Origin of the sequence: Micromonospora sp. NBRC 101691 (assembly GCF_030269285.1) — a bacterium.
GTDB lineage: Bacteria > Actinomycetota > Actinomycetes > Mycobacteriales > Micromonosporaceae > Micromonospora > Micromonospora echinospora.
Genome location: NZ_BSTB01000008.1, coordinates 114,487 through 172,157 on the forward strand (window position 1 = coordinate 114,487; position 57,671 = coordinate 172,157).

Sequence of the window (57,671 nt, forward strand, 5' to 3'; positions counted from 1 at the left end):
CGACCGCGCCGATGATCCGGATGGCCAGGCCCGGCCCCGGGAACGGGTGCCGCCAGACCATCGCCTCGGGCAGTCCCAGCTCCAGCCCGAGCGCCCGGACCTCGTCCTTGAAGAGCGTGCGCAGCGGCTCCACCAGGGCGAACTTCAGATCCTCCGGCAGCCCGCCGACGTTGTGGTGGCTCTTGATGTTGGCGGTGCCGGTGCCGCCACCGGACTCGACCACGTCCGGGTAGAGGGTGCCCTGCACCAGGAACTCGACGTCCCCGTGGGCGGCGATCTCCCGGGCGGCGGCCTCGAAGACCCGGATGAACTCCCGGCCGATGATCTTGCGCTTCTGCTCCGGGTCGGTCACCCCGGCCAGCGCGCCGAGGAACCGCTCCTGCGCGTCGACCACCTTCAGCTTGATGCCGGTGGCCGCCACGTAGTCCTTCTCGACCTGCTCCGCCTCACCGGCGCGCAGCAGACCGTGGTCGACGAAGACGCACGTGAGCTGGTCACCGACCGCCTTGTGCACCAGGGCGGCGGCGACCGCCGAGTCGACCCCGCCGCTGAGGCCGCAGATGACCTCCTTGTCGCCGACCTGGGCGCGGATCCGCTCGACCTGCTCGTCGATGATGTTGGCCGGCGTCCAGGTCGGCTCGATGCCGGCGATGTCGTAGAGGAAACGCTGGAGCATCTCCTGGCCGTGCGCGGTGTGCCCGACCTCCGGGTGGAACTGCACACCGGCCCGGCGGCCGGCCACGTCCTCGAAGGCGGCGACCGGTGCGCCCGCCGACTCGGCGGTCACCGTGAAGCCCTCCGGGGCCTCGGTCACGCAGTCGCCGTGGCTCATCCAGACCGGCAGCTCGGCCGGCAACTGCCGCAGCAGCACCCCGGCGTCCACCCGGGGACGCAACGGCGTGCCGCCGTACTCCCGGCTGCCGGTGCGCGCGACGGTGCCGCCGAGGGCCCGGGCCATCGCCTGGAAGCCGTAGCAGATGCCGAAGACCGGCACGTCGGCGGTGAACAGCCCGGCGTCGACCTGCGGCGCGCCCGGTTCGTAGACGCTCGACGGGCCACCGGACAGGATGATCGCCGCAGGGTTCTTCGCCAGCATCTCGGCGACCGGCATCGAGTGCGGCACGATCTCGGAGTAGACCCGCGCCTCACGCACCCGGCGCGCGATGAGCTGGGCGTACTGGGCTCCGAAGTCCACCACGAGGACAGGGCGAGGCGTGCTCATGTGCAGAAAGCCTACCGACAGTCACCCCGGTTCCCTGCAGCGGCCGGGCATGCTCGGTGTGGCGGGCGGGGTGATGTTGGTTGCAGGGGGCCCTTCCTACCGTTTTCTGCCGAGGAAGGGCCCCCTGCAACCACCTCGGCGGGGCAGCGACCGCACCCGGCGCGGGGCAACTGCGGGGCGCTTACGGGGAGTGTCGGAGCGCGCCCGGGGCGTCGGCAGGGACGGCCGGTCGGCGCGGTGCCACGGGGGCGATCCGGCGGTACGGCGCGCCGAGCGGCGGCCTCGGGTCCGGGTCGCCCCGGTTCGGCCAGAACGCCATCGCCCGTTCCGCCTGGGCGGCGATCGTCAGTGACGGGTTGACGCCCAGGTTCGCCGAGACCGCCGCGCCGTCCAGCACGTGCAGGCCCGGGTGACCGAAGACCCGGTGGTACGGATCGATCACCCCGCTGGCCGGGTCGGCGCCGATGACCGCGCCCCCCAGGAGGTGCGCGGTCATCGGGATGTCGAACGGCTCGGTCAGCGACCCGCCCGGCACCCCGCCGATCTCCTCGGCGAGCAGTCGGGCCGCCTGGTTGCCGGCCGGGATCCAGGTCGGGTTCGGTTCGCCGTGCCCCGGGCCGGAGACCAGCCGACGGCCGAGCGGGCCACGCCGCAGCCGGGTGGTCAGCGAGTTGTCCGCCGACTGCATCACCAGGGCGATCACCGTCCGCTCCGACCAGCCGCGCACGGACAACATCCGGGCCGCGAGACCCGGCTGCCGGAACAGGATGCCCAGCCAGCGGCGGAGCCGGTGCGGGCCACCGTCGACCAGCAGCGACTGGAACAGCCCCATCGCGTTGGAGCCGCGCCCGTAGCGGACCGGCTCGATGTGGGTCTGCGCGTCCGGGTGGAACGAGCTGGTGATCGCCACTCCCTCGGTGAAGTCCAGCCCCTCGGCCCGGGCCCGGCGGCGGGGCACCGCCGCGCCGAGGATCGCCTCGGAGTTGGTCCGGGTCAGCTCGCCGAGGCGGGGCGAGATCCCGGGCAGCGCCCCGGTGGCCCGCATCTCGTGCAGCAGCCGCTGGGTGCCGAGCGCACCGGCCGCGAGGACCACCTGGTCGGCCTCGAACACCTGTCGTCGCTTCCGGAGCCAGGACCCGGTGCGGACGGTCTCCACCCGGTACCCGCCGCCGGGGGCGGGCCGGATCGCGGTCACCGTGGTCAGCGGGCGCACCTGCGCACCGAGCCGCTCGGCGAGCCAGAGGTAGTTCTTGACCAGGGTGTTCTTGGCCCCGTGCCGGCAACCGGTCATGCAGGAGCCGCAGTGGGTGCAGCCGGTCCGCTCCGGGCCGGCCCCACCGAAGTACGGGTCGGCCACCCGCTCGCCGGGGCGGCCGATGTGCACGGCGACCGGGGTCGGGTGCACGGTGTGTTCGACGCCCATCCGCGCGGCCACCGCCCGCATCACCCGGTCCGCGCCGGTCTGGATCGGGTACGTGGTGACGCCGAGCATCCGCTTCGCCTGGTCGTAGTGACCCGCCAGTTCGGACCGCCAGTCGGCGATGTCCCGCCACTGCGGGTCGTCGTAGAAGGCGTCCAGGGGTTCGTAGAGGGTGTTCGCGTAGACCAGGGAGCCGCCACCCACCCCGGCCCCGGAGAGCACCAGCACTCCCCCACCGGTCTTCCGGTCGGACGGCCGGAGCAGGCTGATCCGCTGGATGCCGTAGCAGCCCAGCCGGGGGGCCCAGAGGAACCGCCGCAGCCGCCAGGAGGTCTCCGGGAACTCGTGGTCGGCGAACCGCCGGCCGGCCTCCAGCACGCCGACGGACCAGCCCTTCTCGGCCAGTCGCAGGGCCGCCACACTGCCCCCGAACCCGGAACCGACGACCAGTACGTCGTACCGCATGGACGCCATCATCTACCGGCCGGTAACCCGGCGCCAGGGGCACTTTTCGCACCCTCCGGCAGAGGCACCCGGCCGGACGGAGAAGCTAGCGGGGGCGCTCGGGACGCTGCGTGCCGAACAGCCACGCGTCGAAGAGCGCGTCGAGCTGCCGGCCGGAGACCTGCTCGGCCAGGGCCACGAAGTCCTCGGTGGTGGCGTTGCCGTCGCGTTTGTCGGCGGCCCAGTCCCGCAGGAGACGGAAGAACACGTCGTCGCCGACGGTCACCCGCAACGCGTGCACGGTCATCGCGCCGCGCTGGTAGACCGACTCGCTGAACAGCTCGTCCGCGCCCGGGTCGCCCGGAGGGGTACGCCAGAGCGCCGACGAGGAACCGGTGTACGCGGCGTCGAACGCCTGCTGGGCGGTCCGGTCGCCCTGGTGCTCCGCCCAGAGCCACTCGGCGTAGGTGGCGAGGCCCTCGTTGAGCCAGATGTCCTGCCAGCGCTGGAGCGACACGCTGTTGCCGAACCACTGGTGGGCGATCTCGTGCACGACGATCCCGGTGTTCTCACCGGAGTCGAAGAACCCGGCGGAGTAGACCGGACGGCTCTGCGTCTCCAGCGCGTAGCGGATCCGGCTGTCCGAGATCACCACCCCGCCGTACGCCCCGACCGGGTACGGCCCGAAGACGGTCTCCAGGTAGTCGGCGACCTGGAGGGTGCGCGCCATCGACGTGTCGGCCGCGCCCCGGGGGATCCGGGAGCTCACCGCCGTGACCACCGGCCGGCCCTTGTGCTCGCCGGTCTCCATCCGGTACTCCCCGATCACCAGCGTGCTCAGGTAGCTCGCCATCGGGGTCCGCTCGGCCCACTTCCAGGTGGTCCAGCCGTCCGCGCTGGCCCGGCCGGACGGCACGCCGTTGCTCACCGCGACCAGCCCGTCCGGCACGGTCACCTCGATGTCGTACGTCGCCTTGTCGGAGGGGTGGTCGTTGACCGGGAACCAGGTGCTCGCCGACTCCGGCTGGCCGAGCGCGATCGCCCCGTCGGAGGTGTGCAGGAAGCCGCCCTCGCCGAGCGCCTCGTTCTCCAGCGGTCGGGGCTTGCCGTCGTAGCGGACCTCGACCTCGAAGCCGTTGCCGGCGGGGAGGCCGGCGGCGGGCACGACGGTCAGCTCCGCCCCCCGGTGGGTGTGCGCGGCCGGCGCCCCGTCCACGCTGACCGCCCGGACGGTGAGCCCGGCCAGGTCCAGGTTGAGCCGGGACAGGTCGACGGTGGCGGTCGCCCGGACGGTGACCACACCGGCGAGCCGGTCCTGCGCCGGGTCGTAACGGACCTTCACCGCGTACTCGCGGACGTCGTAGCCGCCGTTGCCGTAGTTCGGGAAGTAGGCGTCCCCCGCCCCGGGCGCACCGGGGACGAACTTTCGGACACTCGGCGACGAGGCGGACGGCTCCGGGACGTCCTCCGGCTCGGGCGGTGACGACTCGCAACCGACCACCAGCAGTCCCGCCGCCAGCAGCAGTGCGGCGCGGCGTGTCGTACGCCGTACCTGTGTCATCGCAACCTCCAGGAGACGGCGCGGCTCATCCGCGCGGCGGGCCGGAGTGCCCATGACCGGTACCGCCGGCTCGTCCGCCACGGCCGGGCCGACCGGGCGTTCCGATGATCACACACCCGGTCAGGGCATGGCCGGGGCGGTGTCGCCGACCAGCCAGGCGTCGAGGAGCGGACGCAACGACCGACCGGAGAGGCGTTCGGCCAGCAGCACGAGGTCGCCGGTGGTCGCATTGCCGTTGCGCCGTTCGAGGGTCCAGGTCCGCAGGATCCGGAAGAAGGCGTCGTCCCCGACCGTCCGGCGCAGGGCGTGCACGGTGAGCGCACCCCGCTGGTAGACCGCGGTGGAGAACAACCGGGCCGGGCCCGGGTCGAGGGTGGGCATCGACCAGTCGGTCACCGCGTACTGCCGCTCGAAGCTCTGCTGGGCCGTCCGGCCGCCGGTGTGCTCCGTCCAGAGCCACTCGGCGTAGGTGGCGAAGCCCTCGTTGAGCCAGATGTCGCTCCACCGGGCGACCGAGACGCTGTTGCCGAACCACTGGTGGGCCAGCTCGTGCGCGACCACGTTGGGGTTCGGCTGCCCGTCGGCGAAGAACCCCGGCCCGTACACCGGGCGGGACTGGGTCTCCAGGGCGTACCCGACGCGCGGGTCGGCGACCGCGATCCCGCCGTACGACTCGAACGGGTACGGCCCGAAGAGGGTCTCCAGGTAGTCGGCGATCTCGGTGGTGCGGTCCAGGGACCGGGCGGCGGGGCCGTCGGCGGGCAGCCCGGCGGCGACCGCGGTGACCACCGGCCGCCCCTTGTGCACACCGGTCCGCACCCGGTAATCCCCGATCACCAGGGTGCTCAGGTAGCTCGCCATCGGGGTCCGCTCGGCCCACTTCCAGGTGGTCCAGCCGCCCGCGCTGGTCCGTCCCTCCGGTACCCCGTTGCTCACCGCCGCCAGGCCGTCCGGGACGGTGACCTCGACGTCGTACGTCGCCTTGTCGAACGGGTGGTCGTTGACCGGGAACCAGGTGCTCGCCGACTCCGGCTGGCCGAGCGCGACCGCGCCGTCGGAGGTGTGCAGGAAGCCGCCCTGCCCCAGGCCGGAGTTGGTGACCGTGCCGGGCACCCCGGCGTACTCGACCACCACGGCGAACCGACGGCCCGGCGCGATCCGCTCGGCCGGGGTGACCACCAGTTCGGCGTCGTCCCGCCGGTGCGTGGACGGCCGGCCGTCCACGGTGACCGCGGAGACGGTCAACCCGACCAGGTCGAGGTTGAACCGGGTCAGCGCCTGCCGGCTGGTGGCGGTCACCGTGGTGGTGCCGTCGAGCCGGTCGGTGGCCGGGTCGTAGCGCACCCGCAGGTCGTACCCGGCGACGTCGTAGCCGCCGTTGCCGTACCGGGGGAAGTAGCGGTCGCCGATGCCGGCGGCGCCCTCGTCACCGGCGGGATCGGCCTTCGGGGTGCAGCCGGTCAGGGCCGGCACGACGACGAGGGCCAGCACCACGGCGACGAGCCGGAACCGGCCCGGACGGTCGGTCACGGGCCGGTTCCGGCAACGGTCAGCAGTCGCCGAGGGCGTCCTCGCCGGAGGTGGTGGCAGGGGACCCCTCCTCATCGAAAAGCGGTAACAGGGGACCCCTGCTACCAGCTACCGGTCCAGGACCAGGCCGACCTTCTGGAACTCCTTCAGGTCGCGGTAGCCGCACTTGGCCATCGCCCGGCGCAGGCCGCCGAAGAGGTTGAGCTGGCCGTCCGGCTCGTCGGCCGGGCCGAAGAGCAGCCGCTCCATCTCCCCGAGCGGCTCGCCGGCCGTCTCGAACGCGCCCCGCGGCAGCGACGGGTGGCTCGCCGCCGAGTGCCACCAGGCGCCGCCGGCCGGAGCCTCCGCGCAGAGCGAGAGGGGCTCGCCGAGCATCACCGCGTCCGCGCCGCAGCCGAGCGCCTTGGCGATGTCGCCGGAGGTCTGCACGTCACCGTCGGCGATCAGGTGGACGTACCGGCCGCCGGTCTCGTCGAGGTAGTCCCGGCGGGCCGCCGCCGCGTCCGCGATGGCGGTCGCCATCGGCACCCGGATGCCGAGCACCGACTCGGTGGTCGACCAGCCGTCGCCACCGATGCCGACGATCACCCCGGCCGCGCCGGTGCGCATCAGGTGCAGCGCCGTCTTGTAGTCGGTGCAGCCGCCGACGATCACCGGCAGGTCGAGGTCGGCGATGAACTCCTTGAGGTTCAGCGGCTCGTCGGTGGTGGAGACGTGCTCGGCGGAGACGATGGTGCCCTGGATGACCAGGATGTCGACCCCGGCGTCCAGGATCACCGGAGCCAGCGCCAGGGTGTGCTGCGGCGACACCCGCACGGCCACCGTGCCGCCCCCGGCCCGCAGCTCCCGGACCCGCTCGGCGATCAGGTCCGGGCGGATCGGCTCGGCGTACACCTCCTGGAGCCGCTTGGTGGCCCGGGCGTCCTCGCCGAGCCCGGCCAGTTCCTCCAGCACCTTGGTCGGGTTCTCGTACCGGGTCCAGAGCCCCTCGACGTTGAGCACGCCCAGGCCGCCGAGCTGGCCGAGCCGGACCGCCGAGGCCGGGCTCATCGTCGCGTCGGACGGGTGCGCGACGCAGGGGATGCCGAACTGGTACGCGTCGAGCTGCCAGCCGGTCGAGACGTCGTCGACGTCCCGGGTCCGCCGGCTCGGCACGATGGCGATGTCGTCCAGGTGGTAGCCGCGCTGCGCGGTCTTGCCCAGCCCGATCTCGACCACGTCACGCATGGGGGTCTCCAGTTGTCGCAGGGGATGGTCAGCGGGTGTGGTAGTTCGGCGCCTCGACGGTCATCTGGATGTCGTGCGGGTGGCTCTCCTTGAGGCCGGCCGCGGTGATCCGGATGAGCTGCCCACGGCTGTGCAGCTCGGGGATGCTCTCCGCGCCCGCGTACCCCATCGCCAGCCGCAGGCCGCCGATGAGCTGGTGAGCGACCCGGGAGAGCGGCCCCCGGTACGGCACCTGACCCTCGACGCCCTCGGGGACCAGCTTCTCGTCGCTGGTCACGTCCTGCTGGAAGTAGCGGTCCTTGGAGTAGGACTTGGCCTGGCCCCGGGACTGCATCGCGCCCAGCGAGCCCATGCCCCGGTACGCCTTGAACTGCTTGCCGTTGACGAAGATCAGCTCACCCGGGCTCTCCTCGCAGCCGGCCAGCAGGCTGCCGAGCATCACCGTGTCAGCCCCGGCGACCAGCGCCTTGGCGATGTCGCCGGAGTACTGGATGCCGCCGTCGCCGATCACCGGGACGCCGGCCGGGCGGGCGGCGCGGGCCGCCTCCATGATCGCGGTGATCTGCGGCACGCCGACCCCGGCGACGATGCGGGTGGTGCAGATCGCGCCCGGCCCGACACCGACCTTGACGCCGTCGGCGCCCGCGTCGACCAGCGCCTTCGCGCCGGCGTACGTGGCCACGTTGCCGCCGACGACGTCGACGCCGGTGTCCTTCTTCAGCTGGCGGACCATCTCCAGCACGGCCCGCTGGTGCCCGTGCGCGGTGTCCACGATCAGCACGTCCACGCCCGCGTCGACCAGCGCCCGGGCCCGCTTGTACGAGTCCTCGCCGACCCCGACGGCGGCGGCGACCCGGAGCCGGCCGGCGTCGTCCTTGGTGGCGTTCGGGTACTGCTCGCTCTTGGTGAAGTCCTTGACGGTGATCAGCCCACGCAGCCGGCCCGAGTCGTCGACGATCGGCAGCTTCTCGACCTTGTGCTGGCGCAGCAGGGTCAGCGCCTCGTCCTTGCTGACCCCGACCGGGGCGGTGACCAGCGGGGTCCGGGTCATGATCTCGCGGACCGGGGTGCTCGGCTCGGTGACGAAGCGCATGTCCCGGTTCGTGACGATGCCGACGAGCTGGCCCTCGGCGTCCACCACCGGCACGCCGGAGATGCGGTACCGCCCGCAGAGCGCGTCGACGTCGCGGAGGGTGTCGTCCGGGCTGGCCGTCACCGGGTTGGTGATCATGCCGGACTCGGAGCGCTTGACCAGGTCGACCTGGAGCGCCTGGTCCTCGACGGAGAGGTTGCGGTGCAGCACGCCGATGCCGCCCTGCCGGGCCATGGCGATGGCCATCCGCGCCTCGGTCACCGTGTCCATCGCGCTGGAGAGCAGTGGCACGGAGAGGCTGACGTTGCGGGTCAGCCGGGTCAGCGTGTTGACCCGGCTCGGCACCACGTCCGACTCGCCCGGCTGGAGCAGCACGTCGTCGAAGGTGAGGCCGAGGGGCACCACCCGCGCCGAGCCGGCGGGCAGTTCCGGCAGGTGGCCACCCAGCTCGCCGGGCTCGACACCCGTCGGACGATCAGTGCTGGGCGAAATATCCACGATTGCTCTCCTGAGCTGCTCGTTACGGGCTTCGTGAGGTGGTGCGCGGCACCGGAACACGCCGCCGAACGCGGGCGCGTCACCCCATCGTACCTATTGAGCTGGGCGGCCCCGGGCGGCGGCGCGGCGGGCGCCGGGCGGCCTGGGGCAGGCGGGCGGACGACGTTGGGTCTACGGTGAGGGGGTGCACGACGAGCCCATCGACCCGTTCAACGGCGACCCGGCCGACCCGGCCGCCGGCCTGCACGACCCCGGTGACGACGACTCGCTCGAACCGCTGACCGACGTCGAGCGGCAGGACGTCCTGGAGGACCTGGCGGACCTCGAGATCTACCAGGCGCTGCTGGCGCCGATCGGGGTCCGCGGCTTGGTGATCGAGTGCGAGGACTGCCACGAACCGCACTACTTCGACTGGGACCTGCTCCGGGGCAACCTGCGCCACCTGCTCAGCTCGGGGCGCCCCCGGGTGCACGAGCCGGCCTACGACCCAGATCCCGACCACTACGTCACCTGGGACTACGCCCGGGGCTACGCCGACGGGGTGCACGACACCCTGACCGAGTCCGGCGACGACGACACCGACTCCTCCGGCGACTGACCCGCCTCCGGCCGGGCGTCCGGATCGGTTCCGCCAGCCGGCGTCCGGGACCAGGTCAGACGCCCGGCGTCCGAGGAGCGGCTCAGGCGACCAGGCCGGCGCGGAATCCGGCGGCGACGGCGTGCGCCCGGTCCCGCGCACCGAGCTTGCGGAAGAGCCGACGGGCATGGGTCTTGACGGTGTCCTCCGAGACGAACAGCTCCCGGCCGATCTCGGCGTTGCTCTTCCCCTCGGCCATGCCGAGCAGCACCTGGAGCTCCCGCTCGGTCAGCCCGATCCCGCCCCGCCCGCGTCCGGCCGGCTCGGGTCGGCGAGGCTTCTGCGCCGTCCGGCCGGACTCCGGCTCCGCGTCGTCGTCCGGTTCGTCGTCGCCGCGCTGGACCGGAACCATCGCCGGGCCGCCCGGTGCCTCCTGCCCCGGCCACTCGGGCGGCGTCGCGGCCGGGGCACGACCGCCCGGACGTCCGGTCGCGCCGACGACGGCGGCGGTGTCGAGGGCCGGGTCGGTGATCCGGCGACGTGACGACCGTCCCGGTGCGGTGAGCAGCAGGAGGGCCTTGGCGACCGCGCTGGTCAGATCCTGGTCGACGCCCTGGATCAGCCCACGCGCCCCGGCGCTGATGGTCGCCGCCGCCGCGCCGGACTCCTCCGCGCCGAGCAGCAGCACCGCCGCCTGGGGGGCCCGGGCCAGGACGCGCCGGACGAATCCGGCGCTGTCCGGGCGGGTCAGCGCGGTGTCGGCGAGCACCACGTCGGGCGGTTGCTCGGCGAGGCGCAGCATCACCTCGGGATCAGAGACGGCGGTACGGACGACGGCGGACAGGCCCAGCCTGGCCGCTGCGGAAGACAGGTGCTGCGCCGCCAACGGGGTTCGGACGCAGACGAGAACCGTACGCACAGTGGGGTCTCCTCTCCGTCAGGAAGCAGACCACGGGCGGCGCTGATCATGAGGGCGTTCCGGGCAATTCTCCGAACTTTTCCGACATATGGGGCCTTTGACGCGAGTTGCCGGAGCTTTTCGATCACACACGTGTGAGCGGGCGAACGGCAGGGTATCGGAGGGGCCAGGCCGGACCCGGCGTGCTCGCGCGAACCGTCGCCCGGGACGGCCTGACAGACCATCGCGGCGGTGCCGCGCGGGAGGAGGGGTGCTGATGTCGAACGTACGTAGACTGCCCGGACCCATCGTCGACCTCTGGGACTGGCAGCGGCTCGGTGCCTGCCGGGGCCGCGACAGCGCCCAGTTCTTCCACCCGGACGGCGAACGTGGTTCCTCCCGGCTGCGCCGGGAGTCGGGGGCCAAGGCGGTCTGCCGGGCCTGCCCGGTGCGCGCCGAGTGCGCGGCGCACGCCCTCGCCGTCCGCGAGCCGTACGGGGTGTGGGGCGGCTTCAGCGAGTCCGAGCGTCTGCGTCTGCTCGCCATCGGCTGGGAGGACCTGGCCGACCGGCGACGCAGCCGGGTGGACATCGCCCGCCTGGAGGCCCGCCTCGGCCGCCCGCACAAGTCGACGGTGCCCGCCCAGCGCAACGTCGCCTGAGGCACCGACCAGGACCACCGCTGCCGCGCCCCCGCCGGGGGCGCGGCAGCGTGCTGTCCGGCAGCATGGCCACATGCCACCGGTGCCGCCTTCGCCTGACCTGCGTCCCCCGCCTCACCTGCTCTGGAACCGCTGGGCCCTGTTCGCCAGCGCCCTCGCCGCGCTCGGCGTCCACGACGTCTACTGGTGCGCCGCCGACGGCGCCCACCACGACGACCACGGCGGGAACCGGTCCCGCCTGGTCCTGGTCGACGGCGGGCGGGCGGTGCTCTTCGGCTACGACCACGAGTACAGCGACACGGCGGCCGCCACGCCCCCGATCGACCTGCTCGACGGGGCCCCGGCCTGGCTGCCCTGGCCGGAGTTGCTCCGCTGGCAGGCCGACGACCAGCTCGGCTACGTCTACTGGTACGACGACGGGGTCTGGTCCCGGGTGCCGTACCCGGACGACGTGTCGGACGGGCTGGTCGCCACCGCCCGTTCGGTGCTCGACGCCGAACGGGCCCGGCTCGAACTCGTCGACGTGGTCTTCGAGTGGGGCGAACACGGGCGGGACGATCCGGCCGAGCGGGACGACGTGGCCGGGGCCGCCACCCGCCTGCTCGCCGCCGCCGAGGCACGCGCCCTCGACGCGGGGCACCTCTCCGGGCTGCTCGGCCGGCTCCCGGCCGACGCCGTCGACCTGCCCGCCGCCCTCGCCGTGGCGGACGCCGCCGGGATCACCCCCGACGCCGTGGCCCCGCCCGTCGTCCCGGCCGGCACCGCCGTTCCGGGCCGCCGGGTACGGGCGCTCAGCGTCGACGGGCACGAGGACCTGGTCCGGGCCGCCATGCGCGAGGAGTCCGAACGACGGCGGACCGAGCCGGAACACCGCCCGGAGCTCGACGCGTTGGCGGCCTGGGTCCGCGGGCAGGCCCCGGCCGGCGACGGGCGCTGCACCCTGCTCGTGGCGGCCACCGACACCAGCCTCGCCACGCAACGGGGGCCGCAGCCACCGCGTGCCCTCATCGGGGAGACCGACTGGCAGGGCTTCCGGGAACTGTCCGGCCTGACCCGCGCGCTACGGACGGCGGAGACCCACCCGGAGGAGGGACGCTGGTTCTTCCTCCGCCTGACGACCACCCCGGAGGGGCACGCCGTCGAGCGGCGCTACGACTCCTGGCCGGACTGGTACCCGTCCCCCCGCTACGACATGCACCTCGGCGACCTCCGGACCGAGCTGGACCGCCGCGCGCCGCGGTACCGCCCATCCTGGGCGCCCCTGCTCGATCCCGAGGTCGCCTGGCGGGACGTACCCGGCGACGCCGGCTAGGCTCCCGCCGCGCGAGTCCTCCATCCGGTCCCGTCCGGTGCCGTTCCCTCCGGGCCAAGCCCACCGGTCCACGTACGACACAGGGCACGCCGTCACGGGGACGGCGTGCCCTGCGGTGCGACGTGCCGGCGGGCGCCCCGGGGGAGCGGCGCGCCCGCCGTACCGTGTCGCGGACGGCTCAGAAGCCGGGGCCGTGCTGGTGGCCGTGGCCGTGGGAGTGCCCGTGGCCACCGGCGGCCGGCTCGGCCTTCTCCGGCTTCTCCACCACCAGGCTCTCGGTGGTGAGCAGCAGGCCGGCGATGGACGCGGCGTTGGTCACCGCGTTGCGGGTCACCTTCACCGGGTCGATGATGCCGTTGCCGACCAGGTCGACGTACTGCCCGGCGGCGGCGTCGAGGCCGTGGCCCCACTCGCTGCCGGCGACCTTCTGCACGACGACGTAGCCGTCCTGGCCGGCGTTCTGGGCGATCCAGCGCAGCGGCTCGACCAGCGCCTTGCGCACGATCGAGACGCCGACCTTCTCGTCCCCGGTGAAGCCGAGGTCGTCGTCGAGCGTCGGGAGGATCTGCGCGAGGGCGGCACCACCGCCGGGCACCGTGCCCTCCTCGACCGCCGCCTTGGTCGCCGCGATGGCGTCCTCGATGCGGTGCTTGCGCTCCTTCATCTCGACTTCGGTCGCCGCGCCCACCTTGATGACCGCCACGCCGCCGGAGAGCTTCGCCAACCGCTCGGCCAGCTTCTCCCGGTCCCACTCGGAGTCCGAGGCCTCGATCTCCTTGCGGATCTGCGCGACCCGGTCGGCGACCTCGGTGTCCTGGCCGCCACCGTCGACGATGGTGGTGTTCTCCTTGTCGACGACCACGCGGCGGGCGGTGCCGAGCGCCTCCAGCCCGATCTGGTCGAGCTTGTAGCCCAGCTCCGGCGCGACCAGCTCGGCGCCGGTCTGGATCGCCATGTCCTGGAGCATCGCCTTGCGGCGGTCACCGAAGCCCGGCGCCTTGACCGCGCAGACCTTGATGGTCTTGCGCAGCGCGTTGACCACCAGCGTGGAGAGCGCCTGGCCCTCGACGTCCTCGGCGACGATCAGCAGCGGCCGGCTGTCCGCGAGGACCTTCTCCAGCAGCGGCAGCAGTTCCTCGATCGCCGAGATCTTCTGCGTGGTGATCAGGATGTACGGGTTCTCCAGGACCGCTTCCTGCGACTCCAGGTCGGTCACGAAGTTCGGCGAGATGAAGCCCTTGTCGAACTGGAGACCCTCGGTCACGTCCAGCTCGGTGTGCAGGGCGGAGCCCTCCTCGACGGTGATGACACCGTCCCGGCCGACCTTCTCCATCGCCTCGGCGATCAGCTCGCCGATGGTGGCGTCCTGCGCCGAGATCGTCGCGACGTGGGCGATCGAGGTCTTGTCGGCCACCTCGACGGCCCGGTCGAGCAGGGCCTCGGAGACCTTGGCCGCCGCCGCGTCGATGCCGCGCTTGAGGCCGGCCGGGTTGGCCCCGGCGGTCACGTTGCGCAGGCCCTCGCGGACCATGGCCTGGGCGAGCACGGTGGCGGTGGTGGTCCCGTCGCCGGCGACGTCGTTGGTCTTGGTCGCCACCTCCTTGACCAGCTGCGCGCCGAGGTTCTCGTACGGGTTGGTGAGCTCGATCTCCTTGGCGATGGTGACCCCATCGTTGGTGATCGTCGGCGCACCGAATTTCTTGTCCAGGACGACGTTGCGCCCGCGCGGGCCGAGAGTGACCTTGACCGCGTCCGCGAGGGCGTTGACACCGTGCTCGAGCAGGTGCCGGGCGTCATCCGAGAAGCTCAGGATCTTCGCCATGGATATCCCTTCGAAGCGTTGCTGCCCCGGCCCGGCGAGCCGGACCGGGGCAGCGACACTGATCGGTTGGTTACTTCTCGATGACCGCGAGGACGTCGCGGGCGGAGAGCACCAGGTACTCCTCGCCGGCGTACTTGACCTCGGTGCCGCCGTACTTCGAGTAGATGACGGTGTCGCCGACCTGCACGTCAACCGGGATCCGGTTGCCCTTGTCGTCGACGCGGCCCGGGCCGACAGCGAGGACGGTGCCCTCCTGCGGCTTCTCCTTGGCGGTGTCGGGGATCACGATGCCCGACGCCGTGGTGGTCTCAGCCTCGTTCGCCTGGACCAGGATCCGGTCCTCGAGCGGCTTGATCGCAACCTTGGTCGCGGTAGTCACGGGCATACCCTCCTGGGGTACTTGGTTTCGTAACCGGTCGGCGGGGCCGACCAGCGTCAATCTGCCACATGCCACCGGGCGGGGCCGTCGTCGCGGGTGCCGGTCCGCCTGGCGTTCAACCTCCGGGCGAGGCCCGGAAGCTGGCACCCTCGATGGGAGAGTGCTAATCGCAGATTAGGCCGCCGCTAGCACTCCGTCAAGGAGAGTGCCAACGACGGCGGGGCGCGTCGCGTCGGCCGGAGCCGCCCACCCCCGCCCGCGCCGTGCCCACCCTCGCAGCACGGTCCGCGACCGGATCACTCGCCACCACACCTGGACAATTACAGTTAACAATCCTAATAATTAGGCATCCGTCGATCCGACGGCTCTCCTACCGGGAGGTCCGGATGCGTCGCCCTGTCCCGAGACTGTTGCTGGCCGCCGTCGCGGCCCTCGCCGCCATCACCGCCACCACCCTCGTCGTCGCCGCGCCGGCCCAGGCCGCCGGTCCGACCGCCACCCTCGTCCGGACCGCCGACTGGGGCACCGGGTGGGAGGGGCGTTACACCATCACCAACGGTGGCCCGACCACCATCACCAGCTGGCAGGTCGCCTTCGCCCTGCCGTCGGGCACCACCCTCGGCTCCTACTGGGACGCCACCCTGACCAGCGCCGGCGGGCGGCACACCTTCACCAACCGGTCGTGGAACGGCACCGTCGCGCCGGGCGCCTCGGTGTCGTTCGGCTTCCTGGTCACCGGCTCCGGCTCCCCCGTCAACTGCACGATCAACGGCGCGCCCTGTGCCGGCGGCCCGCCGACCACGCCGCCGCCGACCACCCCGCCGCCGACCACGCCGCCCCCCACCACCCCGCCGCCGACCACGCCGCCCCCGACCACGCCGCCGCCCGGTGGGCTGCCCCGGCACGCGCTGATCGGCTACCTGCACGCCAGCTTCGCCAACGGCTCGGGCTACCTGCGGATGGCCGACGTGCCGGCCGACTGGGACATCATCAACCTGGCCTTCGGTGAGCCGACCACCGTGACCTCGGGCGACATCCGCTTCCAGCTCTGCCCGGCGACCGAGTGCCCCGGGGTGGAGACGGAGGCCGAGTTCATCGCCGCGATCCGCGCCAAGCAGGCGCAGGGCAAGAAGGTGCTGCTCTCCATCGGCGGGCAGAACGGCCAGGTCCAGCTCACCACCACCGCCGCCCGGGACACCTTCGTCCGGTCGGTGTCGGCCATCATCGACCGGTACGGCCTGAACGGCCTCGACATCGACTTCGAGGGGCACTCGCTCTACCTCAACGCCGGGGACACCGACTTCCGCAACCCGACCACGCCGGTGATCGTCAACCTGATCTCGGCGATCCGCACGATCAAGCAGCGGTACGGGGCCAACTTCGTGCTCACCATGGCGCCGGAGACGTTCTTCGTCCAGCTCGGCTACCAGTACTACGGACAGGGCCCGTGGGGCGGACAGGACCCGCGCTCCGGGTCGTACCTGCCGGTGATCCACGCGCTGCGCAACGACCTCACCGTGCTGCACGTGCAGGACTACAACTCGGGACCAATCATGGGGCTGGACAACCAGTACCACACGATGGGCAGCGCCGACTTCCACATCGCGATGACGGACATGCTGCTGGCCGGCTTCCCGGTCGCCGGCAACCCCGACCGGTTCTTCCCGGCGCTGCGTGAGGACCAGGTGGCCTTCGGGGCGCCCTCCTCCCCCAGCGCCGGCAACGGCTACCTCGCCCCGGCCGGGGTGCAGGCCGCGGTGAACTGCCTGGTCAAGGGGCAGAGCTGCGGGTCGTACGCCCCGCGTAGCGGAACCAACCCGGCCTTCCGGGGGCTGATGACCTGGTCGATCAACTGGGACCGGTTCTACGCCTGGGAGTTCCGCCTGAACCACGGCCCGTTCCTGCGGGCCCTGCCCTGACCCGGGCGGGGTCCGGGTGCCTGCAGGGGTCCCCTGTTCGACAAAAAGCGGTAACAAGGGACCCCTGCTACCTCCCGAACCCGGCGGTCCAGAATGGGTCGGGTGGATCTCGACCAGTTCGCCGTCCTGCGTACCCCCGAGGGGTCGACCGCGCTCGACGCGGCGGCACGGGTGGCCGGCGGTGACCCGCTGAGCGCGGCGGCCGCGCTCCGCTCGGCCGGCGTGCCGGCCGGGCTGGCCGCCGCCGCGCTCACGCAGGCCGAGCTGCGGCGACGGGCGACCGGCAAGTTCGGCCCGGAGGCGGCCGGGATGTTCCTCACCCGCGCCGGGCTGGAGCAGGCGACCCGGCGGGTGGTCGCCGACCGGCGCGCCGCGCGGTTGCGGGACGCCGGGGTACGCACCCTCGCCGACCTCGGCTGCGGTCTCGGCGCGGACGCGCTCGCCGCCGCCCGGGCCGGCATCCGGGTGTACGGGGTGGAGGCCGATCCGCTCACCGCCGCGATGGCCGCCGCGAACGCCGGGGCGGCCGGGCTGGCCGACGCGTTCACCGTCGAGTGCGGCGACGCGACCGCGTTCGACGTGTCCCGGGTGGACGGGGTCTTCTGCGACCCGGCCCGCCGCAGCACCGGCACCGGCCGGCGGATCTTCGACCCGAAGGCCTACTCACCTCCGTGGGACTTCGTGACCGACCTCGCCGCCCGGGTGCCGCACACGGTGGTGAAGGTGGCCCCCGGGCTGGACCACGCGCTGATCCCGACCGGCGCGGAGGCCGAGTGGGTCAGCGTCGACGGCGACCTGGTGGAGGCGGCGCTCTGGTGCGGCCGGCTGGCCGAGCTGCCCCGTCGGGCGACCGTGCTGCGGGCCGGGCGGGCGCACCAGCTCACCGGCTCGGGCGCGGAGGAGGCTCCGGTCGGCCCGGTCCGGCGCTACCTGCACGACCCGGATCCGGCGGTGGTCCGCGCGCACCTGGTCGCCGAACTCGCCGCCACGTTGGGCGCGACGATCGCCGACCCGAGCATCGCCTACCTGTACGCGGACACCCCCGGCGTGACCCCCTTCGCCCGCTGTCTGGAGGTCACCGACGTGCTGCCGTTCTCGCTGAAGCGACTACGTGCCCTGTTGCGCGACCGACGGGTGGGGCGGGTGGAGATCCTCAAGCGCGGCTCGGCGCTGGAACCCGAACGGCTCCGGCGCGACCTGCGGCTCGCCGGCGACCAGGCGGCGAGTGTGGTGCTCACCCGGGTCGCCGGGGCGCCGACCGCGCTGGTCTGCCGTCCGACCGGTTAGATTTGAGCCCGTGGCGGGACGGGGGACACCGGCGACGGCGCTGCTGGTCAAGCGCGGGATCGGACACAGCGTCCACCCGTACGACGTCGCGCCGGACACCCCGAACTACGGCACCGAGGTCGCCGCGGCGCTCGACGTACCGGCCGACCGGGTGTTCAAGACCCTGGTGACCGAGGTGGACGGTGCCCTGACCGTGGCGGTCGTCCCGGTCACCGGTGAGCTGGACCTCAAGGCGCTCGCGGGGGCGGCCGGCGGGAAGCGGGCCGTCCTCGCCGACCGGGTCCTCGCCGAACGCGCCACCGGTTACGTGCGTGGCGGCATCAGCCCGCTTGGTCAGCGCCGACGGCTGCCGACGGTGCTGGACGCCTCGGCCCTGGCCTTCCCGAGCGTCTACGTCTCGGCCGGGCGGCGCGGGCTCCAGGTCCAGCTCGCCCCGGCGGACCTGGTCGCGCTGACCGGGGCGACCACCGCGCCGATCGCCACCCGCTGAGCGGCCGGCCACCACCGACGGCGACCCGCTTCTCTTTTCCCACGCTGCCCGACCTTCGGGTGAGGCGTTGATCATCTTCGTTCGACCCGGGCTTGGTGACGGCCGTCCGACCTGCGCGTTTCGTTGGCGTTGCTGAATTGTTACCGCAGCCAACAAATCCATGACCTCGACGGTCTTGCGCTCGGAGTGTGACGGGGAATACGTTGCCGGGCACAACAAAACAACACACCCCCACCCCGAAAGGAACCCCGCACATGCGCAGAGGGATCCTCACCATCGCGACCGTGGGTCTGCTCGTCACCGGCGGCGTGACCGCCTGCGGCGACGACTCGGGCGACAACGACGCCGGCTCCGACAAGAAGCCCAAGATCGGCGTGATCCTGCCGGACAGCAAGTCCTCCGGCCGGTGGGAGAACGCCGACCGCAAGTTCCTGGAGGCGGCCTTCAAGGCGGCCGACGTCGACTACGACATCCAGAACGCCCAGGACGACAAGTCCAACTTCCAGACCATCGCCGACCAGATGATCACCAGCGGGGTGACCGCCCTGATGATCGTCAACCTGGACTCGGGCACCGGCAAGGCCGTGCTGGACAAGGCGAAGTCGCAGGGTGTGGCGACCATCGACTACGACCGGCTGACCCTCGGCGGCAGCGCCGAGTACTACGTCAGCTTCGACAACGAGGTGGTCGGCAAGCTCCAGGGCGAGGGCCTGACGAAGTGCCTGACCGACAAGGGCGTGCAGAAGCCGGTGGTGGCGTACCTGAACGGCTCCCCCACCGACAACAACGCCACCCTGTTCAAGAACGGCTACGACTCGGTGCTCAAGCCGAAGTTCGACTCCGGCGAGTACGTGAAGGGCCCGGAGCAGTCCGTCCCGGCCTGGGACAACGCCCAGGGCGCCACGCTGTTCGAGCAGATGCTGACCCAGACCGGCGGCAAGATCGACGGCGTGCTCGCGGCGAACGACGGCCTCGGCAACGCGGCCATCTCGGTGCTCAAGAAGAACAAGCTCAACGGCAAGGTCCCGGTGACCGGGCAGGACGCCGACCTCCAGGGGTTGCAGAACATCCTCGCCGGTGACCAGTGCATGACCGTCTACAAGGCGATCAAGCAGGAGGCGGACGCCGCCGCCGAGTTGGCCATCGGGCTGGCCAAGGGCGAGCGCAAGGAGACCGGGCAGACGGTGAAGGACCCGGAGAGCGGCCGGGACGTGCCCTCCGTCCTGCTCACCCCGAAGCTGATCTTCAAGGAGAACGTCAAGGACGTCGTGGCGGACGGCTTCGTCACCAAGGAGGCGCTCTGCACCGCCGAGTACGCCAAGCTCTGCGCCGACGCCGGGATCAGCTGAGCCGTACCGGTTTCCGGTGCCCCCACCGGAGCGCGGGCGTCACCCAGGGACCGCAACCCCGGTGACGCCCGCCCCGGCGGCTCGACAGACGTGAAGGAGACCCGTGTCCACCACCCCCCTGCTGGAACTACGTGGGATCGACAAGAGCTTCGGCCCGGTCCAGGTCCTGCGTGACGTGGCCTTCTCCGCCCACGCGGGGGAGGTGACCGCCCTGGTCGGCGACAACGGCGCCGGTAAGTCGACCCTGGTCAAGTGCATCAGCGGCATCTACCCCACCGACGCCGGCACGTTCCTCTTCGAGGGCCGGCCGGTGACCATCAACAGCCCCCGGGACGCCGCCGCCCTCGGCATCGAGGTCGTCTACCAGGACCTCGCGCTCTGCGACAACCTCGACATCGTGCAGAACATGTTCCTCGGCCGGGAGAAGCGCACCGGCATCGTGCTCGACGAACCGACCATGGAGCAGATGGCCGCCGAGACCCTGGCCGGGCTGAACGTCCGGACGGTCAAGTCGCTGCGCCAGCACGTCTCCAGCCTCTCCGGCGGCCAGCGCCAGACCGTGGCGATCGCCAAGGCGGTGCTCTGGAACAGCAAGCTGGTGATCCTGGACGAGCCGACCGCCGCCCTCGGTGTCGCGCAGACCGCCCAGGTGCTCGAACTGGTCCGGCGGCTCGCCGACAACGGCCTGGCCGTCGTGCTCATCTCGCACAACATGAACGACGTGTTCGCGGTCTCCGACCGGATCGCCGCGCTCTACCTCGGGCAGATGGTCGCCCAGGTGAAGACCACCGACATCACCCACGCCCAGGTGGTCGAACTGATCACCGCCGGCCGGTCCGGCGCGCTCGGCCTGACGGCCGGCAACGGCGCGCAGCCCCCCGACACCGGCGCATCCGCCGACAGCACCCCAGGAGCCCTCCGATGACCAGCACCGCCGTGCGCAAGGTCGGTCCGGTGGCGGTCACCGACACGCCGACCGTGGGCGGCCACGTCCGCAACTACATCAGCCGGGTACGCGGCGGCGACATCGGGGCGCTGCCGGCCGTCCTGGGACTGGTCGTGCTCTGCACGGTCTTCTCGATCATGCGACCGTCGTTCCTGTCGGCGCAGAACTTCGCCAACCTCTTCACCCAGGGCGCGGCGGTCACGCTGATCGCGATGGGGCTGGTCTTCGTCCTGCTGCTCGGCGAGATCGACCTCTCCGCCGGCTTCGCCAGCGGGGTCTGCGCCGCCGTCCTGGCCAACATCGTCACCAAGGCGGGCCTGCCGTGGTACGTGGCGGTGCTCGCGGCCGTCGCCACCGGCCTGGTCATCGGGCTCGTCCTCGGCTTCCTGGTCGCGAAGATCGGTATTCCGTCCTTCGTGGTCACCCTGGCGGCCTTCCTCGCCTTCCAGGGCATCGTGCTGCTGCTGATCAGCGGCGGCAGCAACATCTCGATCCGGGACGAGGTGCTGGTGGCGATCGCCAACCGCAACCTCACCCCGACGCTCGGCTGGCTCTTCTTCGCCGTGCTGGTCGGCGGGTACGCGGCCCTGCAACTCCTGCGCCACCGCAAGCGCACCGCGCGGGGCCTGCTCGCCGATCCGTTCCCGGTGGTGCTGGCCCGGATCGGCGGGCTGGCGGTCGTCCTCGGCCTGGCGGTCTACATCCTCAACCTGGAGCGCAGCCGCAACGTCCTGATCAACTCGCTCAAGGGCGTACCGATCGTGGTGCCCATTATCGCGGTGCTGCTGATCTTCTGGACCTTCGTGCTCCAGCGCACCAGCTACGGCCGGCACGTCTACGCGGTCGGCGGCAACCGGGAGGCGGCCCGCCGCGCCGGTATCAACGTCGACCGGATCCGGATCTCGGTCTTCGTGATCTGCTCGACGATGGCCGCGGTCGGGGGCATCGTGGCCGCCAGCCGGGCCAACTCGGTCGACCCGAACACCGGGGGCAGTAACGTACTGCTCTACGCCGTCGGCGCGGCGGTGATCGGCGGGACCAGCCTCTTCGGCGGCAAGGGACGGGTGCTCGACGCGGTGCTGGGCGGCGCGGTGGTCGCGGTGATCGACAACGGCATGGGCCTGATGGGGTACGAGGCCGGGGTCAAGTACGTGGTCACCGGAGTCGTGCTGCTGCTCGCCGCCAGCGTCGACGCGTTCTCGCGACGACGGGCCGCCGCCACCGGCAACCGCTGACCACGTCCCTCGACCGGAGTACCAGGAGCATGCGCACAGGACCCAGCCAGGACGAGATCCGCCGGCAGAACCTCGGCGCGCTGCTCCGTTACGTCCACGTGCACGGGGCGACCTCACGGGCGGAACTCACCACCGCCCTGGGACTGAACCGCAGCACCATCGGCGCGCTCACCGCCGACCTGGCCGGCGCGGGACTGGTCAGCGAGGGAGCGCCGAAGGAGACCGGCCGGGCCGGGCGACCCTCGCTGGTCGTCCGGCCCGAGTCGGAGCGGGTCTTCGCGTACGCGTTCAGTGTCGAGGTGGACCGGCTGCGGGCCGCGCGGGTCGGGCTCGGCGGCGAGCTGCTCGACCGCCGGGAACTGCCCCGGCCGCACGGCCCGGCGGCGGCGGAGGCCGCGCCGCTGCTCACCGCCATGGTCAAGGAGATGGAGCAGGGCGCCCCGTCCGGCGCGGTCTGCGTCGGCGCGGGCGTGGCGGTGGTCGGCATGGTCCGCCGGGACGACGGCCTGGTCCGGTCCAGCCCCACCACCGGCTGGGTCGACGAGCCGCTCGGCGAACTGCTCCGCGCCGGGCTCGGCACCGGGCACCCGGTCGTGGTCGGCAACGTCGCCGACCTGGCGGTCCTCGCCGAACACGTCCGTGGTGTGGCGGTGGGCTGCGACAACGTCGTCTACCTGCACGGCGACGCCGGTGTCGGGGCGGGCATCATCGCCGGTGGGCGACGGGTCACCGGGCACGCCGGCTACGGCGGCGAGGTCGGCCACATGGTGGTCAACCCGGGCGGGCAGCCGTGCGGCTGCGGCTCCCGGGGCTGCTGGGAGACCGAGATCGGCGGCCGCGCGCTGCTCCGGGCCGCCGGCCGTGACGGCGTGGAGGGGCAGGACGCCATCCTGGCCGTGGTGGACCCGGCGGCCCGCGGGGACGCCAGTGCCCAGGCGGCGGTCCGTCAGGCCGGCGACTGGCTCGGCTTCGGCGTCGCCAACCTGGTGAACATCCTCAACCCGGAGATGGTCGTCTTCGGCGGCACCATGCGGGACCTCTACCTCGCCGCAGCCGCCCAGGTGCGCAGCCGGCTCAACTCGATGGCGTTGGCCGCCTGCCGGGAGCACGTCCGGCTGCGCACCCCGAAGCTGGGCGACGACGCCCCCCTGATCGGCGCGGCCGAACTGGCCTTCGAGCGGCTCCTCGCCGACCCGCTCGACGTCTGACCGCGAACCGGCTCCGCCCGGTCCCACCGAATCGGGTCGCCCCGTTGCCGGGCAGGTCGTGCCGCGCCAGCGGAGTCGCCGCGCAGGCGTGGGGCCGAGTGCGGAAGTTCCGTGAACCAATCCACCCGAGGCATCCGTGTCTCCCGTAGACGAACGCGTTATGCGCCTGTCTGGACTGGTCCGCGGCAACATCCCACTACAAGGCTTTAGGAGCACAGATGGCAGCTTTGACTCGTATGCGCAAGACGTGGCGACCGGTCGTGGTCGGCGCTCTCGTCCTGGCCGGATTGACCACCGCCGCGACGCCGGCAGCGGCAGCGACCAACCGGACCGGACTCTGCAACAAGGGAACCGGCTTCTCGTCGACCCTGGAATTCCCCTGGCGCGGCGGGTTCACCAGCCATGTGGTGGCGCCGGGCAAGTGCTGGAGCATCACGCTCACCGCCGGGAGCACCGAGCCGGTCTACGTGTATGCCCACGGCAACGGCGCGAAGGTCTTCCTCGGCTCGAAGACGATCAAGACGGGCGAGCACAACGTGTTCCGGACCAAGGGCACCTCGGTCTGGTCGGCCCAGTACTGGTTCTCGCACAGCTGACGGCTGTGACGGTCCCCGCGCACCTCGGGCGGGCGCGGGGGCCGCGCAGGCCCCGGACCTCCCCGACATGCTCGCCGCCTCGGTGGCTCTTCGACGTCGAGCGGGGTTCGGGGCTGGGTTCGACCCGAGAGTGAAGGCTCCCCGTTCACCGGTGATCGGGCCGGCGGTGCCGGGTGGCGTAGGCACGGACCTTCGCGCGGTTGCCGCAGACCGCCATGCTGCACCAGCGCCGCCGGCCACGCGGGTCGAGGAAGAGCCAGCCGCAGTCGTCGCCGGGGCAGGCCCGCACCCGGTGCCGGTCCGCCGTGGTGAGCAGGTCGGCAGCGGCCCGGCCGCAGGCGAGCAGTGGCAGCGCCAGCCCCGCCTCCTCGCCGAGTGTCCACCGCGCGGTCCCCGCCGCGTCGGCGTGGAGCCGGGAAGCGGCGGCAGCCTGCTCGGCGATGGCCGCGACGACGTCGAACGCGGCGGTGTCGCCGGGCGTCAGCAGGACGGCGCGCAGGGCGGCGCGCAGCGTCCTCGTCTCCGCCAGCACCCGGTCGGCCGCGTCCGGCCGCTCCTCGGCCGTCAACCGGAGCCGACGTACCGTGGCGGCGTCGAGCAGGTCCGCGTGCCCGGCCCAGACGGCGAGCCGGTCGTAGCCGCGCAGCCATTCCCGGTACGGCGCGGGCGACTCGTCCCACCCGCCCCAGGTGTTGCAGAGCTCCAGTCCACGGTGGCCGGCGAGCAGCACCGGCATGGGATGACCGTCGACGTCGATCCAGTGCACCCGGCCAGTATGCCTTGACGGGACACCAGCTAACCAGTCAACCTCTGCACACCGGTTATTCGACCTTTCACGGTTAGGCGGTGGTGGTGATGCGCAGACTCGTCCGGACGGCGCTGGTGGGCACGATCGCGCTCGGCTCCCTCCTGGCGGGGGCACCCGCGTCCGCGGTCGACGGACCGGTCGACGGGGCACGGCCCGGCGGTTACCGGCCGGAGCCCTGGCGCACCTGGGTGCAGCAGGAGTGGACCGCCCCGGCCGGCCGGTACTGTTCCTTCCCGCTCCAGGTGCGGGTGGTCGACCAGGACGTTCGGGTCCGGGTGGTGGCCCGGTACCCCGACGGCGCGGTCCGCCGGGAGGAGTTCGCCGGCCCGCTGGTCGTCGATTTCGTCAACGTCGACACCGGACGGGCCGCGCGGCGGGACGCGGGCGGCTCCGGCGCCGCCGACCACCGGCCGGACGGCACCTGGTCCCGCTACACCATCGTCGGCCCCGCCGGCTTCGGTTTCCGGCCCGGGGACCACCACCCCCGGGGCTACTACCTCCTCGACGGGCTGCACGTGATCACGTTCGACGCCGACGGCACCCGCCGGCTGGCTGTCGCCGTCGGCGAGCAGGAGAACGTCTGCCTGGCCCTGGGTGACTGACCGACGCGGTCCCGACGGCCACCCGGCCGCCCGACCGCCGCCCGACCGCCGGTGGCCTGGTCAGGAACGGGAGCCGTGCCAGGAACGCCAGAGGTCCGCGTACGAGCCGCCCCGGGCGAGCAGGTCGGCGTGCGGGCCGAGTTCGGTGATGCGGCCGTCCTCCACCACCGCCACCCGGTCGGCGTCGTGCGCGGAGAAGAGCCGGTGCGCGATCGCGATCACCGTACGACCCTCCAGCACGGCCGCGAGCGACCGTTCCAGGTGCCGCGCCGCACGCGGGTCGATCAGCGACGTCGCCTCGTCCAGCACCAGGGTGTGCGGGTCGGCCAGCACCAGTCGGGCCAGGGCGAGCTGCTGCGCCTGCGCGGCGGTGAGCGGGTGCCCGCCCTCGCCGACCGGGGTCGCCAGCCCCTCGGGCAGGGCGTCGGCCCAGTCCAGCGCGTCCACGGCGGCCAGCGCCGCGCGGACGTCCGCGTCGGTGGCCGCCGGCCGGACCATCGCCACGTTCTCCCGCAGCGTGCCGATGAAGACGTGGTGTTCCTGGGTGACCAGGGCGACGTGTCGACGCAGCTCGGCCAGGGGCAGCCCGGTCAGGGGCCGCCCGTCCACGGTGACCGAGCCGGTGCCCGGGGCGTGCACGCCGGCCAGGAGCCGACCCAGCGTCGACTTGCCCGCCCCGGACGGACCGACCATGGCCAACTTCTCCCCCGGCTGCGGAACCAGGGTGACGCCGTGCAGCACGTCCCGCCCCGGGCGGTAGGCGAACGTGACGTCCCGGACGGCGAGTCGACCGTCCCCCGGACGACCGACCGCCCCACCGACCGGGGACGCGCCGACCGGGGACGTGCCCGACCGGGGCGGGTCGACCAGGGACGTGCCGGCCGGGCTCGTACCGGTTCCGTCGGACGCGGCCCGGCTCGCGGCCGGTCCGTCGCCGGTGGGTCCGTCCGGGGCGGCCACGCCGAGCAGCCGGGCCAACGACGCCCCGCCGACCTGGAGTTCGTCCAGCCAGGCGAGCAGCCGGTCGACCGGCTCGATGAGCTGCTGCGTGTAGAGGGTGGCCGCGGTGACCTGGCCGAGGGTCACCCAGCCCTCCAGGTAGAACCAGCCGCCGACGACCAGGGTCGCCACCACCGGCACCAGGTACCCGATCTCGGTCACCGGGAAGAAGACCGTCCGCAGCCAGAGGGTGTACCGCTCGGCCGCGTACGACCGGCGGATGTCGGCGTCGGTGCGGGCCCGTCGGCGGGCCTGCTGCCGCAACGCCTCGGTGGTCCGCGAACCCTCGACGGCCTCGCTGATCCCGTCGGTGATGTCCGAGTAGGCGGCGTTCTCCCGCAGGTAGCCGGCGGTGGCCCGGCGCAGGTACCAGCGGGTGCCGACGACCAGCACCGGCACCGCGACCAGGCAGGGCAGCACCAGCAGCGGACCGACCAGCAGCAGCGCCCCGAGGACGAACCCGGCGGTGACCACCGCGATCAGGGTCTCGGGCACCGCCAGCCGGACCGTCCGGGACAGCGCGGCCACGTCCCGCGAGGTCCGGGTGAGCAGGTCACCGGTGCCGGCCCGCTCCACGGTGGCCAGCGGCAGGGACAGGATCCGATCGACGAACTCCTCCCGCAGCCCGGCGAGCACCCGTTCCCCCAGCCGCGCGGAGGCGACGTGCGCGAGACGCAGCAGCACCGACTGGACCACCACGAACCCGGCGATGGCCAGCACGATCAGGTCGACCGGGGTGCTGCGGTCGCCCTGGGAGACCCCCTCGACCAGGTCGCCGAGCAGGCGCGGCCCGGCCAGCCCGGCCGCCGCGGCCGCCGCGTGCAGGGTGAGGGCGCCGGCCAGCGGGCCCGGATGACGCCGGGCCAGGGTACGGGCGTACCGACGGACCTGCGCCGCGTCCGCGACCGGCAGGGCGGTGGCCATCAGCTCTCCTCCCGGCTGACGGTCGCGGCGTACCGGGGCTCGGTGCCGAGCAGGTCCTCGTGCCGGCCCTCGGCGACCACCTTGCCGTCCTCCACGACGACCACGTGGTCGGCCCGCCGGAGCACCAGCGGGCTGGTGGTGCAGACCAGCGTGGTCCGGCCGGCCCGGACCGGCCCGAGGCGGGACGCGATCCGCGCCTCGGTGTGCGCGTCCACCGCGCTGGTCGGCTCGACCAGCAACAGGATCTCCGGGTCGGCGACCAGCGCCCGGGCCAGCCGCAGGCGCTGCTGCTGGCCACCGGAGAACTCCCGGCCCCGCTCGGCCACCGGGCTGTCCAGCCCGTCCGGCAGCGCCGCCACGATGTCGGTCGCGCTCGCCGCCGCCAGCGCCGCCGTGATCGTGGCGTCGTCGGCGACGTCGTGCGGGTCCAGCTCGGCGCGGAGCACGCCGGTGAAGAGATGCGCGTCGTTGTCGGCCACCAGGATCCGCTCCCGCACCGTCGCCAGCGCCACGTCCCGCAGCGGTACGCCGTCCAGCGTCGCGTCCGAGTCCACGTACCGGCCGAGCCGGTCGGTGATCGCGACGGCGTCGGCCGGCTCGGCGGCGACCAGCGCGGTGAGCCGGCCGGGGCGGACCACCACCCCGGACCCGGGGTCGACCAGTTCCCCCGGTCCGCCGGGCAGCGGCACCGGGCGGGCCGGGTCGGTCAGCTCCGGGGCCAGCCGGAGCAGGTCGACCACCCGACGGGCCGCCACGTGCCCCCGGGTCAGCTGGTCGACCGTCTCGGTGATCGTCCGCAGCGGGGTGACCAGGAACGCGGTGTAGCCGTAGAAGGCGACGAGCTGGCCGGCGCTGATCTCGCCGCGCAGCGCGAACCGGGCTCCGAGCCAGGTGACCAGGGCGAGGAAGAGACCGGGCAGCAGGATCTGCACCGCCGCCAGCAGCGAGTCGACCCGGGCCACCCGTACCCCCTCGGCGCGCAGCGCCTGGGACTCGGCCCGGTAGCGGGTCGCGACCACCTGCTCGCCGCCCACGCCCCGCAGCACCCGCAGCCCGCGCACGATGTCCCCGACCCGGGTGGTCAGCCGGCCCTCCTGGTCGCGGTAGGTGCGCTGCCGGCGGTGCAGCGGCCGGATGAGCAGCGCGACCGTCACCATCAGCACCGGCACACCGAGCACCACCACCAGACCGAGCGGCAGGGAGGCGGTCAGCAGGATCACCGTGATGGTGACGAGGGCGACCACCGCGCCGCTGCCCCGGGCCAGGATCTCCATCGCGGAGCCGATCTGCCCGATGTCCGACGTGCCGATGCTGACCACCTCACCGGCGGCGACCCGCCGGGGCAGGGTGGCGCCGAGCCGGTTCGCCGCCTCGACGGTGAGCTGCACCGTGCGGTACGCGGCGGCGAGCCAGTTGTACACCGCGCAGCGGTGCCGCAGGACGCCCGCGACGGCCTGGAGCACCCCGAGCCCGAGCAGCACCAACCCCCAGGTGACCAGCGCGTCGGGGTCACGTGCGGTGAGGCCGGCGTCGATCGCCTTCCCGATCGCCGCCGGGGCGAGCGCCTGGGCCACCATCCACACGACGCCGAGCGCGATCCCGGCGAGCAGGGTGGGGCGGCTCCGGTTGGCCAGCCAGACCAGGAATCGGGTGGCCGACCGGGAGTCGGGGATGCCGGGATCGCCGGCCGGTAGGGAACGCATGACAGGACGAACGTATGCGACGGACACGGAACGCGCCCGTCACGTCACCCACCGGAAGGTCGGCGTGTCAGCGATCGACCTGCGTGAAGTCCCAGGAGTGGGCGGGCCGGGCGAGCAGCGTCGGCGGCGGTTCGGGCATCGAGCGGGGCGTGTTGCGCCACTTCGAGATGACCACCACCCGGTGGTCGGTGGAGGTGAAGACCTCGCTGGAGAGGTGCAGCGGGTCGTGCCCGAACTCCGGCAGCGCGATGTCGCACACCCAGGCCAGCAGGTCGTCGAAGCCGTACGGCTCGGCGCGGGCCTCCCACATCCGTACGATCACGTCGACCGCCCCCCGCCTCCGCCTCGCCCCCGGGCTCCGCTGCCCCGTTCCGCCTCGTTCGCGAAGGTTACCCGCTCACCCTGGTCAGCGGCATGGCCGAATCGGCGGGCAGGTCGAGCCGGCTCGGCGCGACCCCGGCGGCGACCAGGTGCGAGCCGAGCGCGGCGACCATCGCGCCGTTGTCCGTGCAGAGCTGCGGCCGGGGCACCCGGACCCGGACACCGTGCCTGGCCGCGCGGTGCTCGGCCATCGCCCGCAACCGCGAGTTGGCGGCCACTCCCCCGCCGACGACAAGCGTCTCCACACCGTGCGACCGGCACGCGTCGAGTGCCTTGGTGACCAGCACGTCGCAGACCGCCTCCTGGAACGACGCCGCCACGTCGGCGACCGGCACCGGCTCACCGGCCCGCTGCCGGGCCTCCACCCAGCGGGCCACCGCCGTCTTGAGCCCGGAGAAGGAGAAGTCGTAGCGGTGCGCGGCGAGGTCCTTGGCGGCGGTGAGGCCACGCGGGAAGGCGATCGCCGCCGGATCGCCGGCCCGGGCCTCCCGGTCGACGTACGGGCCGCCGGGGAAGGGCAGGCCGAGCAGGCGGGCCACCTTGTCGAACGCCTCACCGGCCGCGTCGTCGATGGTCGCGCCGAGCGGCGTGACGCCCCGGGCCAGGTCGTCGACGAGCAGCAGCGAGGAGTGACCGCCGGAGACCAGCAGGGCGACCGCCGGTTCGGGCAGCGGACCGTGCTCCAGGGTGTCCACGGCGACGTGGGCGGCGAGGTGGTTCACCCCGTAGACCGGCTTCTCGGCGGCCAGCGCGTAACCCTTGGCGGCGGCCACGCCGACCAGCAGCGCGCCGGCCAGGCCGGGACCGGAGGTGACCGCGATCGCGTCGATGTCGGCGAGGGTCACGCCGGCCTCGGTGAGCGCCCGTTCCATGGTCGGCACGATCGCCTCCAGGTGGGCGCGGCTGGCCACCTCGGGGACCACGCCACCGAACCGGGCGTGCTGTTCCACGCTGGAGGCGAGCGCGTCGGCCAGCAGGGTGTGGCCCCGGACGATGCCCACCCCGGTCTCGTCACAGGAGGTCTCGATGCCGAGGATCAGCGGTTCGTCAGCCATCGTGTGTCGTCAGTCCCTGCTGCTCGTCAGTCCCGCGTGCGCCGCATGACCAGCGCGTCGGTGTTGGTCGGTTGGTAGTAGCCGCGCCGGATGCCGACCGGCTCGAAGTCGTACCCGGCGTAGAGCTTCTGGGCCGGGGCGTTGTCCACCGCGACCTCCAGCAGCACGTCCCGGGCGCCCCGCGCGTCCGCCTCGGCGAGCAGCGCCTCCAGCAGGGCCCGACCGACCCCGCGCCGCTGGGCGTCCCGCCGGACCGCGATGTTCTGCACCCACGCCTCGTCCGGGCCCGCCACGGCGAGCCCGGCGTAGCCGAGCACCTCGCCGCCCGATCCCGTCACGGGACCGGCGCCGGTGGCGACCAGGTAGTGGTGCCGGTTGGCCAGCTCGTTCCAGAACATCGCCGCCGACCACTGCTCGACGCCGAAGAGGTCGGCCTCGATCGGCAACACCGCGTCGATGTGCCACCAGCGGAACCGGTCGACGCGGACGGGTCCGGGCCGCCCACCCGCCGGACCGCCTGCGGTCACGGCAGCACCGACTTGCGGGCGGTGGCCGCCACCGCGTCCGGTCGGCGCAGGTAGAGCGGGGTGAGCCGGTCCCCGGGCGCAGCGGTGAGGATCCGCTCGGCGGCCAGCCCGGCCAGCGCGGCGGCCGACGGGTAGCGGGGTTCGTCCCGCAGCGGCAGGCCGAGCACGTCGGCGTAGCGGTGCGCGCCGTCACCGACCATGGCGGTGGCCCCGAGGTCACGGGCCCGTTCGGCGACGAGGCCCGGCAGGTTGACGTCCGGGCCGGCGATCCGCTGGCCCGCCCCGTCGTAGACCGCCCAGTAGATTTCCCGGCGACGCGCGTCGCTGGCGGCGAGCACCGGTTCACCGGCGGCGGCCGGGTGACCGAGGGCGTCCAGCGAACAGACGCCGTACGTGGGCACGCCGAGCACCTGCCCCATGGTGGCGGCGGTGACCAGCCCGACCCGCAGGCCGGTGAACGGCCCGGGACCGAGCCCGGCGACGATCGCGCCCAGGTCGGCGGGGCGGGCGCCCAGCTCGGCGAGGGCCGACGCGACCTGCGGCGCGAGCAGCTCGCCGTGGGCGCGGGCGTCGACCGTGCGCCGCTCCGCCCGGAGCGTGACGCCGTCCGCCGCGATCTCCGCCAGCGCGGCGGTCACCGCCGGGGTCGAGGAGTCCACCACCAGTACGAGCACGTGCCCACCCTAACCGGGCACATCGCCGGCCTTCCGCCGAGTCGCCCGCGCCCGGTCCCGCCCCACGCCGCCACCGGTCGGGCTGCCCACCGGCCGCACGGTCACGGGCCGGGCGACGAGGGACGCGCCCGGCCCGGTGGACGGTGTCGGCTCAACCGGCCGACCGCTCCCAGTCGACGGTGGGCAGGCCGGCGTCGGCGAGGGCCTTGTTCGCCGCGCTGAACGGACGGCTGCCCAGGAAGCCACGCGGGTTCATCGGGCTCGGGTGCCCGGCCTCCAGCACCACGTGCTGCGGGTTGGTCACCAGCGCCGCCTTCTTGCGGGCGTAGCCGCCCCAGAGCAGGAACACCACCCGGTGGTCGAGCGCGTCGAGGGCCCGGATGGTGGCGTCGGTGAACTCCTCCCACCCCTTGTTGCCGTGCGAGCCCGGCGTCGCCTGGCGGACGGTCAGCACCGCGTTGAGCAGCAGCACCCCCTGCGCCGCCCAGCCGTCGAGGTTGCCGCTGCGCGGCTTCGGCACGCCGAGGTCCTCGACCATCTCCTTGAAGACGTTGCGCAGCGACGGCGGCACGCTCACCCCGTCCCGGACGCTGAAGCTCAGCCCGTGCGCCTGCCCGGCCTTGTGGTACGGGTCCTGGCCGAGGATCAGCACCCGGCAGTCCTGCGGAGCGCAGAGACGGTACGCCGAGAAGAGGTCCTCGACCGGCGGGAAGACCGTCTGGGTGGCGTACTCCCGGGCGACGAACTCGCCGAGCGCGGCCGTGCGGGCCGGATCGAGGTGCGGCGCCAGCACGCTGCGCCACCCTTCCGGCAGCAGGTCCATCAGGTCCAGGGTCGGCACGTCCTCGGGCATGGGCCACCTTTCCGTCCAGCGGTCGGCTCTGTCGACCGCGCGGGGTCGGCTACTTCCTACCAGCCCGGCCCGACAGTCCTCCGGACGGGCGCTCCGCACCGGGTCACGGCGTCCGGGAGCAGCCGGCCCCGGTAGTGGCAGGGGCGCACTACGCTGCGGCCAACTCGTGAAAGGACACTCGATGCGCAAGACCCTGCTGCCGTTCCTGGTCGTCGCCCTGGCGACCGGTCTGGCCTGCGGTTCCGGTGGCGAGGCCACCCCCGGCGACGAGGCGGTCGCGACCCCCGCCCAGGGCCTGGACAGCCCGGCCGCCGACGTCACCGACCCGGCCCCGGAGGCCAGCACCAAGCCCGCCCCGGCCACGGTCAAGCCACTGACCTGCAAGCAGTTGCAGACCGCGTCGCTCGGCAACGCGGCCCAGCCGTACAACGGCTACCGGGACCCGATCCCGCTGCTCGACGGCGCGTGGTCCGGCGAGGACGGGGTGGTCGTCCGGTTGCAGCCGTTCTGTGCGGTCGGCGAACTGACCGGCGACAAGGCCGCCGACGCGGTGGTGGCGGTGCTCATGGACGGCGGCGGCACGGGCAAGTTCTGGCAGCTCGCGATGTTCCGCAACGTGGACGGCAGGCCGGCGTACCAGACCATGGTCGAGATCGGGGACCGGACCCCGGTCGAGAAGGTGGCGATCAGTGCCGGGCGGGCGCGGGTGGAGTACCTGAAGCGCCCCGACGACCCGTCGTCGACGGTGGACGTGGTCCGCCGTACCTCCGTGTACGAGCTCGACGGGAACAACCTCGTGGAGATCGGCTACTTCGACGACCCCGCCTGAGGCGTAACGCACCGGGGTAGGGCACCCGTCATGGTTCGGCGGTGACTGCACTGGCGGCTCGGAGGCGGCGGACGGGCCGCAGGGCGGCCAGCACCACCGCGAGGTAGATAGCGGCGAGCAGGGCGGACAGTTGGCTCCAGGGGACGGCGACGGTGAAGCTGGACACCCGGAGGGCCAGTACCACCGTGGGTGGCAGGGCGATGACCACGCTGAGCAGGGTGCTGGTGGCGACGATGCTGCTGTACTGGAGGAGCAGGACGGACCCGCGCCAGCAGGTGGGATGAAGCCGGGCACCCACCTGACCGGCAGCCACATCCGTCCGGCGCACATGTCCTTGTCAAGGTCGGTGGAGGGCCCAGCTGGCCGATTCGGAAGCGCCATCGACCTCGAAGCCGGCGCAGGTGGGACGGACAACCGTCGCCCTGTCCGTAGGATGGCCTTGGCACACCACCAGTGGAGGCGTGATGGTTCGGACCCTGACTGCGGCCGTACACCAGGAGGAAGACTGGTACGTCGCTCGCTGCCTGGAACTCGACGTGGCCAGTCAGGGTGAGACGCTCGAAGAGGCGCTGGCGAACCTTCGCGAGGCGGTGGAGGTCTACCTCGACGAGGTGTCCCAGCCTTCGATCGAAGCGACGCCGCTGGTCACCTCCTTCCAGGTCGGAAGGGCGGCGTGAGTCCCGCCCTCGCCGATCTCCCGGTCCGCAAGGTGCTCGACGCCTCGAAGAAGGCCGGCTTCGATCACGTCCGCACCAAGGGCAGTCATGCCGTCTACCGGAATCCCGCTGGCAACGTGGTGGTGGTTCCGCAGCACAGCACGATCAAGCGGGGCACGTTGGCCTCTATTCTCCGCTAGGCCGATCTGACCCCCGCCGAGTTACTTCACCTGCTGCGCTGACTGATAGCGGCACCCGTAGACCCGCCGGCCAAGGATCAGGCGGCCAGGGCCGCGATGCGGGTCGGCCAGTCGCCGCCCACCGGGACCAGCTCGGCGGTTCGGGTGTCGTCGTCGTGGCGGTCGAGCCGGACGTGCAGGTGCGACTCGGTCAGGTGCTCGGCCAGGCCCTCGCCCCACTCGACCACCGTCACCGAGTCGTCCAGCGAGGCGTCCAGGTCGAGGTCGTCGATCTCGGCGCGCGGATCGGTGGCGTCGCCGAGCCGGTAGGCGTCGGCGTGCACCAGGCCGACCGTGCCACCGCGCGCCGGATCCGGCCGGTGCGCCCGCGCGATCACGAAGGTCGGCGAGGTGACGTCGCCGAGCACGTCGAGCCCCGCGCCGATGCCCTGGGTGAGCGCGGTCTTGCCGGCCCCGAGCGGCCCGGTGAGCAGCACCAGGTCACCGGCGCGGAGCACCCCGGCGAGCCGGCGGCCGAAGGCGTGCGTGTCGGCCCGGGTGGGCAGCTCCACCACGACCGACACCGTTCCCCCACCGCGCACACTGCTCACAGTCGCTCCAGGAAGTCCGTCAGGGCGGCGTTGACCTCGTCCGCGTGCTCCAGCATCACCACGTGCCCGCTGTCCGGGATCCGGACGAACTCGGCGTGCGGCAGCCGGCGCACGATCTCCTCCGAGTGGGTCACCGGCGTGATCATGTCCTTCTCCCCGGCGACCACGAGCACCGGGGTGCCGGCCAGCGCGGCGAGCGCCGGGTAGCGGGCGTGGGTCGCCAGGGTACGCAGGTAACGGGTGACCGTGTCGGCCGAGGTGCGGGAGTTCATCTTCTCCACGTACGACACGAGGGCGGGGCTCGGCTTCGGGGTGCCGAAGCCGTACCGGCGGGTGAGCAGCCAGGCCACGTTGGAGGTGGACCGGCGGGCCCGGTCGATGACCGTGCCGCCGTACCGGGTGGTGGTGTTGACCATGTAGAGCACCGGCGGGGCGACCCGGCCGAGCAGGGCCGGGGCGACCAGCTTGGTCTCGGCGAGCAGTCCACCGGAGGTGGCCATCAGCACGGTGCCGACCACCCGGTCGCCGAACATCTCCGGGTACAGCTCGGCGAAGGCCATGATGGTCATGCCGCCCATCGAGTGCCCGACCAGCACCAGCGGCCCGTCCGGGGTGGTCCGGTCGATGACCCGGCGCAGGGCGTGGCCGAGCGCGGTCAGGTCGTACTCGCCGGTCTCCAGCTTGCCGGAGCGGCCGTGGCCGGGCTGGTCGTACGCGACGACGCGGTGCTCGCCCCGCTCGGCGAGCGCCCGGCGCTGGAAGTGGAAGGTCCCCATGTCCAGGCAGAACCCGTGCACCAGGACGACGGTGGGCCGCCCGGGGGCCGGTCGGGTCGGCTCGACCACCTCCACGTGCAGGTCGGTGCCGTCGGGCAGTTCCATCCGGAACGACTCGTCGTACCGCAGTTGGCCGAAGACCTCGTCGGCGTACCGGTCGGCGGGGTCGGCCTTGTACCGGCGGACCAGGGCGCGTTCGGTGGCCACTCCCGCCGCGAGCCCGGCGGCGGCCACCCCGACGGCCGCGCCGACCAGGCCGGCGACCTTCCCGGCGGCGGTACGCGGCCGGGGCACCCGGTCGAGCAGGGAGGTCATGTCCGCTCGCCGTCGTAGACCCGGGCGACCCGGCAACCGCCGAACCGGGTGACGATCTCGTAGTTGATGGTGCCGACCGCCTCGGCCCAGTCGTCGGCGGTGGGCTCGCCGTCGGCGCCGCTGCCGAAGAGGACCGCGACGTCGCCCGCCGCCACCGGGTCGTCACCGCAGTCGATCATGATCTGGTCCATGCAGACCCGCCCGGCGATGGTCCGGTTCCGCCCGGCGAGCCGGACCGGGCCGACGTTCGAGGCGTGCCGGGGCACCCCGTCGGCGTAGCCGAGCGGCACCAGGGCCAGCGTGGTCTCCCGCTCGGTGGTGTAGGTGTGGCCGTAGGAGACGCCCGTGCCGGCCGGGACCCGCTTGGCGAGCGTCACCCGGGCCCGGGCGGTCATGGCGGGACGCAGGCCGTGCCGCTCGCCGGCCACCGGGGAGAGCCCGTAGACCGCCAGACCGGGACGGACCAGGTCGAAGTGGGTGTCCGGGCGGGTCAGGGTGGCCGCCGAGTTGGCCAGGTGCCGGTGCCGGGGACGCAGCCCGGCCCGCTCGACCATGGCCAGCGCCTCGTGGAAGACCGCGATCTGCCGGTCGATGGTCGGGTGCCCGGGCAGGTCGGCGTAGGCGAAGTGGCTCCACACGCCGACCACCTCGACCAGGCCGTCGGCCTGGGCCTTGGCGGCGGACTCCAGGAGCGCCGGCCAGTCGGCGACGGTCGCGCCGTTGCGCGAGAGCCCGGTGTCGATCTTCAGGTGCAGCCGGGCCGGACGCTCCGCCCGCCGGGCCGCGACGATCATCTCGTCGAGCTGGCCCTCGCTGGCGGCGGAGAGGTCGACGTCGGCCGCCACCCCCTCGTGCAGCGGCAGCCCGGGGCTGAGCAGCCAGGCGAGCACCGGCGCGGTGATCCCGGCCCGGCGCAGGGTGAGCGCCTCGTCCAGGGTGCAGACGCCGAGCCAGTCCGCCCCGGCGTCGAGCGCCGCGCGGGCCGACGGGAGCATGCCGTGCCCGTACCCGTCGGCCTTGACCACCGCCATCAACTCGGCGCTGGTGCCGGAGCGCAGCCGCGCCACGTTCTCCCGGATGGCGTCAAGATCAACCCGTACCTCGGCCTGCCACATGGCCCCAGCCTACTGACCACGGTGATCGGCGTGCTCCAGCGCCGCTGAAGGAGTTCCGGACGACGTCGCCGGTCGGGCGGCGCGCTCGCGCGGGTCGCCGCCGGGTCAGCCGAGCCCGGCCAGGACCGGCCGGAGCGCGGCGGCCACGTCGGTCGCGGTCACCGGCCCGTGCCGGGCCGCCTCCCGGCCGGCCAGCCCGTGCAGGTACGCGGCCAGCGCGGCGGCCCGCTCGGCCGGCAGCCCGGCGGCCAGCAACGAGCCGAGCAGACCGGCCAGCACGTCGCCGGTGCCGCCGGTGGCCAGGACCGGGGTGCCGGTCGGGTTGACGTAGGCGCGTCCGGCCGGCGTGCCGACCACCGTACGGCTCCCCTTGAGCAGCACCACCGCGTTCATCCAGGCGGCCAGGCGCAGCGTCGCGGCGACCCGGTCCGCGCCCGGCTCCTCCCCGCAGAGCCGGGCGTACTCCCGGTCGTGCGGGGTCACCACGATCGGGGCGTCCCGCCCACGCAGCCGGTCGGCCATCGAACCGTCCACCAGCATGGTCAACGCGTCCGCGTCGAGCACCACCGGCACCGGCGCGGCGAGCACGGTACGCAGTTCGGCGACGGCCTCCGCGCCGGTGCCGAGCCCCGAACCGCAGACCCACGCCTGCACCCGCCCGGCGTCGGCCACCCGCCCGGTGGCGATCACCGACGGATGGTGGTGCAGCACCTCGGCGGCGGCGCTGCCGGCGTACCGGACCAGGCCGGTCGGGCCGGCGAGCGCACCGGCGACGGAGAGCACCGCCGCGCCCGGGTAGGTCGCCGATCCGGTGGCCACCCCCACCACACCCCGGTTGTACTTCTCCGACGCGGGACCCAGTCGGGGCCAGCCCTCGACCACGTCCGTCACCTCGGTGACGTGCAGCGCCGGAGTGCCGCGCAGCCAGGGCCCCAGACCGATGTCGACCACCTCGACCTGGCCGGCGTACGCCGCCGCCTCCCCCACCACCAGGGCCGGCTTGAGCGCGCCGAAGGTCACCGTCACGTCGGCGCGCAACGCGCCCGGCCGACCGTCGCTGTCGTGCGGCACGTGACCGGTGTCGACCGCGACCCCGCTGGGCACGTCCACCGCGACCACGGTGGCCCGTCCGCCGTCCCGGCCACGGACCTCCCCGAGCCGCGCCACCAGCCGCGTCGCCGACTCCCGGAGCCCACCGCTCCCACCGATCCCGACGATGCCGTCGAGCACCAGGTCGGCCCGGCCCGGCAGCTCGTCGACGGTCCGGCCACCGGCGGCCCGCAGCGCGGCGAGCCCGTCGGCGTGCGCCCGCCCGGGGCTGAGCAGCAGTGCCTCGACCGCCGCTCCCCGGCGGGCCAGGTGCGCCCCGGCGAGGAGGGCGTCGCCGCCGTTGTCGCCGCTGCCGACCAGCAGCAGCACCCGCCCGCCGTACACCCCGCCCCGGTCGGCGAGGAGCAACGCGCAGCGCCGGGCCAGCCCGGCGGCGGCCCGCGCCATCAGGGCGCCTGTCGGCAGGGTCGCCATCAGGCCCGCCTCCGCCGCCCGTACGTCACCGACCCGCCACACCGGCCTCATGCCCACCCCATCCTGTCGGCCCGATCGGCCCACGCCCGTCCCGCGACATCGACGGCGACGGTCACCGACCCACCCTAACGGCGCGGAGGGTAACCGCCGGCCCTCCTGCGGGCAATCCCTGTGGACAGAGCGCGGCCCGGTCCCGCGTCGGTTGTCCACAGCCGGTTCCGCGACCGTTCCGCCGGCCCTAGCGTCGGCGGCACAGGCGGGTCGTCGAGCGGGAGGTACGTGGTGGACGGAGCACGTGGATCGGGCGGGCCGCCGCTGGCCGTCGACCTGCCGACGTTGCGCGCCACCGCCGCCCGGCTCGCCGACGAGGCGTACCCGCTGGGGCACGGGGTGGCCGGGGTGTCCGGGCTGACGGTGCCCGAGCCCCACTGGCGCAGCGCACGGGCGCTGTCCGAGCTGGAGTCGGCGGTGCACGCCTGGTTCGGGGCGCTCGGTGGCCGGCTGGCCGACACCGCCACGGCCGTCCGCACCGCCGCCGACCGGTACGCCGCGACCGACGATCGGGCCGCCCGGCGACTGCCCGTCCCGGGCCGGTGAGCGGTTACGCCCGGCTCTGGACGACCGACCCGGCGACCTGGGAGCGGGCCGGCGTCGCCTGGCGGGGTGTCGGCGCCCTGGTGGACCGCCGGGCCACCGGGCTCTCGGCCGGGGCCACCGGGCTCCGGGAAGCCTGGGCCGGAGCCGCCGCCAGGGCCGCCGGCGACCGGCTCACCGGGCTCCGGACCGAACTGCTCTCGGTCTCCCCGGTGCCGATCGAGGTGGACCAGATCCTCGCCGAGTTCGCCGCCCGGCTTCGACGGGCGCGGGCCCGACTGGCCGACGCGGTGACCCGGATCGACGCGGCGGGACTCGGGATCGACCGGGACGGGCGGGTCACCGTGCCCGCCACCACACCCGGTCAGCGCGGTGCGACCGTGGGTCGCGACGGTGGGCCCACCCCGGGTCGGGTCACCCGGCCGGCGGACCGGGCGGCCGAGGCGGCGCGCCTCTCGGCGGAGGTCGGCGACGCGCTCGCCCTGGCCGAGACGGCCGACCGGGAGGCCACCGCCCGGCTCGGCGCGCTGACCACCGCCGCGCGCGCCGGTTGGGTGACGCCACCGCCTGCGTACCGGCCACCGCCGGGGGCCGTCCCGGCGCTGGTCCGACGCTGGTGGGACGGGCTGACCCCGGCCCAGCGCCGCTGGCTGGTGGCGCACGAGCCGGCCCGGATCGGACGGCTGGACGGGGTGCCCGCGACCGCCCGGGACCAGGCGAACCGCCTCCTGGTCGACGACCACCGGGAACGGCTCCTGGCCCGGCGGCGGGAGCTGCTGCGCACGGTTCCCCGGGGACCGGCCGAACTGGCCGGGGTGGCTCGGCTCGACGCCACGCTGGCCGGGCTCGCCACCCTCGCCGACCGGCTGGCCGCGCCGGGCACGGCCGACGCGCCACGGGCGTACCTGCTCGGGCTGGACCCGGCCGGCGACGGGCGGGCGGTGATCGCGCTCGGCAACCCGGACCGCGCCGACCGGGTGCTCACCTACGTGCCGGGGATGACCGCCGACCTGGCCGACGCCGACGGCGAACTGGGTCGCGCGGCCCGGGTGGCGGCCCGCGCCACCGCGCTCGACCCGGACGGGGAGACCTCGGCGGTGCTCTGGCTGGACTACGACGCCCCGGACTTCGTCCACGAGGCGTACCGGGCCCGGCAGGCCGAGGACGCCGCCACCGGGCTGCACCGCTTCCAGGAGGGGCTGCGCCTCACCCACGAGGGTCCGCCGGCCCGGCAGACCGTCCTCGGGCACAGCTACGGTTCGCTGGTGGTGGGCACCGCCGCCCGGGAACACGGCCTGGCCGCCGACGCCCTGGTCTTCGTCGGTTCCCCGGGTGTCGGCGTGGACCACGCGGCCGACCTGCGCCTGCCGCCCGGTCAGGTCTGGGCGAGCACCGCCACCGACGACGTCATCGGCCTGGTCCGGCCGCCGGTCGAGCTGGCCGGGCGGGCCGCGGTCGGCGCGGCTCTGCCCTGGTTGGCCGGGGACGTGGTCGGACGGCCCGACGACGACCTCTGGTTCGGCCGCGACCCGACCGACCCGGGTTTCGGCGGACGGGTCTTCCCGAGCGGCCGGTACGGCCACACCGGTTACTGGGAGCCGGCGAACCCGGCCCTGGACGGCATGGCCCGCATCGTGGTGGGACGCTGACGGCCCCCTCCCGCGACGGAAGGGGGCCGGAGGACAGCGTGCTCTCCCGACAGGCCGCCGGAGCCGGCCGCACGACCGGGACGCCCGGTCACCCGGACGACCGGACCGCCGTGGTGACTACTCGACGGTGACCGACTTGGCCAGGTTGCGCGGCTGGTCGACGTCGTGTCCCCGGGCGGCGGCGATCTCGGCGGCGAGCACCTGCAACGGCACGGTGGTGACCAGCGGGGCCAGCAGCGTCGGGGTGCGCGGCACGTAGATCAGGTGGTCGGCGTACGGGACGACGGCCTGGTCGCCCTCCTCGGCGATCACGATGGTCCGGGCCCCCCGGGCGCGGACCTCCTGGATGTTCGAGACGACCTTGTCGTGCAGCATGCCCCGGCCCACCGGCGACGGGACGATGCAGATCACCGGGGTGCCCTTGTCGATCAGCGCGATCGGGCCGTGCTTCAGCTCACCGGCGGCGAACCCCTCGGCGTGCATGTACGCCAGTTCCTTGAGCTTGAGCGCGCCCTCCAGGGCCACCGGGTAGCCGACGTGCCGGCCGATGAAGAGCACGGTCGGCTCCGCCTTCAGGTCGCGGGCCAGCTCCCGGACCGGCTCGATCCGGTCCAGCAGCTCGCGCAGCTTGCCGGGCATCTGGTGGAGCTGGTCCACCACGGCGGCCACCTCGTCGGCGAACTTGACCCCGCGCACCTGCGCCAGGTGCAGGCCGATCAGGTAGCAGGCGACGAGCTGGGTGAGGAACGCCTTGGTGGAGGCGACCGCGATCTCCGGGCCGCCGTGGGTGTAGAGCACGGCGTCGGACTCACGCGGGATGGTGGACCCGTTGGTGTTGCAGATGGCCAGCACCCGGGCCTTCTGCTCCTTGGCGTGCCGCAGCGCCATCAGGGTGTCCATGGTTTCGCCGGACTGCGAGATCACCACGATCAGCGTGGACCGGTCGAGGACCGGGTCGCGGTAGCGGAACTCGCTGGCCAGCTCCACCTCGCAGGGGATCCGGGTCCAGTGCTCGATGGCGTACTTCGCGACCAGGCCGGAGTGGTAGGCGGTGCCGCAGGCGACGATGAAGATCTTGTCGACGTCGCGGAGGTCCTGGTCGCTGAGGCGTACCTCGTCGAGCATGATCTCGCCGGTCTCGGTGAGCCGGCCGAGCAGCGTGTCGGCGACGGCCTGCGGCTGCTCCTCGATCTCCTTGAGCATGAACCAGTCGTAGCCGCCCTTCTCCGCGGCGGAGGAGTCCCAGTCGATGTGGAAGTCCTTGCCGCTGGCCGGCTGCCCGTCGAAGTCGGTGATCTCGATGCTGTCCGGGGTGATCAGGACGATCTGGTCCTGCCCCAGCTCGACCGCCTCCCGGGTGTGCTCGATGAACGCGGCGACGTCGCTGGCCAGGTAGTTCTCCCCGTCGCCCCGGCCGACCACCAGGGGCGAGTTGCGCCGCGCGCCGACCACCGCGCCGGGCACCCGGGCGTCCACGGCGAGCAGCGTGAACGCCCCCTCCAGGCGTTGGCAGACCGCGCGCATGGCGGCGACGAGGAGCTGCGGCCCGTCCGGCTCACCGGCGGCGCGCAGCTCGGCCAGCGCGGCGGAGAGCAGGTGGGCGGCGCACTCGGTGTCGGTGTCGCTGAGGAAGGTGACCCCGTCGTCCTCCAGCTCGGCGCGGAGCTTGGCGAAGTTCTCGATGATGCCGTTGTGGATCACCGCGACCCCGCTGTCCGGGGAGAGGTGCGGGTGGGCGTTACGGTCGGTCGGGCCGCCGTGGGTGGCCCAGCGGGTGTGGCCGATGCCGGTGGTGCCGTCGCCGATGCCGACCTCCCGGCAACCGGTCGGGTCCGCGCTGATCCGCTCGGCCAGCACCTTCTCCAGGTTGGCCAGCTTGCCGGCCTTCTTCTCGGTCAGCAGCTCGTCCGCGCAGACGACGGCGACGCCTGCCGAGTCGTAGCCGCGGTACTCCAGCCGCCGCAGCCCGTCGAGCACGATGCCGAGCGCCGGGCGCGCACCGGCGTAACCCACGATTCCACACATGAACCGCAGCCTAACCCAGCTTCACTCACCATGCTTGCGCGGAATGGGGGTTATCGCTCACCGAACTTGAGCGATCAGACCCCATCCCGGGACATCAGTAACGAAAATCCACTCCCGTGGAGCCCAGGGAAGGACACCCGCCACCGGCCGTCGCCGGGGCGGATCGGGGGACGTGAGGTGCCGGCGACAGCCCGTAGGCTGGCCGACGTGACGACGACCACGAATGCCGACGTGCCCACGGATCCACTGGTGGCCCGGATGCGTCCGTTCGGCACCACCATCTTCGCCGAGATGTCCGCGCTGGCGGTACGGACCGGCGCGGTCAACCTCGGGCAGGGCTTCCCGGACAGCGACGGCCCCCCGGAGATGCTCGCCGCCGCCGTCGACGCGCTGCGCGGCGGCCAGAACCAGTACCCTCCCGGTCCGGGCATCCCGGCGCTGCGCACCGCGATCGCGGCCCACCAGCGCCGCTTCTGGGGACTGGAGTACGACCCGGACGGCGAGATCGTGGTCACCGCCGGCGCCACCGAGGCGATCGCGGCGGCGATCCTCGCCCTCTGCGAGCCCGGGGACGAGGTGGTCTGCTTCGAGCCGTACTACGACTCGTACGCCGCGTCGATCGCGCTGGCCGGTGCGGTCCGCCGGCCGGTGACCCTGCGCCCGGACGCCGACGGCCGGTACGCCTTCGACCCGGACGCGCTGCGCGCCGCCTTCGGCCCCCGCACCCGGCTGGTCCTGCTCAACTCCCCGCACAACCCCACCGGCAAGGTCTTCACCCCGGACGAGCTGCGCCTGGTCGCCGAGCTGTGCCAGGAACACGGCACGTACGCGGTGACCGACGAGGTCTACGAACACCTGGTCTTCACCGGCACCGGGCACGTCCCGCTGGCCACCCTGCCCGGCATGCGCGAGCGCACCCTGCGGATCTCCTCGGCCGGCAAGACGTTCTCCTGCACCGGCTGGAAGATCGGTTGGGCGAGCGGCCCGGCGGCGCTCGTGTCGGCGCTGCTGCGGGTGAAGCAGTTCCTCACCTTCGTCAACGCCGCCCCGCTGCAACCGGCGGTCGCGGTGGCGCTGGCCCTGCCGGACAGCTACTACACCGGGTTCGCCGACGACCTGCGGCAACGCCGGGACCAGCTCGTCGGCGGGCTCGCCGGGGCCGGCTTCGACGTGCTCACCCCGGAGGGGACGTACTTCGTCACCGCCGACATCACCCCGCTGGGCGGGACGGACGGCGTCGAGTTCTGCCGCTCCCTACCGGAGCGCTGCGGCGTGGTGGCCGTCCCGACCCAGGTCTTCTACGACGACGTGGCCGCCGGCCGCCCGTTGATCCGGTTCGCCTTCTGCAAGCGTCCGGAGGTGCTCACCGAGGCGGTCACCCGCCTGCGCACCCTCGCCACCCCGACCGGCTAGGCAGCCCGCACCGGCGGTGATCCACACGAGTTGCGGCATCCCGGGGTTTCCACAGGGCTGGACACCCCAACATGCCGCAACTCGTGGCGATCACCATCCGGAGGACGGGCGACGGTCAGGCCGTGGGGCTGGCGGCGCGGACCTCGGCGGCGATGCGCTCGGCGACCTCCTGGGCGACCTGCTGCGTGGCGGCCTCGACCATCACCCGCACCAGCGGCTCGGTGCCGGAGGGGCGCAGCAGCACCCGGCCGGTCTCGCCCAGCTCCGCCTCGGCCCGCTCGACCTCGGCGAGCACCGCCGGCGCGCCCGCGCCGACCGTCCGGTCGCCGACCGGCACGTTGATCAGCACCTGCGGCAGCCGGTTCACCACGGCGGCCAGCTCGGCCAGGCTGCGGCCGGTGGCGGCCATCCGGGACATCAGGTGCAGCCCGGTGAGCACGCCGTCGCCGGTGGTCGCGTACGCGGGCATGACGATGTGGCCGCTCTGCTCCCCGCCGAGGGCGAGACCGGAGGCGCGCAGCTCCTCCAGGACGTACCGGTCGCCGACCTTGGTCTCGATCAGCCGGATGCCCTCGGCGGACATCGCCAGGCGCAGGCCGAGGTTGCTCATCACCGTGGCGACCAGGGTGTCCTCGGTGAGGGTGCCGGCGTCGCGCATGGCCAGCGCGAGGATCGCCATGATCTGGTCGCCGTCCACCTCGTCGCCGTCGGCGTTGACCGCCACGCAGCGGTCGGCGTCGCCGTCGTGGGCGATGCCCAGGTGAGCGCCGTGCTCGACCACGGCGGCGCGGAGCGCGTCGGTGTGGTTCGAGCCGCACTCGTCGTTGATGTTGAGCCCGTCCGGCTCGGCGTTGATCGCGATGACCTCGGCACCCGCCTCGCGGTAGGCGACCGGGGCGACGTCGGCGGCGGCGCCGTTGGCACAGTCGACGACGACCTTGATGCCGTCGAGCCGGTGCGGCACCGTGCCGATCAGGTGCTGCACGTAGTGGTCGGCGCCGTCGAGCAGGTCGTGCACCCGGCCGATGCCGGCACCGACGGGCCGGTCCCATGCGGTGGTGGCGTTCGCCTCGACCGCGCCCTCGATCTGGATCTCGATGTCGTCCGGCAGCTTGTGCCCACCGGCCGCGAAGAGCTTGATGCCGTTGTCCGGCATCGGGTTGTGCGACGCGGAGAGCATCACGCCCAGGTCGGCCTTGGCCTCGGCGGTCAGGTACGCCACCGCCGGGGTGGGCAGCACGCCGACCCGCACGACGTTGGCCCCGGCGCTGGTCAGCCCGGCCACCACGGCGGCCTCCAGCATCTCGCCGCTGGCGCGCGGGTCCCGCCCGACGACGGCCAGCGGCGGGTGGCTGCGGTCCGACTCGGCGAGCGTGTGCGCGGCGGCCACCGCCACCGCCAGTGCCAGCTCGGGTGTGAGGTCGACGTTCGCCCGCCCGCGTACGCCGTCCGTGCCGAACAACCGACCCATACCCGCCAACCTCCAGAAACGGTCACTGCCAGAGAGAACTGGTGGAGAAAGCGGAACGGCCGGTCCACCTCCCCGGGATCGAGGGGAGGCGGACCGGCCGTCCGTCAGACGTACAAGGTGGAAACGCTGATCAGCGCTTCGAGTACTGCGGCGCCTTGCGGGCCTTCTTGAGACCGTACTTCTTGCTCTCCTTGACGCGGGCGTCACGGGTGAGGAAGCCGGCCTTCTTCAGCGCCGGACGGTCGTCCGGCTCGCTGACGATCAGCGCCCGCGCGATGGCCAGCCGCAGCGCGCCGGCCTGACCGGTGGTGCCGCCGCCACGCAGGTTGGCGATCACATCGAAGGACTCGGCCTTCTCGGCGGTGACCAGCGGGTCCTTGATGAGCTGCTGGTGCACCTTGCTCGGGAAGTATGCCTCGAGGTCCCGGCCGTTGCAGGTGATCTTGCCGCTACCGGGGACGATGCGCACCCGGACGATGGCCTCCTTGCGGCGGCCCACGGTCTGGATGGGGCGGTCACCACGGGGCGCGCGGGCGACGGGCGCCGGCGCCTCGGTGGCGTCGACGCCAACCTCGGTCTCGGTGATGTCGGTCATGCTGATTCCTTCGCCCGCGCTCACTGCGCGATCTGCTTGATCTCGAACGGCACCGGCTGCTGCGCGGCGTGCGGGTGCTCGGCGCCGGCGTAGACCTTCAGCTTCTTGAGCAGCTGACGGCCGAGCTTGTTGTGCGGCAGCATGCCCTTGACGGCCAGCTCGATGGCGCGCTCCGGACGCTTGGTCAGCAGCTCGTCGTAACCGACCTGCTTCAGACCACCCGGGTAGCCGGAGTGGCGGTAGGCGATCTTCTGCTGCCGCTTGTTGCCGGTCAGCGCGACCCTGCCGGCGTTGACGATGACGACGAAGTCGCCCGTGTCGACGTGCGGCGCGAAAGTCGGCTTGTGCTTACCACGCAGCAACGTGGCGGCGTGGGTGGCCAGGCGGCCCAGCACGACATCAGAGGCGTCGATGACGTGCCACTGACGCTCGATCTCACCCGGCTTCGGGCTGTACGTACGCACAGGTCTACCTTGTCTCGTCGTCGGTCTGGGGTCGCGCGCCGAGGTGACCAGGGGTTCCGGGCCGGACCAGCGCGCACGAACGACCAAGCGTACCTGAAGCGGTACGCCGCTGAATGTCGTACAACAGCAGGCAACGATACCCGGCGGCCGGCACGCGGGTCAAAACGGGGTCGGCTCCGCTCGCCGGCCGGCCGGAACGTGGCATGAATCACACTCCGGCGAGTCGACTGCGACCGGGCCGCAGGTAGACCAGCCAGGTCACCAGCAGACACACGGCGTAGTAGCCGATGAACGCCAGGTATGCGGCGTCCGCGCTCTGCCAGGTCAGGAACGACTGCCGGAAGGCGATGTTCACCAGCAACCCACCGGAGGCCCCCACCGCCCCGGCGATGCCGATCAGCGCCCCGGTGAGCCGCCGCGCCCGGCGCGCGGCCTCCGCCATGTCCCACCGCCCGGCGGCCACCCCGGCCGCCGCCCGGGACTGGAAGATCGCCGGAATCATCTTGTACGTCGAGCCGTTGCCGATCCCGCTGGTCACGAAGAGGGCCAGGAACCCGGTCAGGTAGAGCGGAAGCGACCGCTCGCGGGCCGCGTAGAGCACCAGCGCCGCGCCGCCGGCCATCGCGGCGAAGTTCCAGAAGGTCACCCGGGCCCCGCCGTACCGGTCCGCGAGGTGGCCGCCGACCGGCCGGATCAACGAACCCACCAGCGGGCCGAGGAAGGTCAACCAGGCGGCGTCGACCGGGGTGGCGAAGCGGTCGGCGAACTCGATCTGGAGCACCTGACCGAAGGCGAAGCCGAACCCGATGAACGAGCCGAACGTGCCGACGTAGAGCAGGGACATCACCCAGGTGTGCGACTCGCGGGCGGCCTCGCGCAGCGCCCCCGGCTCGTTGCGCGCCGCCGGCACGTTGTCCAACCACCGGGCCGCGGCCAGCGCCGCCAGCACGATCAGCGGCAGGTAGACCGCCGGCACCAGCCGGGGGTACGCCGCCCCGGCGGTGGCCAGCACCGCCAGCCCGACGAGTTGCACCGCGGGCACGCCCAGGTTTCCACCCCCGGCGTTGAGGCCCAGCGCCTTACCCTTGAGCCGCTCCGGGAAGAAGAGATTGATGTTCGCCATCGAGGAGGCGAAGTTGCCGCCACCCACGCCGGTGAGGCAGGCCAGCACCATCAGCGTGGAGTACGACACGCCCGGTTCGAGCAGCACTGCCATCGGCACCGCCGGCACGAGCAGCAGCAGCGCGCTGACAATCGTCCAGTTCCGCCCGCCGAAGCGGGCCACCGCCAGCGTGTACGGCAGCCGCAGCGCCGCCCCCAACGCGGCCGGCACGGCGGTGAGCAGGAACTTCCCGGCCGGATCGATGCCGTACTCGGGGCCGAGGAAGAGCACGGTCACCGACCAGAGGCTCCACACCGAGAAGCCCACGTGTTCGGCGAAGATCGACACCCACAGGTTGCGGCGGGCGACCCGCGCCCCGGTGGTACGCCAGAACTCCGGGTCCTCCGGCCGCCAGTCGTCGAGCCGGTGCCGACGGCCCGGCCTCGCGGCGGTGTCGGTGACCGGCGCGGTGGAGAGGATGCTCACGCCACGGCTCCTTCTCGTCTCGGGGCGGGACGAGGGGAACGCTAGACGGCAGCGGTTACCCGTCAATGCCCGTCCCGCGTCGTCGCGGATACGGGCGGCGCACGGGCCGTACGGAGCCGCCGTGAGGGACGGCCGTTCCGGACGACGCCCCTGCTCGGCGCGGTCCGCTCCCGCCCCGGGCGTCGACCGGCACCGATCTGCTGCCCCGGAGCGGTGTGAACGCCTCGTGACAGGGCCGAAACCAACGGGACGCGGCACCGAAACCGCCCGCCGGCACGCTTTGCCGACATGACAGACGGTGCACGAGCCGCGACCACACCGGGGCGGACGCCTCACGAGGCGGCCACGCACTGCCCGTACTGCGCTCTCCAGTGCGGAATGCTGCTGAGCGAGCGGGACGGGCGGATCGAGGTCCTGCCCCGCGACTTCCCCACCAACCGGGGCGGCCTGTGCCAGAAGGGCTGGACCGCCGCCGAGCTGCTCGACCACCCGGAACGGCTGACCACCCCGCTGCTGCGCGGCCCGGACGGCCGACTGGCCCCGGCCACCTGGGCCGAGGCGTACGCCCGGATCGTCACCGGCATCCGCGACACGCAGGCCGCGCACGGCCGGGACGCGGTCGCCATCTTCGGTGGCGGTGGGCTGACCAACGAGAAGGCGTACGCGCTGGGGCGGTTCGCCCGGGTCGCGCTGCGCACCCGGATGATCGACTACAACGGACGCTTCTGCATGTCCTCGGCGGCGGCAGCCGGGATGCGGGCCTTCGGCATCGACCGGGGTCTGCCCTTCCCGTTGGCCGACCTGGGCCGGGCCGACACCCTGCTGCTGGTCGGGGCGAACCCGGCCGAGACCATGCCCCCGCTGGCCCGGTACCTCACCGAGCAGCGCGAACGCGGCGGACGGCTGATCGTCGTCGACCCCCGGGTCACCGCCACCGCCCGCCTGGCCGACCTGCACCTGCAACCGCTGCCCGGCACCGACCTGGCGGTGGCGAACGCGCTGCTGCACGTCGCACTGACCGAGGGCTGGGTGGACCGGGACTACGTGGCCACGCGCACCGAGGGCTTCGACGCGGTCCGCCGCATCGCGGCGGGCTGGTGGCCGGCCCGCGCCGAGCGCCTCTCCGGGGTGCCCGTGGCGGACCTGGAGGAGGCGGCGCGGGCGCTGGGCACCGCCCGGACCGCGATCATCCTCACCGCCCGGGGCGCGGAGCAGCACGCCAAGGGCGTCGACACGGTCAGCGCCTTCGTCAACCTGGCGCTCGCCCTCGGCCTGCCCGGCCGCCCCGGCTCCGGGTACGGCTGTCTGACCGGGCAGGGCAACGGCCAGGGTGGACGCGAGCACGGGCAGAAGGCCGACCAGCTGCCCGGGTACCGGCGGATCGACGACCCGGCCGCCCGGGAGCACGTGGCCGCCGTCTGGGGCGTACACCCCGACGACCTGCCCGGCCCCGGGGTGTCCGCGTACGAGCTGCTCGACCTGCTCGGCACCCCGACCGGTCCCCGGACGCTGCTGGTCTTCGGCTCCAACCCGGTGGTCTCCGCGCCCCGGGCGGCCCGGGTGGAGGGCCGGCTGCGCGACCTGGACCTGCTGGTGGTGGCCGACTTCCTGCTCTCGGAGACGGCAGCCATCGCCGACGTGGTGCTGCCCACCGCCCAGTGGGCCGAGGAGGACGGCACGATGACCAACCTGGAGGGCCGGGTGCTGCGCCGCCGGGCGCTGCGCGAGCCGCCGCCGGGCGTCCGCACCGACCTGCGCATCCTCGCCGACCTCACCACCGCCCTCAACGCCCGCACCGCGCCCTCCGCTGAGGTGGTAGCAGGGGACCCTTCCTACCGCTTTTTGCCGAGCAGGGGTCCCCTGCAACCACCCGACGCAGCGGCAGACGACGAGACGGCACCCGACGCAACGGCACCCGGCGCGGCGGCAGACGGCGCGGCGGCAGACGGCGCGGCGGCAGACGGCGCGGATCCGCGGGCGGTGTTCGCGGAGCTGCGGCGTGCCTCGGCCGGCGGGGCGGCCGACTACGCCGGGGTCACCTGGGAGCGGATCGACGCCGCCGACGGCGTCTTCTGGCCCTGCCCCGACGAGGACGGACCGGACACGCCGCGCCTGTTCGCCGAACGCTTCGCGACACCGAGCGGCCGGGCCCGGTTCCACCCCGTCGAGCACCGGCCGGCGGCCGAGGAGGTGTGTGCCGAGTACCCGCTCTACCTGACCACCGGGCGGGTTCTGGCGCAGTACCAGTCCGGCACCCAGACCCGCCGGGTCGACGCGCTGCGGCGGAGCGCGCCCGACCCCTTCGTCGAGCTGCACCCCGACCTGGCCGCCCGCCTCGGGGTCGAGGAGGGCGAGGAACTGCGGGTCACCTCCCGCCGGGGCGAGATGCGCGCACCGGCCCGGATCACCGCGACGATCCGTCCGGACACCCTCTTCGCGCCGTTCCACTGGGGTGGCGCCGGCCGGGTCAACTCGGTGACCAACGACGCGCTCGACCCGGTCTCCCGGATGCCCGAGTTCAAGGTCTGCGCCGTCCGCGTGGAGAAGGTGACACCGTGACCGGCCGGATCGTGATCGTCGGGTACGGCATGGCCGGGGCCCGCCTCGCCACCGAACTGCACGCCCGCCCCGGCGACCACAAGGTCACCGTGCTCGGGGCCGAGTCGCACCGGGCGTACAACCGGATCCTGCTCTCCACCCTGCTCGCCGGGAAACTCGACGAGGCCGACGTGGAGCTGACCGACCTGGCCGGGCAGGGGGCGGACGTCCGGACCGGGACGGCGGTCACCGCGATCGACCGGTCCGCCCGCACGGTCCGGACCACCACCGGCGAGCAGATCGGGTACGACCACCTCGTCCTCGCCACCGGCAGCCGGGCCGTGGTGCCGCCGCTGGCCGGGCTGGACGTCGACCGGCTCCCGGACCGGGTGGTGCCGTTCCGCACCCTGGACGACTGCCGGCGCATCCTGGCCGCCGTCCGGGACGCCCGGACCGTGGTGGTGCTCGGGGGCGGGCTGCTCGGGCTGGAGGCGGCCCGGGGACTGGCCGCCCGGGGACTGGACGTGCACGTGGTGCACCCGGTCGGCCACCTGATGGAACGTCAGCTCGACCCGGCCGCCGGGGCGGTGCTCGCCGGCACCCTGGCCCGCCTCGGGGTGCGTACCCACCTGGGGGTGTCGGCGACCGGGGTCGCCGCCGGCCCCGACGGGGTCCGCCTCGACCTGGCCGACGGCCGCGCGCTCGACGCCGACCTGCTGGTCCTCGCCTGCGGGGTGCGCCCGGACACCGCCCTCGCCGCGGCGGCCGGACTCACCGTGGAGCGGGGCGTGGTGGTCGACGAGCGGCTGCGTACCGACGATCCGCACGTCTCCGCGATCGGCGACTGCGCCCAGCACGACGGGGTGGTGGGCGGGCTGGTCGCGCCGGCCTGGGCGCAGGCCCGGGTGGTGGCCCGGTTGCTGACCGGCGAGGACGCCCACGACCGGTACCGGCCCCCGCCGGGGGTGACCCGACTCAAGGCGGCCGGCATCGACCTGGCCGCGATGGGCGAACTGCCCCCGCCGGGTGACCCGGGCACCGGCCACGCGCCGGCGGACGACACCGGGGCGGGACGGTGCGAGGAACTGACCTTCGCCGACCCGGTCCGGGGCACGTACGCCCGGCTACGGATCACCGACGACCGGTTGACCGGCGCGATCCTGCTCGGCGACAACCCGGCCGTCGGCACGGTGATCCAGTTGTTCGACCGGGGTTCCCCGGTCCCGGCCGACCGGCGGGCGCTGCTGCTCGGCCGGACGGTCGACGGCCCGTCCGGCGGGGCGGAACCGGCGGCGTCTCCGGCACTGATGCCGGACGCCACGACGGTCTGCCGGTGCAACGCGGTCAGCAAGGCGGACCTGGTCGGCTGCTGGCGTGCCGGCGCGCGCTCGGTGGCCGACGTGGTCACCGCCACCCGGGCCGGAACCGGCTGCGGCAGTTGCCGGGACGCGGTCGCCGGAATCGTCGAGTGGCTGTCCGGGGTGGACCCGGTGGAGGTGACGCGATGAGTGGAACTCACCCGATGGACGCAGGTGACGGGATGGACGACAACGACGGGACGACCGGTGGCCGTTTGGTGGTCGTCGGCAACGGAATGGTCGGCCAGCGCCTGGTGGAGGCGCTGCGCGCCCGGGACACCGCCGGACGCTGGCGGGTCACGGTGCTCGCCGAGGAGCACCGGCCGGCGTACGACCGGGTGCGGCTCTCGGCGTTCTTCGACGGGGTGGCCGCCGACGAGTTGAGCCTGCACACCCCGGACGACGGGGTCGACCTGCGGCTGGGCGAGCCGGTCACGGCCGTCGACCGGGCCCGGCGGGTGGTCACCACGACCGGCGGCGAGCACCCGTACGACGCGTTGGTGCTGGCCACCGGCTCGTACGCCTTCGTACCGCCGGTGGAGGGCACGGACCTGCCCGGGGTCTTCGTCTACCGGACGCTGGACGACCTGGAGGCGATCCGGGCGCACGCCCGGGGTCGACGGGTCGGCGCGGTGATCGGCGGCGGGCTGCTCGGACTGGAGGCGGCGAACGCGCTACGCCTGCTCGGCCTGGACACCCACGTGGTCGAGTTCGCGCCCCGGCTGATGCCGGTGCAGGTCGACGAGGCGGGCGGGGCGATGCTCCGACGCTACGTCGACGAGCTGGGGGTGCGCACCCACCTCGGGGTGGCAACCACCGCGCTGCGTGCCGGGGCGGACGGCACGGTCGCCGGCCTGGTCCTCTCCGACGGCACCACGGTCGACGCGGAGCTGGTGGTGGTCGCCGCCGGCATCCGCCCCCGCGACGAGCTGGCCCGCGCGGCCGGCCTGCCGGTCGGGCCGCGCGGCGGCGTGCTGGTCGACGACACCTGCCGTACGGAGGACGCGCGGGTCTGGGCGGTCGGCGAGTGCGCGGCGGTCGACGGCACCTGCTACGGCCTGGTCGCCCCCGGCTACGCGATGGCCGAGGTGGTGGCCGACCGGCTGCTCGGCGGGGCGGCCGTCTTCCCCGGGGCGGACACCGCCACGAAGCTGAAGCTGCTCGGGGTGGACGTCGCGTCGTTCGGCGACGCGCACGGGGTCACCCCGGGCTGCCTGGACGTGACGTTCACCGACCCGGCCACCCGGGTCTACGCCAAGCTGGTCCTCTCCGACGACGCGCGCACCCTGCTCGGCGGGGTGCTGGTCGGCGACGCGAGCGCGTACCCGACGCTGCGCGCGAGTGTCGGCGGACCGCTGCCGGCCCCGCCGCTGGCGCTGCTCGCGCCGGCCGGGGAGGCGGCGGCCGGCGGGGTGGCCGCGCTGCCCGCCGGCGCGCAGGTCTGCTCGTGCAACGCGGTGACCCGGGAGCAGGTGGACACGGCGATCGTGGACGGCTGTGCCGACGTGCCGGCGCTGAAGGCGTGCACCCGGGCCGGCACGAGCTGCGGTTCCTGCGTGCCGCTGCTCAAGCAGTTGCTCGACGCGGCGGGGGTGGTGCAGTCGCGGGCGCTCTGCGAGCACTTCGACGTCAGCCGCAAGGAGCTGTTCGAGATCGTCCGGGTCCGGGGCATCCGGACCTTCTCGCAGCTGGTGGCGGAGCACGGGCGGGGCCGGGGCTGCGACATCTGCAAGCCCGTGGTCGCCTCGATCCTGGCCTCGCTGGGCAGCGGGTACGTGCTCGACGGCGAGCAGGCGTCGTTGCAGGACACCAACGACCACTTCCTGGCCAACCTGCAACGCGACGGCAGCTACTCGGTGGTGCCCCGGATCCCCGGCGGCGAGATCACCCCGGAGAAGCTGATCGTGATCGGCGAGGTGGCCCGGGACTTCAACCTCTACACCAAGATCACCGGTGGTCAGCGGATCGACCTGTTCGGGGCGCGGGTGGACCAGTTGCCGGCGATCTGGCGACGGCTGGTCGACTCCGGTTTCGAGTCCGGCCACGCGTACGGCAAGGCGCTGCGCACGATCAAGTCCTGCGTCGGCGAGACCTGGTGCCGGTACGGGGTGCAGGACTCGGTTGGACTCGCCATCGCGCTGGAGCTGCGCTACCGGGGGCTCCGCGCCCCACACAAGATCAAGTCGGCGGTCTCCGGGTGTGCCCGCGAGTGCGCCGAGGCGCGCAGCAAGGACTTCGGCGTCATCGCCACCGAGACCGGCTGGAACCTCTACGTCGGCGGCAACGGCGGCTTCCGGCCCCGGCACGCCGACCTCTTCGCCACCGACCTGACCACCGAGGAACTGGTCCGCTACGTCGACCGGTTCCTGATGTTCTACGTCCGCACCGCCGACCGGCTGCAACGCACCGCCGCCTGGATCGAGGCGATGGACGGCGGCCTCGACCACCTCCGCGCGGTGATCGTCGACGACTCGCTCGGGCTGGCCGCCGAACTCGACGCGGCGATGGCCCGGCACGTCGGGTCGTACTCGGACGAGTGGCGGGACACCCTGGCCGACCCGGAACGGTTGCGCCGCTTCACCTCCTTCGTCAACGCGCCGGACGTACCCGACCCGTCGATCACGTTCACCGAGGAACGGGGCCAGCCGGTGCCGGCGGTGGCCGGTCGGCAGCCGGTCGTCCTGGGCCTGCCGGAGGTGCGGCGATGAGCACGACGCAGGGCTGGACCCCGGTCTGCGGGCACGACCGGCTGGAGCTGGACCGGGGCGTGGCCGCCCTGGTCGACGGGGTGCAGGTGGCCCTCTTCCGCACCCTTGACGGGCTGTTCGCGATCGACAACCGGGACCCGGTCTCCGGCGCGTACGTGCTCTCCCGGGGCCTCGTGGGCAGCCGCGACGGGGTCCCCACCCTCGCCTCGCCGTTGCACAAGCAGGTGTACGACCTGCGTACCGGCGCGTGCCTCGACCGGCCCGGGGCCGCCGTGACCCGGCACGGGGTGCGCTGCCGCGACGGCGTGGTCGAGGTACGGCTGCACGAGCCGGTGCGGCACCGCGACGTCGACGGCCGTTCCGTCGACGCTGCCGACGGGCCCCTCCCCGACCGGGCCGGTGCCGGTGCCGGGGGGAGCCGTGGGGGGCACGGTGGCTGACGAGCTGGCCGGCTTCACCATCGGCGTGACCGCCGACCGACGGCGCGACGAACTCGCGGCGATGCTGGAACGACGCGGCGCGCGGGTGGTGCTCGCTCCGGCGCTGCGGATCGTGCCGCTCGCCGACGACAGCGACCTGCGCGAGGCCACCCGCGCCTGCCTCCAGCAGCCACCGGACATCCTGATGGCCAACACCGGCATCGGCATGCGCGGCTGGCTGGAGGCCGCCGAAGGATGGGGGCTGGCCGAGTCGCTGCGCTCGGTGCTCGCCGACACGTACGTGGTGACCCGGGGGCCCAAGGCACGGGGCGCGATCCGGGCCGCCGGCCTGCACGACCAGTGGTCGCCGGACTCGGAGAGCTGCGAGGAGGTGGTCGACCACCTGCGCCGGCGCGGGGTGGCGGGTCAGGTGATCGCGATGCAGCTGCACGGCGACCGTCAGCCGGAGTGCACCATGGCGCTGGAGGCGGCCGGGGCGACGGTGATCGAGGTGCCGGTCTACCGGTGGGCCCCGCCCACCGACGCGGCTCCCCTGCACCGCCTCATCGACCTGGTCGCCGCCCGGCTGGTCGACGCGGTCACCTTCACCTCGGCGCCGGCCGCCGAGGCGCTGCTGCGGGCCGCCGGGGACCGGGCCGAGGCGGTGCTCGGCGCGTTCCGCAGCGACGTGCTGGCCAGCTGCGTCGGGGCGGTGACCGCCGAGCCGCTGCACCGGCGGGGCGTGCCGGTGAGCGTGCCCGCCCGGGCCCGTCTCGGCGCGCTGGTGCGGCACATCGTCGACGAACTGCCCCGCCGTACGGTGACCCTGAAGGCCGCCGGCCACCAGCTCACCCTGCGCGGCCATGCGGCCGTGATCGACGGGGAGCTACGGCCGTTGGCCCCCGCGCCGATGGCGGTGCTCCGGGCACTGGCCCGCTCCCCCGGCCGGGTGTTCTCCCGGACCGCGCTGCTGCGCACCCTGCCGCGCGGCGCGGACGAACACGCGGTGGAGATGGCGGTGGCCCGCATCCGCGCCGGCCTGGACGCCCCACGCGTGGTCCAGACCGTCGTCAAGCGCGGCTACCGCCTCCGGGTGGACTGACTTCCCACCTCCGGGTGCCGGGCAGGCGTCCGCGTGTGCCGCAGCGGGTGCGGGCCGGCGGACGACGGGACGTCCGGTGCCCTCCTCGGTCTCCCCGGCGATCGAGTCGCGCTGGTTACTGAGCGTACGCCTGCGGAGTGCGGCGTTTTCCGGTCGGCATTGCGGGGTTGGCAGCCAGCGGCGCCCGGCTGATCGCCAACCCCTGCACAGCTGCACGGGCCACCTCTGGCGGTGGCAGCGCCTCCGGTCAGGCTTTCGGTGGTGGAAGGGCGTCGAGGGCCTGACGGAAGGCCGCCGAGTGGGCCAGCTCGTCCCGGATGACGTTCCGGAAGAGTCCCTCCGCCCGCTTGGCCCCCGCCTGCTGCGCCCGCTCGGCGTAGACCGGGTAGACCTCTGTCGCCTCCCGGTGCTCCCAGGGGTAGGCGCGGCCCAGGTTGACGGCGGTCTCGGCGACCATGCCGACGAGGACGGCGGTCTCCGCGAGGTGCTCGCCGAGTTCCTGGCTGGCGGTGTTCCGCCAGAGCTGGGCGAGCCGGGGCTGCCCCACCCGCTCGGCATGCCGGGCGTACAGGGTGTAGTGGGCGTAGGCGAGCGCCTCGCCGCGTACGGTCGCCCAGAGGTTGCTCAGGGTCTGCCCGCCACAGCGCGGTTCGGAGCGGCTGAACGGCTTCTGCGGTGCCGGTTTCCCAACCGGGATCCCGATTCCGGAGTGCGGGTACCGCACGGCGACCAGCGCCCGGCTGAACCGGGCGGCGTGCCGGGCTTCGTCCCGGGCCAGTTCGGTGAAGTGCGCGGCCGCCTCGGGGCAGCCGTCCCGGATCGCCTGCTCGGCGTAGCCGGGGTAGATCCGGGTCGCCTCCGCCGTCGCGGCCTCGAGGGAGGTGCGCAGGTTGGCCGCGTTCCCCTGGACGAGGCCGATCAGGTACGCCCCGGGCACGACGTGGTCGTCGAACTCCGACCGGGACACCTCGCGGGCGAGGCGGGAGACGTCGGCCAGGCCGGCGCGGGCCGCCTCCTGGGCGTACGCCCGGTAGATCACGAAGTCGGTCGCCTCCTGCTGGATCATGGCGAGTACGTCGGCGCGGGTGCTGGGGTCGGATGCCGCCTGGGCTGGTGCGCCCAGGCCGAGCGACAACGCCAGCACGCTGCTCATCGCAATGAGTGATTTCATCGACTGAGCGTATGTTTCCGCAGGTCAGCGCGGTGCCATCACGATAGGTGGGCGTGTCGTGACAACCGACCGCCACGGGGGCGTGATCGACCGGGGGCACGGCGGGGCCCCCGGGCCGACGTGACACACGCCGGGCCGGGGGCCGGACCGTCGATCAGCCGACCGGAGTCGGGAAGCCTCGCCCGTGCTCGGCCTGGAGACGGAGCATGGCGTGCTGGACCACGTTCACCAGCACCTGCTTGACCGACTCCCGGTGCCGGGCGTCGGTCATGATCAGCGGCACCTGCGGCGAGATCGCCAGCGCCTCCCGGACCTCCTCCAGGTCGTAGCGCGGAGCACCGTCGAAGCTGTTGAGCGCCACCACGTACGGC

Annotated in this window: 51 protein-coding genes and 1 pseudogene (2 of these 52 only partly in view); 23 read left to right on the top strand and 29 right to left on the bottom strand. The window is 73.5% G+C overall.

Features of this window, described 5'->3' with window-relative positions:
- The 6 genes from guaA to guaB all read right to left on the bottom strand — a co-directional run.
- Window positions 1-1,222, bottom strand: partial view of a glutamine-hydrolyzing GMP synthase gene (gene guaA / locus QSK20_RS14870; RefSeq protein WP_285789205.1) — the 5' portion only. 332 nt of this gene lie to the left of the window's left edge; only the first 1,222 of its 1,554 coding nucleotides appear in the window; the start codon lies at window positions 1,220-1,222; its stop codon lies beyond the left edge, outside the window.
- A 181-nt stretch (window positions 1,223-1,403) separates the two neighbouring features.
- Window positions 1,404-3,107 carry an FAD-dependent oxidoreductase gene (locus QSK20_RS14875; RefSeq protein WP_285789206.1) on the bottom strand — a complete coding sequence of 568 codons (1,704 nt, stop codon included), beginning with the start codon at window positions 3,105-3,107 and terminating at the stop codon, window positions 1,404-1,406.
- Window positions 3,108-3,192: 85 nt separating this feature from the next.
- Entirely contained in the window at window positions 3,193-4,647 is a 1,455-nt protein-coding gene (locus QSK20_RS14880) for a M1 family metallopeptidase (RefSeq protein ID WP_285789207.1), read from the bottom strand.
- Window positions 4,648-4,767: 120 nt separating this feature from the next.
- A complete protein-coding gene (locus QSK20_RS14885; RefSeq protein WP_285789208.1) occupies window positions 4,768-6,177 on the bottom strand; it encodes a M1 family metallopeptidase in 1,410 nt (469 codons plus the stop codon).
- A gap of 108 nt (window positions 6,178-6,285) precedes the next feature.
- On the bottom strand, window positions 6,286-7,404 hold the full coding sequence (locus QSK20_RS14890; RefSeq protein WP_285789209.1) for a GuaB3 family IMP dehydrogenase-related protein: 1,119 nt from the start codon (window positions 7,402-7,404) through the stop codon (window positions 6,286-6,288).
- Between the two features lie 28 nt (window positions 7,405-7,432).
- Window positions 7,433-8,995, bottom strand: coding sequence for an IMP dehydrogenase (guaB, locus tag QSK20_RS14895; protein ID WP_285789210.1), 1,563 nt, complete (start codon window positions 8,993-8,995; stop codon window positions 7,433-7,435).
- A gap of 184 nt (window positions 8,996-9,179) precedes the next feature.
- Here guaB and QSK20_RS14900 point away from each other — a divergent pair, with 184 nt between their 5' ends.
- Window positions 9,180-9,593, top strand: a complete 414-nt coding sequence (locus QSK20_RS14900; RefSeq protein ID WP_088982122.1) for a DUF5319 domain-containing protein — start codon at window positions 9,180-9,182, stop codon at window positions 9,591-9,593.
- A gap of 82 nt (window positions 9,594-9,675) precedes the next feature.
- On the opposite strand, the gene QSK20_RS14905 is transcribed toward QSK20_RS14900, so the two are convergent.
- Entirely contained in the window at window positions 9,676-10,491 is an 816-nt protein-coding gene (locus QSK20_RS14905; protein WP_285789211.1) for a response regulator transcription factor, read from the bottom strand.
- A gap of 256 nt (window positions 10,492-10,747) precedes the next feature.
- On the opposite strand from QSK20_RS14905, the gene QSK20_RS14910 reads away from it, so the two are divergent.
- Together QSK20_RS14910 and QSK20_RS14915 are read left to right on the top strand one after the other, a co-directional pair.
- The gene (locus QSK20_RS14910) at window positions 10,748-11,131 is read left to right on the top strand and encodes a WhiB family transcriptional regulator (RefSeq protein WP_285789212.1); all 384 of its coding nucleotides are present in this window, start codon (window positions 10,748-10,750) and stop codon (window positions 11,129-11,131) included.
- An 82-nt stretch (window positions 11,132-11,213) separates the two neighbouring features.
- Window positions 11,214-12,443, top strand: a complete 1,230-nt coding sequence (locus tag QSK20_RS14915; RefSeq protein WP_285789213.1) for a hypothetical protein — start codon at window positions 11,214-11,216, stop codon at window positions 12,441-12,443.
- A 178-nt stretch (window positions 12,444-12,621) separates the two neighbouring features.
- Here QSK20_RS14915 and groL read toward each other — a convergent pair whose 3' ends face one another.
- Both groL and groES read right to left on the bottom strand, forming a co-directional pair.
- On the bottom strand, window positions 12,622-14,265 hold the full coding sequence (gene groL / locus QSK20_RS14920) for a chaperonin GroEL (protein ID WP_285789214.1): 1,644 nt from the start codon (window positions 14,263-14,265) through the stop codon (window positions 12,622-12,624).
- A gap of 70 nt (window positions 14,266-14,335) precedes the next feature.
- Window positions 14,336-14,644, bottom strand: coding sequence for a co-chaperone GroES (gene groES / locus QSK20_RS14925; protein ID WP_502888899.1), 309 nt, complete (start codon window positions 14,642-14,644; stop codon window positions 14,336-14,338).
- Window positions 14,645-15,051: 407 nt separating this feature from the next.
- On the opposite strand from groES, the gene QSK20_RS14930 reads away from it, so the two are divergent.
- The 8 genes from QSK20_RS14930 (at window position 15,052) to QSK20_RS14965 (ending at window position 23,674) form a co-directional block, all read left to right on the top strand.
- Complete coding sequence (locus tag QSK20_RS14930) at window positions 15,052-16,563, top strand: chitinase (protein ID WP_285789326.1); 1,512 nt, start codon at window positions 15,052-15,054, stop codon at window positions 16,561-16,563.
- Between the two features lie 102 nt (window positions 16,564-16,665).
- A complete protein-coding gene (locus QSK20_RS14935) occupies window positions 16,666-17,850 on the top strand; it encodes a THUMP-like domain-containing protein (protein WP_285789215.1) in 1,185 nt (394 codons plus the stop codon).
- A gap of 10 nt (window positions 17,851-17,860) precedes the next feature.
- Window positions 17,861-18,340, top strand: coding sequence for a Cys-tRNA(Pro) deacylase (gene ybaK, locus QSK20_RS14940; protein ID WP_285789216.1), 480 nt, complete (start codon window positions 17,861-17,863; stop codon window positions 18,338-18,340).
- 254 nt (window positions 18,341-18,594) lie between these two features.
- Window positions 18,595-19,689, top strand: a complete 1,095-nt coding sequence (locus tag QSK20_RS14945) for a sugar ABC transporter substrate-binding protein (protein WP_285789217.1) — start codon at window positions 18,595-18,597, stop codon at window positions 19,687-19,689.
- Window positions 19,690-19,792: 103 nt separating this feature from the next.
- Complete coding sequence (locus tag QSK20_RS14950; RefSeq protein ID WP_285789218.1) at window positions 19,793-20,614, top strand: ATP-binding cassette domain-containing protein; 822 nt, start codon at window positions 19,793-19,795, stop codon at window positions 20,612-20,614.
- Window positions 20,611-21,870, top strand: a complete 1,260-nt coding sequence (locus QSK20_RS14955) for a sugar ABC transporter permease (protein ID WP_285789219.1) — start codon at window positions 20,611-20,613, stop codon at window positions 21,868-21,870. The genes QSK20_RS14950 and QSK20_RS14955 overlap by 4 nt, the downstream gene beginning before the upstream one ends.
- Before the next feature lie 29 nt (window positions 21,871-21,899).
- Window positions 21,900-23,078 carry an ROK family protein gene (locus QSK20_RS14960; protein ID WP_285789220.1) on the top strand — a complete coding sequence of 393 codons (1,179 nt, stop codon included), beginning with the start codon at window positions 21,900-21,902 and terminating at the stop codon, window positions 23,076-23,078.
- 218 nt (window positions 23,079-23,296) lie between these two features.
- The gene (locus QSK20_RS14965) at window positions 23,297-23,674 is read left to right on the top strand and encodes a hypothetical protein (protein WP_285789221.1); all 378 of its coding nucleotides are present in this window, start codon (window positions 23,297-23,299) and stop codon (window positions 23,672-23,674) included.
- Between the two features lie 145 nt (window positions 23,675-23,819).
- Here the strand turns inward: QSK20_RS14965 and QSK20_RS14970 are convergent, their stop codons facing one another.
- Entirely contained in the window at window positions 23,820-24,440 is a 621-nt protein-coding gene (locus QSK20_RS14970; protein ID WP_285789222.1) for a CGNR zinc finger domain-containing protein, read from the bottom strand.
- An 89-nt stretch (window positions 24,441-24,529) separates the two neighbouring features.
- Here QSK20_RS14970 and QSK20_RS14975 point away from each other — a divergent pair, with 89 nt between their 5' ends.
- The gene (locus QSK20_RS14975; protein ID WP_285789223.1) at window positions 24,530-25,084 is read left to right on the top strand and encodes a hypothetical protein; all 555 of its coding nucleotides are present in this window, start codon (window positions 24,530-24,532) and stop codon (window positions 25,082-25,084) included.
- 60 nt (window positions 25,085-25,144) lie between these two features.
- Here the strand turns inward: QSK20_RS14975 and QSK20_RS14980 are convergent, their stop codons facing one another.
- The 7 genes from QSK20_RS14980 to ung form a co-directional block, all read right to left on the bottom strand.
- Entirely contained in the window at window positions 25,145-27,007 is a 1,863-nt protein-coding gene (locus QSK20_RS14980; protein ID WP_285789224.1) for an ABC transporter ATP-binding protein, read from the bottom strand.
- Window positions 27,007-28,710 (bottom strand): ABC transporter ATP-binding protein, encoded by a 1,704-nt coding sequence (locus QSK20_RS14985; protein WP_285789225.1) that lies wholly within the window; start codon window positions 28,708-28,710, stop codon window positions 27,007-27,009. Before QSK20_RS14985 ends, QSK20_RS14980 begins: the two co-directional genes overlap by 1 nt.
- A gap of 67 nt (window positions 28,711-28,777) precedes the next feature.
- Window positions 28,778-29,032 carry a hypothetical protein gene (locus QSK20_RS14990; protein WP_285789226.1) on the bottom strand — a complete coding sequence of 85 codons (255 nt, stop codon included), beginning with the start codon at window positions 29,030-29,032 and terminating at the stop codon, window positions 28,778-28,780.
- Between the two features lie 67 nt (window positions 29,033-29,099).
- On the bottom strand, window positions 29,100-30,146 hold the full coding sequence (tsaD, locus tag QSK20_RS14995) for a tRNA (adenosine(37)-N6)-threonylcarbamoyltransferase complex transferase subunit TsaD (RefSeq protein WP_285789227.1): 1,047 nt from the start codon (window positions 30,144-30,146) through the stop codon (window positions 29,100-29,102).
- A gap of 26 nt (window positions 30,147-30,172) precedes the next feature.
- Window positions 30,173-30,673, bottom strand: coding sequence for a ribosomal protein S18-alanine N-acetyltransferase (rimI, locus tag QSK20_RS15000; protein ID WP_285789228.1), 501 nt, complete (start codon window positions 30,671-30,673; stop codon window positions 30,173-30,175).
- Window positions 30,670-31,347: a tRNA (adenosine(37)-N6)-threonylcarbamoyltransferase complex dimerization subunit type 1 TsaB gene (gene tsaB / locus QSK20_RS15005; RefSeq protein WP_285789229.1), complete on the bottom strand. Its 678-nt coding sequence runs from the start codon at window positions 31,345-31,347 to the stop codon at window positions 30,670-30,672. The genes rimI and tsaB overlap by 4 nt, the downstream gene beginning before the upstream one ends.
- Window positions 31,348-31,498: 151 nt before the next feature.
- Window positions 31,499-32,200, bottom strand: coding sequence for a uracil-DNA glycosylase (gene ung / locus QSK20_RS15010; protein ID WP_088982104.1), 702 nt, complete (start codon window positions 32,198-32,200; stop codon window positions 31,499-31,501).
- Between the two features lie 181 nt (window positions 32,201-32,381).
- Between ung and QSK20_RS15015 the strand changes: the two genes are divergently transcribed.
- Window positions 32,382-33,029 (top strand): hypothetical protein, encoded by a 648-nt coding sequence (locus QSK20_RS15015; protein ID WP_285789230.1) that lies wholly within the window; start codon window positions 32,382-32,384, stop codon window positions 33,027-33,029.
- 28 nt (window positions 33,030-33,057) lie between these two features.
- Here QSK20_RS15015 and QSK20_RS15020 read toward each other — a convergent pair whose 3' ends face one another.
- Complete coding sequence (locus tag QSK20_RS15020; protein WP_285789231.1) at window positions 33,058-33,327, bottom strand: hypothetical protein; 270 nt, start codon at window positions 33,325-33,327, stop codon at window positions 33,058-33,060.
- Window positions 33,328-33,493: 166 nt separating this feature from the next.
- Here QSK20_RS15020 and QSK20_RS15025 point away from each other — a divergent pair, with 166 nt between their 5' ends.
- On the top strand, window positions 33,494-33,706 hold the full coding sequence (locus QSK20_RS15025) for a type II toxin-antitoxin system HicB family antitoxin (RefSeq protein WP_285789232.1): 213 nt from the start codon (window positions 33,494-33,496) through the stop codon (window positions 33,704-33,706).
- Complete coding sequence (locus QSK20_RS15030; protein WP_285789233.1) at window positions 33,703-33,885, top strand: type II toxin-antitoxin system HicA family toxin; 183 nt, start codon at window positions 33,703-33,705, stop codon at window positions 33,883-33,885. The genes QSK20_RS15025 and QSK20_RS15030 overlap by 4 nt, the downstream gene beginning before the upstream one ends.
- Window positions 33,886-33,962: 77 nt before the next feature.
- Here QSK20_RS15030 and tsaE read toward each other — a convergent pair whose 3' ends face one another.
- From tsaE to QSK20_RS15050, 4 genes are all read right to left on the bottom strand, one after another.
- Window positions 33,963-34,448, bottom strand: a complete 486-nt coding sequence (gene tsaE / locus QSK20_RS15035; RefSeq protein WP_285789327.1) for a tRNA (adenosine(37)-N6)-threonylcarbamoyltransferase complex ATPase subunit type 1 TsaE — start codon at window positions 34,446-34,448, stop codon at window positions 33,963-33,965.
- Window positions 34,449-34,471: 23 nt separating this feature from the next.
- Window positions 34,472-35,566, bottom strand: coding sequence for an alpha/beta fold hydrolase (locus QSK20_RS15040; RefSeq protein WP_285789234.1), 1,095 nt, complete (start codon window positions 35,564-35,566; stop codon window positions 34,472-34,474).
- Entirely contained in the window at window positions 35,563-36,681 is a 1,119-nt protein-coding gene (gene alr / locus QSK20_RS15045; protein ID WP_285789235.1) for an alanine racemase, read from the bottom strand. Before alr ends, QSK20_RS15040 begins: the two co-directional genes overlap by 4 nt.
- Before the next feature lie 105 nt (window positions 36,682-36,786).
- On the bottom strand, window positions 36,787-38,256 hold the full coding sequence (locus QSK20_RS15050) for an NAD(P)H-hydrate dehydratase (protein WP_285789236.1): 1,470 nt from the start codon (window positions 38,254-38,256) through the stop codon (window positions 36,787-36,789).
- A gap of 231 nt (window positions 38,257-38,487) precedes the next feature.
- Between QSK20_RS15050 and QSK20_RS15055 the strand changes: the two genes are divergently transcribed.
- Both QSK20_RS15055 and QSK20_RS15060 read left to right on the top strand, forming a co-directional pair.
- Window positions 38,488-38,802: a hypothetical protein gene (locus QSK20_RS15055; RefSeq protein ID WP_285789237.1), complete on the top strand. Its 315-nt coding sequence runs from the start codon at window positions 38,488-38,490 to the stop codon at window positions 38,800-38,802.
- On the top strand, window positions 38,799-40,448 hold the full coding sequence (locus QSK20_RS15060) for an alpha/beta hydrolase (RefSeq protein ID WP_285789238.1): 1,650 nt from the start codon (window positions 38,799-38,801) through the stop codon (window positions 40,446-40,448). The genes QSK20_RS15055 and QSK20_RS15060 overlap by 4 nt, the downstream gene beginning before the upstream one ends.
- Window positions 40,449-40,565: 117 nt before the next feature.
- Here the strand turns inward: QSK20_RS15060 and glmS are convergent, their stop codons facing one another.
- Window positions 40,566-42,473 carry a glutamine--fructose-6-phosphate transaminase (isomerizing) gene (gene glmS / locus QSK20_RS15065; RefSeq protein WP_285789239.1) on the bottom strand — a complete coding sequence of 636 codons (1,908 nt, stop codon included), beginning with the start codon at window positions 42,471-42,473 and terminating at the stop codon, window positions 40,566-40,568.
- A gap of 198 nt (window positions 42,474-42,671) precedes the next feature.
- Here glmS and QSK20_RS15070 point away from each other — a divergent pair, with 198 nt between their 5' ends.
- Window positions 42,672-43,886 (top strand): pyridoxal phosphate-dependent aminotransferase, encoded by a 1,215-nt coding sequence (locus tag QSK20_RS15070; RefSeq protein ID WP_285789328.1) that lies wholly within the window; start codon window positions 42,672-42,674, stop codon window positions 43,884-43,886.
- Between the two features lie 115 nt (window positions 43,887-44,001).
- On the opposite strand, the gene glmM is transcribed toward QSK20_RS15070, so the two are convergent.
- The 4 genes from glmM to QSK20_RS15090 form a co-directional block, all read right to left on the bottom strand.
- The gene (glmM, locus tag QSK20_RS15075) at window positions 44,002-45,357 is read right to left on the bottom strand and encodes a phosphoglucosamine mutase (RefSeq protein ID WP_285789240.1); all 1,356 of its coding nucleotides are present in this window, start codon (window positions 45,355-45,357) and stop codon (window positions 44,002-44,004) included.
- Between the two features lie 130 nt (window positions 45,358-45,487).
- Entirely contained in the window at window positions 45,488-45,952 is a 465-nt protein-coding gene (gene rpsI / locus QSK20_RS15080; protein WP_285789241.1) for a 30S ribosomal protein S9, read from the bottom strand.
- 20 nt (window positions 45,953-45,972) lie between these two features.
- Window positions 45,973-46,416 (bottom strand): 50S ribosomal protein L13, encoded by a 444-nt coding sequence (rplM, locus tag QSK20_RS15085; RefSeq protein WP_285789242.1) that lies wholly within the window; start codon window positions 46,414-46,416, stop codon window positions 45,973-45,975.
- Between the two features lie 208 nt (window positions 46,417-46,624).
- Window positions 46,625-48,004: a nitrate/nitrite transporter gene (locus tag QSK20_RS15090; protein WP_285789243.1), complete on the bottom strand. Its 1,380-nt coding sequence runs from the start codon at window positions 48,002-48,004 to the stop codon at window positions 46,625-46,627.
- Between the two features lie 288 nt (window positions 48,005-48,292).
- Here QSK20_RS15090 and QSK20_RS15095 point away from each other — a divergent pair, with 288 nt between their 5' ends.
- From QSK20_RS15095 to QSK20_RS15115, 5 genes and pseudogenes are all read left to right on the top strand, one after another.
- Complete coding sequence (locus QSK20_RS15095) at window positions 48,293-50,563, top strand: molybdopterin oxidoreductase family protein (RefSeq protein ID WP_285789244.1); 2,271 nt, start codon at window positions 48,293-48,295, stop codon at window positions 50,561-50,563.
- Window positions 50,560-52,050, top strand: coding sequence for an FAD-dependent oxidoreductase (locus QSK20_RS15100; RefSeq protein WP_285789245.1), 1,491 nt, complete (start codon window positions 50,560-50,562; stop codon window positions 52,048-52,050). The genes QSK20_RS15095 and QSK20_RS15100 overlap by 4 nt, the downstream gene beginning before the upstream one ends.
- Before the next feature lie 32 nt (window positions 52,051-52,082).
- Window positions 52,083-54,608, top strand: a complete 2,526-nt coding sequence (nirB, locus tag QSK20_RS15105) for a nitrite reductase large subunit NirB (RefSeq protein ID WP_285789329.1) — start codon at window positions 52,083-52,085, stop codon at window positions 54,606-54,608.
- Window positions 54,605-54,937 (top strand): annotated as a pseudogene (gene nirD / locus QSK20_RS15110) (nitrite reductase small subunit NirD); the annotation flags it as partial. The gene nirB and the pseudogene nirD, both read left to right, overlap by 4 nt.
- Before the next feature lie 103 nt (window positions 54,938-55,040).
- Complete coding sequence (locus QSK20_RS15115; RefSeq protein ID WP_285789246.1) at window positions 55,041-56,129, top strand: uroporphyrinogen-III synthase; 1,089 nt, start codon at window positions 55,041-55,043, stop codon at window positions 56,127-56,129.
- A 247-nt stretch (window positions 56,130-56,376) separates the two neighbouring features.
- On the opposite strand, the gene QSK20_RS15120 is transcribed toward QSK20_RS15115, so the two are convergent.
- On the bottom strand, window positions 56,377-57,300 hold the full coding sequence (locus tag QSK20_RS15120; protein WP_285789247.1) for a ferritin family protein: 924 nt from the start codon (window positions 57,298-57,300) through the stop codon (window positions 56,377-56,379).
- Between the two features lie 154 nt (window positions 57,301-57,454).
- Window positions 57,455-57,671, bottom strand: the final stretch of a protein-coding gene (locus QSK20_RS15125) for a GTP-binding protein (RefSeq protein WP_285789248.1). The gene runs 407 nt beyond the window's last position; only the last 217 of its 624 coding nucleotides appear in the window; the start codon falls outside the window, past its right edge; it ends in the stop codon at window positions 57,455-57,457.

Bases quoted from the DNA above. Each gene is read 5' to 3' on its own strand.
- QSK20_RS14875 (WP_285789206.1), bottom strand. From the start codon at position 3,107: ATGCGGTACGACGTACTGGTCGTCGGTTCCGGGTTCGGGGGCAGTGTG.
- QSK20_RS14880 (WP_285789207.1), bottom strand. From the start codon at position 4,647: ATGACACAGGTACGGCGTACGACACGCCGCGCCGCACTGCTGCTGGCG.
- QSK20_RS14890 (WP_285789209.1), bottom strand. From the start codon at position 7,404: ATGCGTGACGTGGTCGAGATCGGGCTGGGCAAGACCGCGCAGCGCGGC.
- QSK20_RS14910 (WP_285789212.1), top strand. From the start codon at position 10,748: ATGTCGAACGTACGTAGACTGCCCGGACCCATCGTCGACCTCTGGGAC.
- groL (WP_285789214.1), bottom strand. From the start codon at position 14,265: ATGGCGAAGATCCTGAGCTTCTCGGATGACGCCCGGCACCTGCTCGAG.
- QSK20_RS14945 (WP_285789217.1), top strand. From the start codon at position 18,595: ATGCGCAGAGGGATCCTCACCATCGCGACCGTGGGTCTGCTCGTCACC.
- QSK20_RS14955 (WP_285789219.1), top strand. From the start codon at position 20,611: ATGACCAGCACCGCCGTGCGCAAGGTCGGTCCGGTGGCGGTCACCGAC.
- QSK20_RS14960 (WP_285789220.1), top strand. From the start codon at position 21,900: ATGCGCACAGGACCCAGCCAGGACGAGATCCGCCGGCAGAACCTCGGC.
- QSK20_RS14965 (WP_285789221.1), top strand. From the start codon at position 23,297: ATGGCAGCTTTGACTCGTATGCGCAAGACGTGGCGACCGGTCGTGGTC.
- QSK20_RS14975 (WP_285789223.1), top strand. From the start codon at position 24,530: ATGCGCAGACTCGTCCGGACGGCGCTGGTGGGCACGATCGCGCTCGGC.
- QSK20_RS14980 (WP_285789224.1), bottom strand. From the start codon at position 27,007: ATGGCCACCGCCCTGCCGGTCGCGGACGCGGCGCAGGTCCGTCGGTAC.
- QSK20_RS14985 (WP_285789225.1), bottom strand. From the start codon at position 28,710: ATGCGTTCCCTACCGGCCGGCGATCCCGGCATCCCCGACTCCCGGTCG.
- tsaD (WP_285789227.1), bottom strand. From the start codon at position 30,146: ATGGCTGACGAACCGCTGATCCTCGGCATCGAGACCTCCTGTGACGAG.
- ung (WP_088982104.1), bottom strand. From the start codon at position 32,200: ATGCCCGAGGACGTGCCGACCCTGGACCTGATGGACCTGCTGCCGGAA.
- QSK20_RS15015 (WP_285789230.1), top strand. From the start codon at position 32,382: ATGCGCAAGACCCTGCTGCCGTTCCTGGTCGTCGCCCTGGCGACCGGT.
- QSK20_RS15025 (WP_285789232.1), top strand. From the start codon at position 33,494: ATGGTTCGGACCCTGACTGCGGCCGTACACCAGGAGGAAGACTGGTAC.
- QSK20_RS15040 (WP_285789234.1), bottom strand. From the start codon at position 35,566: ATGACCTCCCTGCTCGACCGGGTGCCCCGGCCGCGTACCGCCGCCGGG.
- alr (WP_285789235.1), bottom strand. From the start codon at position 36,681: ATGTGGCAGGCCGAGGTACGGGTTGATCTTGACGCCATCCGGGAGAAC.
- QSK20_RS15050 (WP_285789236.1), bottom strand. From the start codon at position 38,256: ATGAGGCCGGTGTGGCGGGTCGGTGACGTACGGGCGGCGGAGGCGGGC.
- glmS (WP_285789239.1), bottom strand. From the start codon at position 42,473: ATGTGTGGAATCGTGGGTTACGCCGGTGCGCGCCCGGCGCTCGGCATC.
- glmM (WP_285789240.1), bottom strand. From the start codon at position 45,357: ATGGGTCGGTTGTTCGGCACGGACGGCGTACGCGGGCGGGCGAACGTC.
- rpsI (WP_285789241.1), bottom strand. From the start codon at position 45,952: ATGACCGACATCACCGAGACCGAGGTTGGCGTCGACGCCACCGAGGCG.
- QSK20_RS15095 (WP_285789244.1), top strand. From the start codon at position 48,293: ATGACAGACGGTGCACGAGCCGCGACCACACCGGGGCGGACGCCTCAC.
- nirB (WP_285789329.1), top strand. From the start codon at position 52,083: ATGGACGACAACGACGGGACGACCGGTGGCCGTTTGGTGGTCGTCGGC.
- QSK20_RS15120 (WP_285789247.1), bottom strand. From the start codon at position 57,300: ATGAAATCACTCATTGCGATGAGCAGCGTGCTGGCGTTGTCGCTCGGC.